The sequence below is a fragment of the Streptomyces sp. JHA26 genome, assembly GCF_002005565.1.
GTDB lineage: Bacteria > Actinomycetota > Actinomycetes > Streptomycetales > Streptomycetaceae > Streptomyces.
Genome location: NZ_BDJC01000040.1, coordinates 1 through 57,671 on the forward strand (window position 1 = coordinate 1; position 57,671 = coordinate 57,671).

Annotated in this window: 47 protein-coding genes, 2 tRNA genes, 1 pseudogene and 1 CRISPR repeat array (1 of these 51 running past the window's edge); of the genes and pseudogenes, 28 read left to right on the plus strand and 22 right to left on the minus strand. The window is 71.5% G+C overall.

All coding sequences use genetic code 11. The features are described from left to right. The 7 genes from JHAT_RS22920 to cas2e form a co-directional block, all read left to right on the plus strand. The coding region (locus JHAT_RS22920; protein ID WP_143660482.1) for a type I-E CRISPR-associated protein Cse1/CasA at positions 1 to 723 on the plus strand (723 nt) is incomplete at its 5' end. Beyond that, positions 720 to 1,415 (plus strand): type I-E CRISPR-associated protein Cse2/CasB, encoded by a 696-nt coding sequence (casB, locus tag JHAT_RS22925; protein ID WP_077800146.1) that lies wholly within the window; start codon positions 720 to 722, stop codon positions 1,413 to 1,415. The genes JHAT_RS22920 and casB, both read left to right, overlap by 4 nt. After that, on the plus strand, positions 1,412 to 2,608 hold the full coding sequence (gene cas7e, locus JHAT_RS22930) for a type I-E CRISPR-associated protein Cas7/Cse4/CasC (protein WP_077800147.1): 1,197 nt from the start codon (positions 1,412 to 1,414) through the stop codon (positions 2,606 to 2,608). Before casB ends, cas7e begins: the two co-directional genes overlap by 4 nt. Next, positions 2,605 to 3,348 (plus strand): type I-E CRISPR-associated protein Cas5/CasD, encoded by a 744-nt coding sequence (cas5e, locus tag JHAT_RS22935; protein ID WP_077800148.1) that lies wholly within the window; start codon positions 2,605 to 2,607, stop codon positions 3,346 to 3,348. Before cas7e ends, cas5e begins: the two co-directional genes overlap by 4 nt. After that, on the plus strand, positions 3,348 to 4,136 hold the full coding sequence (gene cas6e / locus JHAT_RS22940) for a type I-E CRISPR-associated protein Cas6/Cse3/CasE (RefSeq protein ID WP_077800149.1): 789 nt from the start codon (positions 3,348 to 3,350) through the stop codon (positions 4,134 to 4,136). The genes cas5e and cas6e overlap by 1 nt, the downstream gene beginning before the upstream one ends. Continuing rightward, the gene (cas1e, locus tag JHAT_RS22945) at positions 4,133 to 5,101 is read left to right on the plus strand and encodes a type I-E CRISPR-associated endonuclease Cas1e (protein ID WP_077800150.1); all 969 of its coding nucleotides are present in this window, start codon (positions 4,133 to 4,135) and stop codon (positions 5,099 to 5,101) included. The genes cas6e and cas1e overlap by 4 nt, the downstream gene beginning before the upstream one ends. Continuing rightward, positions 5,098 to 5,460: a type I-E CRISPR-associated endoribonuclease Cas2e gene (gene cas2e, locus JHAT_RS22950; protein WP_077800151.1), complete on the plus strand. Its 363-nt coding sequence runs from the start codon at positions 5,098 to 5,100 to the stop codon at positions 5,458 to 5,460. The genes cas1e and cas2e overlap by 4 nt, the downstream gene beginning before the upstream one ends. A gap of 92 nt (positions 5,461 to 5,552) precedes the next feature. Then, positions 5,553 to 7,900: direct repeats of the CRISPR family, unit length 29 nt; unit sequence CTGCTCCCCGCACCCGCGGGGATGGTCCC. A gap of 94 nt (positions 7,901 to 7,994) precedes the next feature. On the opposite strand, the gene JHAT_RS22955 is transcribed toward cas2e, so the two are convergent. Beyond that, the gene (locus JHAT_RS22955) at positions 7,995 to 8,405 is read right to left on the minus strand and encodes an ATP-binding protein (protein WP_077800152.1); all 411 of its coding nucleotides are present in this window, start codon (positions 8,403 to 8,405) and stop codon (positions 7,995 to 7,997) included. A gap of 235 nt (positions 8,406 to 8,640) precedes the next feature. Between JHAT_RS22955 and JHAT_RS22960 the strand changes: the two genes are divergently transcribed. Then, positions 8,641 to 9,492 (plus strand): helix-turn-helix transcriptional regulator, encoded by an 852-nt coding sequence (locus JHAT_RS22960; RefSeq protein ID WP_077800195.1) that lies wholly within the window; start codon positions 8,641 to 8,643, stop codon positions 9,490 to 9,492. Positions 9,493 to 9,500: 8 nt separating this feature from the next. Next, on the plus strand, positions 9,501 to 9,707 hold the full coding sequence (locus JHAT_RS22965; RefSeq protein ID WP_077800153.1) for a DUF397 domain-containing protein: 207 nt from the start codon (positions 9,501 to 9,503) through the stop codon (positions 9,705 to 9,707). Positions 9,708 to 9,750: 43 nt separating this feature from the next. On the opposite strand, the gene pepN (JHAT_RS22970) is transcribed toward JHAT_RS22965, so the two are convergent. After that, positions 9,751 to 12,324, minus strand: coding sequence for an aminopeptidase N (pepN, locus tag JHAT_RS22970; RefSeq protein ID WP_077800154.1), 2,574 nt, complete (start codon positions 12,322 to 12,324; stop codon positions 9,751 to 9,753). 112 nt (positions 12,325 to 12,436) lie between these two features. Here pepN (JHAT_RS22970) and JHAT_RS22975 point away from each other — a divergent pair, with 112 nt between their 5' ends. Beyond that, positions 12,437 to 12,913 carry a DUF1203 domain-containing protein gene (locus tag JHAT_RS22975; protein WP_077800155.1) on the plus strand — a complete coding sequence of 159 codons (477 nt, stop codon included), beginning with the start codon at positions 12,437 to 12,439 and terminating at the stop codon, positions 12,911 to 12,913. Here JHAT_RS22975 and JHAT_RS22980 read toward each other — a convergent pair. The 6 genes and pseudogenes from JHAT_RS22980 to pepN (JHAT_RS23005) form a co-directional block, all read right to left on the minus strand. Beyond that, entirely contained in the window at positions 12,910 to 13,926 is a 1,017-nt protein-coding gene (locus JHAT_RS22980) for an aspartate-semialdehyde dehydrogenase (protein ID WP_077800156.1), read from the minus strand. The two genes, JHAT_RS22975 and JHAT_RS22980, sit on opposite strands and share 4 nt — an antisense overlap. A gap of 118 nt (positions 13,927 to 14,044) precedes the next feature. Next, a complete protein-coding gene (locus tag JHAT_RS35435; protein ID WP_253195577.1) occupies positions 14,045 to 15,586 on the minus strand; it encodes a hypothetical protein in 1,542 nt (513 codons plus the stop codon). 401 nt (positions 15,587 to 15,987) lie between these two features. Then, positions 15,988 to 16,443, minus strand: a pseudogene (locus tag JHAT_RS35440) (TerD family protein); the annotation flags it as partial. Positions 16,444 to 16,590: 147 nt separating this feature from the next. Continuing rightward, on the minus strand, positions 16,591 to 19,890 hold the full coding sequence (locus tag JHAT_RS22995) for a S8 family serine peptidase (protein WP_077800159.1): 3,300 nt from the start codon (positions 19,888 to 19,890) through the stop codon (positions 16,591 to 16,593). 285 nt (positions 19,891 to 20,175) lie between these two features. Next, positions 20,176 to 21,225, minus strand: coding sequence for a hypothetical protein (locus JHAT_RS23000; protein WP_077800160.1), 1,050 nt, complete (start codon positions 21,223 to 21,225; stop codon positions 20,176 to 20,178). 249 nt (positions 21,226 to 21,474) lie between these two features. Next, on the minus strand, positions 21,475 to 24,111 hold the full coding sequence (gene pepN / locus JHAT_RS23005; RefSeq protein ID WP_171991013.1) for an aminopeptidase N: 2,637 nt from the start codon (positions 24,109 to 24,111) through the stop codon (positions 21,475 to 21,477). 145 nt (positions 24,112 to 24,256) lie between these two features. Here pepN (JHAT_RS23005) and JHAT_RS23010 point away from each other — a divergent pair, with 145 nt between their 5' ends. Continuing rightward, on the plus strand, positions 24,257 to 24,895 hold the full coding sequence (locus JHAT_RS23010) for a DsbA family protein (protein WP_077800161.1): 639 nt from the start codon (positions 24,257 to 24,259) through the stop codon (positions 24,893 to 24,895). A gap of 56 nt (positions 24,896 to 24,951) precedes the next feature. Here the strand turns inward: JHAT_RS23010 and JHAT_RS23015 are convergent, their stop codons facing one another. From JHAT_RS23015 to JHAT_RS23055, 9 genes are all read right to left on the minus strand, one after another. Then, a complete protein-coding gene (locus JHAT_RS23015; RefSeq protein WP_077800162.1) occupies positions 24,952 to 25,173 on the minus strand; it encodes a hypothetical protein in 222 nt (73 codons plus the stop codon). A gap of 134 nt (positions 25,174 to 25,307) precedes the next feature. Then, a complete protein-coding gene (locus JHAT_RS23020) occupies positions 25,308 to 26,201 on the minus strand; it encodes a TauD/TfdA family dioxygenase (protein WP_077800163.1) in 894 nt (297 codons plus the stop codon). Positions 26,202 to 26,215: 14 nt separating this feature from the next. Then, on the minus strand, positions 26,216 to 27,598 hold the full coding sequence (locus JHAT_RS23025; protein WP_077800164.1) for an LLM class flavin-dependent oxidoreductase: 1,383 nt from the start codon (positions 27,596 to 27,598) through the stop codon (positions 26,216 to 26,218). Continuing rightward, positions 27,598 to 28,329, minus strand: coding sequence for an ABC transporter ATP-binding protein (locus tag JHAT_RS23030; protein ID WP_077800165.1), 732 nt, complete (start codon positions 28,327 to 28,329; stop codon positions 27,598 to 27,600). Before JHAT_RS23030 ends, JHAT_RS23025 begins: the two co-directional genes overlap by 1 nt. Beyond that, positions 28,305 to 29,156 carry an ABC transporter permease gene (locus JHAT_RS23035; protein ID WP_077800166.1) on the minus strand — a complete coding sequence of 284 codons (852 nt, stop codon included), beginning with the start codon at positions 29,154 to 29,156 and terminating at the stop codon, positions 28,305 to 28,307. Before JHAT_RS23035 ends, JHAT_RS23030 begins: the two co-directional genes overlap by 25 nt. Beyond that, positions 29,153 to 30,217 (minus strand): ABC transporter substrate-binding protein, encoded by a 1,065-nt coding sequence (locus tag JHAT_RS23040; protein WP_077800167.1) that lies wholly within the window; start codon positions 30,215 to 30,217, stop codon positions 29,153 to 29,155. Before JHAT_RS23040 ends, JHAT_RS23035 begins: the two co-directional genes overlap by 4 nt. A gap of 250 nt (positions 30,218 to 30,467) precedes the next feature. After that, positions 30,468 to 31,667, minus strand: a complete 1,200-nt coding sequence (locus JHAT_RS23045; RefSeq protein ID WP_077800168.1) for an ROK family protein — start codon at positions 31,665 to 31,667, stop codon at positions 30,468 to 30,470. Between the two features lie 425 nt (positions 31,668 to 32,092). Further along, entirely contained in the window at positions 32,093 to 32,734 is a 642-nt protein-coding gene (locus JHAT_RS23050) for a superoxide dismutase (RefSeq protein WP_077800169.1), read from the minus strand. Positions 32,735 to 32,879: 145 nt separating this feature from the next. Continuing rightward, positions 32,880 to 34,262, minus strand: a complete 1,383-nt coding sequence (locus JHAT_RS23055; protein WP_077800170.1) for an amino acid permease — start codon at positions 34,260 to 34,262, stop codon at positions 32,880 to 32,882. Positions 34,263 to 34,707: 445 nt separating this feature from the next. On the opposite strand from JHAT_RS23055, the gene JHAT_RS23060 reads away from it, so the two are divergent. Then, positions 34,708 to 35,292 carry a biotin transporter BioY gene (locus JHAT_RS23060; protein ID WP_077800171.1) on the plus strand — a complete coding sequence of 195 codons (585 nt, stop codon included), beginning with the start codon at positions 34,708 to 34,710 and terminating at the stop codon, positions 35,290 to 35,292. Positions 35,293 to 35,369: 77 nt separating this feature from the next. Here the strand turns inward: JHAT_RS23060 and JHAT_RS23065 are convergent, their stop codons facing one another. Further along, positions 35,370 to 36,797 (minus strand): amino acid permease, encoded by a 1,428-nt coding sequence (locus JHAT_RS23065; protein WP_077800172.1) that lies wholly within the window; start codon positions 36,795 to 36,797, stop codon positions 35,370 to 35,372. Positions 36,798 to 37,005: 208 nt separating this feature from the next. On the opposite strand from JHAT_RS23065, the gene JHAT_RS23070 reads away from it, so the two are divergent. Beyond that, complete coding sequence (locus tag JHAT_RS23070; protein ID WP_077800173.1) at positions 37,006 to 37,491, plus strand: ribose-5-phosphate isomerase; 486 nt, start codon at positions 37,006 to 37,008, stop codon at positions 37,489 to 37,491. 243 nt (positions 37,492 to 37,734) lie between these two features. After that, complete coding sequence (locus JHAT_RS23075; protein WP_077800174.1) at positions 37,735 to 38,559, plus strand: Fpg/Nei family DNA glycosylase; 825 nt, start codon at positions 37,735 to 37,737, stop codon at positions 38,557 to 38,559. A 25-nt stretch (positions 38,560 to 38,584) separates the two neighbouring features. Here the strand turns inward: JHAT_RS23075 and JHAT_RS23080 are convergent, their stop codons facing one another. Then, entirely contained in the window at positions 38,585 to 39,844 is a 1,260-nt protein-coding gene (locus JHAT_RS23080; protein WP_077800175.1) for a GNAT family N-acetyltransferase, read from the minus strand. Positions 39,845 to 40,007: 163 nt separating this feature from the next. Here JHAT_RS23080 and JHAT_RS23090 point away from each other — a divergent pair, with 163 nt between their 5' ends. Both JHAT_RS23090 and JHAT_RS23095 read left to right on the plus strand, forming a co-directional pair. Next, positions 40,008 to 41,195 (plus strand): PP2C family protein-serine/threonine phosphatase, encoded by a 1,188-nt coding sequence (locus JHAT_RS23090; protein ID WP_077800176.1) that lies wholly within the window; start codon positions 40,008 to 40,010, stop codon positions 41,193 to 41,195. Between the two features lie 13 nt (positions 41,196 to 41,208). Then, positions 41,209 to 41,688 (plus strand): HD domain-containing protein, encoded by a 480-nt coding sequence (locus tag JHAT_RS23095; RefSeq protein ID WP_171991014.1) that lies wholly within the window; start codon positions 41,209 to 41,211, stop codon positions 41,686 to 41,688. Between the two features lie 12 nt (positions 41,689 to 41,700). On the opposite strand, the gene JHAT_RS23100 is transcribed toward JHAT_RS23095, so the two are convergent. Continuing rightward, positions 41,701 to 42,909, minus strand: a complete 1,209-nt coding sequence (locus tag JHAT_RS23100) for an acyltransferase family protein (protein WP_077800178.1) — start codon at positions 42,907 to 42,909, stop codon at positions 41,701 to 41,703. Positions 42,910 to 43,548: 639 nt separating this feature from the next. On the opposite strand from JHAT_RS23100, the gene JHAT_RS23105 reads away from it, so the two are divergent. Next, complete coding sequence (locus JHAT_RS23105) at positions 43,549 to 43,743, plus strand: hypothetical protein (RefSeq protein WP_077800179.1); 195 nt, start codon at positions 43,549 to 43,551, stop codon at positions 43,741 to 43,743. Between the two features lie 86 nt (positions 43,744 to 43,829). Here JHAT_RS23105 and JHAT_RS23110 read toward each other — a convergent pair. Next, positions 43,830 to 43,900: transfer RNA gene (locus JHAT_RS23110), tRNA-Gly, on the minus strand. 186 nt (positions 43,901 to 44,086) lie between these two features. Between JHAT_RS23110 and JHAT_RS23115 the strand changes: the two genes are divergently transcribed. From JHAT_RS23115 to clpX, 5 genes are all read left to right on the plus strand, one after another. Beyond that, positions 44,087 to 44,163 (plus strand) — tRNA-Pro (locus JHAT_RS23115). Positions 44,164 to 44,354: 191 nt separating this feature from the next. Beyond that, on the plus strand, positions 44,355 to 45,761 hold the full coding sequence (gene tig, locus JHAT_RS23120) for a trigger factor (RefSeq protein WP_077800180.1): 1,407 nt from the start codon (positions 44,355 to 44,357) through the stop codon (positions 45,759 to 45,761). Between the two features lie 331 nt (positions 45,762 to 46,092). Then, positions 46,093 to 46,698 carry an ATP-dependent Clp protease proteolytic subunit gene (locus tag JHAT_RS23125; protein ID WP_029393242.1) on the plus strand — a complete coding sequence of 202 codons (606 nt, stop codon included), beginning with the start codon at positions 46,093 to 46,095 and terminating at the stop codon, positions 46,696 to 46,698. Between the two features lie 50 nt (positions 46,699 to 46,748). Beyond that, complete coding sequence (locus JHAT_RS23130; protein ID WP_077800182.1) at positions 46,749 to 47,429, plus strand: ATP-dependent Clp protease proteolytic subunit; 681 nt, start codon at positions 46,749 to 46,751, stop codon at positions 47,427 to 47,429. Between the two features lie 191 nt (positions 47,430 to 47,620). Further along, positions 47,621 to 48,907, plus strand: a complete 1,287-nt coding sequence (clpX, locus tag JHAT_RS23135; RefSeq protein ID WP_077800183.1) for an ATP-dependent Clp protease ATP-binding subunit ClpX — start codon at positions 47,621 to 47,623, stop codon at positions 48,905 to 48,907. An 87-nt stretch (positions 48,908 to 48,994) separates the two neighbouring features. Here clpX and JHAT_RS23140 read toward each other — a convergent pair whose 3' ends face one another. Beyond that, complete coding sequence (locus JHAT_RS23140) at positions 48,995 to 49,963, minus strand: hypothetical protein (protein ID WP_077800184.1); 969 nt, start codon at positions 49,961 to 49,963, stop codon at positions 48,995 to 48,997. Positions 49,964 to 50,099: 136 nt separating this feature from the next. On the opposite strand from JHAT_RS23140, the gene JHAT_RS23145 reads away from it, so the two are divergent. The 6 genes from JHAT_RS23145 to mreC all read left to right on the plus strand — a co-directional run. Continuing rightward, complete coding sequence (locus JHAT_RS23145; RefSeq protein ID WP_077800185.1) at positions 50,100 to 52,724, plus strand: valine--tRNA ligase; 2,625 nt, start codon at positions 50,100 to 50,102, stop codon at positions 52,722 to 52,724. 315 nt (positions 52,725 to 53,039) lie between these two features. After that, positions 53,040 to 54,554 carry a folylpolyglutamate synthase/dihydrofolate synthase family protein gene (locus JHAT_RS23155; RefSeq protein WP_107481997.1) on the plus strand — a complete coding sequence of 505 codons (1,515 nt, stop codon included), beginning with the start codon at positions 53,040 to 53,042 and terminating at the stop codon, positions 54,552 to 54,554. Positions 54,555 to 54,560: 6 nt separating this feature from the next. Then, entirely contained in the window at positions 54,561 to 54,917 is a 357-nt protein-coding gene (locus JHAT_RS23160; RefSeq protein WP_077800186.1) for a DUF4233 domain-containing protein, read from the plus strand. 76 nt (positions 54,918 to 54,993) lie between these two features. Continuing rightward, positions 54,994 to 55,407, plus strand: coding sequence for a nucleoside-diphosphate kinase (ndk, locus tag JHAT_RS23165; protein WP_077800187.1), 414 nt, complete (start codon positions 54,994 to 54,996; stop codon positions 55,405 to 55,407). Positions 55,408 to 55,721: 314 nt separating this feature from the next. Further along, positions 55,722 to 56,741: a rod shape-determining protein gene (locus JHAT_RS23170; RefSeq protein WP_028422119.1), complete on the plus strand. Its 1,020-nt coding sequence runs from the start codon at positions 55,722 to 55,724 to the stop codon at positions 56,739 to 56,741. A 193-nt stretch (positions 56,742 to 56,934) separates the two neighbouring features. After that, positions 56,935 to 57,671 carry the 5' portion of a rod shape-determining protein MreC gene (gene mreC, locus JHAT_RS23175; RefSeq protein WP_077800188.1) on the plus strand. 226 nt of this gene lie beyond the right edge of the window, so 737 of the gene's 963 nt are visible here — the first part of the coding sequence; its start codon is at positions 56,935 to 56,937; its stop codon lies beyond the right edge, outside the window.

Genomic DNA, 57,671 nt, shown 5'->3' on the forward strand with positions numbered 1-57,671 from the left:
GAGGGGCCCTCCCGACTGCGGCCGCGGATCCTCGAGTGGGTCGCGCGGCTGGTGACTGAGGGCCACCTCCCCCGCCGCTTCCTCGTCCGAACCCGCGTGGTGGGTGTCCGGTACGGCACCCAACAGTCCGTGATCGACGAAGTGATCGACGATCGCCTGGAGATGCCGGTCGTCCTGCTGCACAGACAGGACCCCGCCTACGCCGGGCAGGCCATCGCCGCGGCCGAGGACGCCGACCGGGCGGTGCGCCTCCTGGGGGACCTCGCCGCTGATCTGGCCCGGGCTAGTGGCTCCGAGCAGGAGGGGCCGAAGGCCGCTGCCCATGCCGAGGGATTCGACGCGCTGGACCATGCGTACCGCGGTTGGCTGTCCGGCATGGCGAAGGTGCCCGACCCCTTCGAGTACCGGCACATATGGCAGCGCCAGGTACGCCACACGGTGGGCCGCCTCGGTGACCGTCTCATCGCCGCCGCGGGCGATGCGGCCTGGGAGGGGCGGCTCCACACCGACCACAAAAACAACACCCACTGGCTGAACGCGGGCCTGGCCGACGTGTGGTTCCGGGGGCGACTGGCCAGGGCGTTGGGGGATCCCGGCTCTCCCGGCTCCGGAAGCGGCGGCGGGGATGCCGCCGCCTCGGCCGACGACGGTCCACCCGGGCCGGGACCCGCCGACCCGCGGGAAACCGATCACGCAGCGACCGACCTGGAGGTGCGTGCATGACCACCGCATCCGCATCCGCATCAGCCCCGCCCGTCACCGCTCCGGTCCACCAGCGGGTCGCGGAGCTGGCCGCCGCGCTCATCGGCCCCTGGCAGGAGGGTTACCTCCAGGACAGGCCCCACGCGGTCGCCGCTCTCGCCCGCCTGCGCCGCGGCGCGGGCCGTGAGGCGGGCGAGACGCCCGACCTGTGGAACCTGATCGACACCGGTCAGCTCCACACCTCGGCCGAGGGGACGAGGCCGTTGAGCGAGGAGGAGCTGATCCGTGCCGAGAACGCGTTGCACGCGGCCCTCACCCTCTGGGCGTTCCACCAGCAGTCCCGCGGCACCCCCATGCACCGCCGCCACACCCGCGAGCGGCCGGGCGGCCTGGGTGCGGCGGTCCGGCGTCTGATGCCGGCCGACGGCGTCGACGACCCCGTCCGCAAGCGCCTGGTCCGCGCGGGCACCGCACCCGACCTCGTCACCCTCACCCAGAGGCTGCGCGACATCGTCGCCCTGTTGCGCCGTGACGACATCCCGCTCGACTACGGCCTCCTCGCCGGCCAGCTCTGCCGCTGGCAACAGCCCGACGGGCCCGCCACCGTCCGCCGCCACTGGGGCCGCTCCTTCCACGAGCAGCGACGCACCCCGCCGGCCCTCGACGAGAACACCACCCCGGACACCGACAAGGACGACAAGGACGCCTCGTGAACCGCATCTTCCTGGACGTGCACGCCCTGCAGACCGTCCCGCCCAGCAACCTCAACCGGGACGACACGGGCGCGCCCAAGACGGCCGTCTACGGCGGCGTCCCCCGCGCCCGTGTCTCCAGCCAGGCGTGGAAGCGGGCCATCCGCACCTACTTCAAGGACGAGCACCTGCTCGACCCCGCCGAGCTGGGTGTGCGCACCAAGAAGGTGGTGGAGCTCCTGGCCGACCGGATCACCGGGCTCGACGACTCCGTCGAACGGGAGACGGCGCTGAAGCTCGCCGACGAGACGGTCAAGGCCGCCGGCTTCAAGACCGAGGTCCCCAGGCGGAAGGCCGACCAGGCGAAGAAGGACGGCGGCCCCGCCCCCGCCCCCGAGAGCAAGTACCTGGTCTTCCTCAGTTCCCGGCAGCTCGACGGCCTGGCCCGCCTCGCCCTCGAGGGAGCCGCCGACATCACGGCGTTCCTGAAGACCAAGGAGAACAAGGCCCGGGCCAAGGAGCTCGCGGACACCCGCCACTCCGTGGACATCGCCCTCTTCGGACGCATGGTCGCCGACATCGCCGACATCAACGTCGACGCCGCCGTACAGGTCGCGCACGCCCTCAGCGTCCACCGGGTCGACAACGAGTCCGACTACTACACCGCCGTCGACGACGAGAACACGGACGAGGAGACCGGTGCCGGAATGATCGGCACCGTCGACTTCAACTCGGCGACCCTCTACCGCTACGCCGCCCTCGGCGTGCACCAGCTCGCCGCCAACCTCGGCCAGGGCCTGCGCGAGGACGAACCGCGCACCGAGCCGGTCCGCCGCGCCGTCGAGGCGTTCGTGCAGGCTTTCGTCTCCTCCCTCCCCACCGGGAAGATCAATACCTTCGGGCACCACACCGAGCCCGACGCCGTCGTCGTCAGGCTCCGCACCACCCGGCCGATCAGCTACGTCGCCGCCTTCGAGGACCCGGTCCGCAGCGGCGACGGCGGACACCTGAGCGAGGCCGCCGACCGGCTCGCCGCCTACGCGTCCGACGTCGAACGCGCCTACGGCGACCCCGAGACCACCCTCACCTGGGTCCTGCGCGTCGGCCTCGCCACGCAGAAGCTCGCCGATCTGGGCACCGAGACCGGCACGCTGCGCGAACTCGCCGCCGCCGTCGGCCAGGCCGTCACGGAGCGCCTGGAGAAGCCCGCATGAGTCGCACGAGTGCGCTTGTCCTCCGCCTGGCAGGGCCCCTGCAGTCCTGGGGGGCCTCCTCCCGCTTCACCCGCCGTACCACCGAATCGGCCCCGACCAAGAGCGGCGTCGTCGGCCTGCTCGCCGCGGCGGCCGGCCTCGAGCGCGGTGACGACACCGGCCTCGCCCCCCTGGCGGCCCTCAGGTTCGGAGTCCGCATCGACCAGCCGGGCACCCGCCTCCGGGACTTCCACACCGCCCACCACGGCGTCACCGGCGACTCCATGCCGCTGTCCGAGCGGTTCTACCTCGCCGATGCCGTGTTCGTCGCCGCCGTCGAGGGCGACCACACCCTGCTCACCGGCCTGCACGACGCCCTGCACACCCCGGCGTACCCGCCTTACCTCGGTCGGCGCTCGTGCCCGCCCTCCGAGCCCGTCGTCCTCGGGCTGCACGAGGACACGCGCCTGGAGGACGTGCTGGCGAGCGTGCCGTGGCAGGCGTCCGCCTGGTACCGCCGGCGCCACCGCACTCCGCAGACCCTGACCGTGCTGCGGGAGACGGCCGCCGACGATGACGCGCGGACGGCGGACGTCCTGCGCGACCAGCCGGTCAGCTTCGACGCCGCACACCGGCGGCACGCACTGCGCACCGTCGTCACCGCCCCCGTACCCACCCCGGTCCCGGCGGGTGGTGGTAGCCCGCGGAACACGCACGATCCGTTCGCCGCCCTCGATGTCCTGGAGGATGAGAGCGCCTGATGTTCATCTCCCGCTTCCGGGTCAACACCGCACGCCCCGGCGCCCGCCGCCTGTTGTCCTCGCCCCAGGCCATGCACGCGGCCGTCATGTCGTCGTTCCCGCACATTCTGCCCTCCGACAGCCCGGCGCCCGACGCACCGCGAGTGCTGTGGCGTCTGGACCAGCAGGCCCGCGCCGAGGTGCTGCTGTACATCGTCAGCCCCGACCGTCCCGACCTGACACACCTGGTCGAGCAGGCCGGATGGCCCGCCGTCGCCGATCCCGAGAACCCCGGCTGGCAGACCCGGCCCTACGCCCCTCTCCTCGACCGGCTGACCGCGGGCGACCGCTGGGCGTTCCGCCTGACCGCGAACCCCGTGCACACCGTCCGCCGCAAGGAGGGCGAGCCCCGCAAACTCACCGCCCACCTGACACCCGTCCACCAGATGGGCTGGCTGCTCGACGAGGAACGCCAGAAGCGCCTCGGCCTCCGTGTCTGCGAGAAACCGGCCGACCGCCGGCTCCTGCCCGAGGGCACCACCCACCACAAGCGGCCCCACCCCGGCGACCGGTATGAGCTGACCGTACGGGACACGCGGTCCCTCTCCTTCAGCAAGTCCCGGGGCACCGACGGACGCCGGGACAAACCCGTCTCCGTCGTCGCCGTCACCTTCGAAGGACGGCTGGAGGTCACCGACCCCGACGCCCTGCGCCGTGCCCTCACCCAGGGCATCGGCCGGGCCCGCGCCTACGGCTGCGGCCTCCTCACCCTGGCACCCCTCGCCCAGCCCGCCCGGAAGGCGCCGTGAGCACGGTCGCCCGACGCCCGACGCTCACTCCCCGGCAGCTCACCCGCACCGATGACCGCCTCTCCTTCGTCTACCTGGAACGGTGCACGGTCCACCGCGACGCCAACGCCATCACGGCGCAGGACGCGGAGGGCACCACCCACATCCCGTCGGCGACCATCGGCACCCTCCTCCTCGGCCCCGGCACCCGCGTCACCCACCAGGCCATGAGCGTGCTGGGCGAGACCGGCGCGGCGGTCTGCTGGGTCGGTGAACACGGTGTGCGCTACTACGCGTCCGGCCGCGCGCTCAGCCGCTCCTCCGCCCTCATGGAGGCCCAGGCCCGGCAGTGGGCCAACCCGCGCAGCCGTCTCGCCGTGGCACGCGCGATGTACCGGCTGCGCTTCCCGGAGGAGGACCCGGCCGGACTCACCCGGCACGAACTCCTCGGCCGGGAGGGAAGACGGGTCAAGGACTGCTACCGGGCCGAGGCCGCCCGCACCGGCGTCCCCTGGCGGGGCCGCCGCTACACTCCCGGCGACTTCACCAGCGGCGACGCCGTCAACCAGGCCGTCACCGCCGCCGCCCAGTGCATGTACGGCATCGCCCACGCCGTCGTCACCTCCCTGGGCTGTAGCCCGGCCCTCGGCTTCATCCACTCCGGCCACGAACTGTCCTTCGTCCTGGACGTCGCCGACCTCTACAAGACGGAAATCGGCATCCCACTCGCCTTCGACGTGGCCGCACAGGACGAGGAGGACGTCGGTCCCCGCACCCGCCGCGCGCTGCGGGACCGCATCAACGAGACGTCCCTGCTGAACCGGTGCGTCGACGACATCAAACGCCTCCTGCTGCCGGAGGCGCCCGGCTCCACCGACCCGGGCGGCGATCGGGACGTCGTCACGCTCCAGAGCGACCGTGACCACCAGGTCGCCTCCGGCGTCAACCACGACGGGCCCGACGGCTACGGGGACGTGCTCTGGTGACCGTCATCGTCCTCACCAACTGCCCGGCCGGACTGCGCGGCTTCCTCACGCGCTGGCTGCTGGAGATCTCCGCCGGCGTGTTCGTGGGCAACCCCTCGGCCCGGATCCGCGACGCGCTCTGGGAAGAGGTCCAGCAGTACGCCGACCAGGGCCGCGCCCTGCTGGCCCACACCACCAACAACGAACAGGGCTTCACCTTCCGCACTCACGACCATGCCTGGCACCCGATCGACCACGAGGGCATCACCCTCATCCGCCGCCCCGCCCCGAACGCACCCGCCTCCGGCCCAGCACCCCGCAGCGGCCCGCCGTCCGGCTGGAGCAGAGCCTCCAAACGCCGCCGCTTCGGAAGAGGCTGATGCACACCAAGTCCGTTACATCCCATTCGCCGGAATCGAAGAAAGTACTCAAAAACCGCCTCCGGCACTAGTAAACCCACAGCTCACCCAGTCTGCTCCCCGCACCCGCGGGGATGGTCCCAGCAGCAGCGCCCCGGCCGGCGCCACCACCGGCTGCTCCCCGCACCCGCGGGGATGGTCCCTGGGCCGCGGTCATCAGGGCGATGCCCAGCAGCTGCTCCCCGCACCCGCGGGGATGGTCCCTACTACGTAGCGTGGTAGTTCGCTGACGGTCACTGCTCCCCGCACCCGCGGGGATGGTCCCCCTCCTTGCCTGCTCCAACTCGCTTGGCGTAGCTGCTCCCCGCACCCGCGGGGATGGTCCCCCGGTGATCCGCAGATCCCGGAACGAGGAGTCCTGCTCCCCGCACCCGCGGGGATGGTCCCTCCCCGTCGGCCCCTCCGCCTTGAGCCGGATCCTGCTCCCCGCACCCGCGGGGATGGTCCCACGTCGCGGTCGCCGGCGCCGGCGTGGTTGGCGCTGCTCCCCGCACCCGCGGGGATGGTCCCCCGCTAACCCATAAGACCCGCTAACCCGCCAACTGCTCCCCGCACCCGCGGGGATGGTCCCGACACCCTGATGGTGACCAGCCGCACCGTCGCCTGCTCCCCGCACCCGCGGGGATGGTCCCCCGTCGTGGGACAAGGTTCTCGACGCCGAGGGCTGCTCCCCGCACCCGCGGGGATGGTCCCGAAGAGATCGACTCGATCATGTCCGGCCTGGTCTGCTCCCCGCACCCGCGGGGATGGTCCCCGTCGCACCTCGAGTTCGGCAGCTATCCGGCGCTGCTCCCCGCACCCGCGGGGATGGTCCCAAGCCCCTCACCGGCCCCGCCCGTCTCGGGCTCTGCTCCCCGCACCCGCGGGGATGGTCCCGGCGTGATCATCTGGCAGCCGGGCGCCGGTCTCTGCTCCCCGCACCCGCGGGGATGGTCCCTAGTGGGCCGTATGCCGATGGAGGCGACATGGCTGCTCCCCGCACCTGCGGGGATGGTCCCGCGTCGCCCGGCCGCCAGACGATCACACCGCCCTGCTCCCCGCACCCGCGGGGATGGTCCCTCCACTTCTCCCGGTTCGTGGACATGGCGCAGCTGCTCCCCGCACCCGCGGGGATGGTCCTCCGGCGGTGCCGCCGTAGGCGATGGCTCCGAGCTGCTCCCCGCACCCGCGGGGATGGTCCCCACCGCGCCAGCTGCATCGATCCGGCCCGGGACTGCTCCCCGCACCCGCGGGGATGGTCCCTCTCCGGCCTTCACGCCCTGGATGAACGCGACCTGCTCCCCGCACCCGCGGGGATGGTCCCGGCACGTAGCCCTCCCCGCCGGTCTCCGGCTCCTGCTCCCCGCACCCGCGGGGATGGTCCCCGGGAAGTTCGCCGATCGGGTTGGCGCCCGATCTGCTCCCCGCACCCGCGGGGATGGTCCCCCGCAGGTGGATCCGGCCCTCGCGGTCGCCGCCTGCTCCCCGCACCCGCGGGGATGGTCCCGCCCACCAGCTGAAGCTGCTCCTCGACAAGACCTGCTCCCCGCACCCGCGGGGATGGTCCCAGCAACCGGCGGCTGAAGGAAGCCGGGTGGCTCTGCTCCCCGCACCCGCGGGGATGGTCCCTGACGAGCGTCGTGGATGCCTTCAGCAGCACGCTGCTCCCCGCATCCGCGGGGATGGTCCCAACGTCGTGGGCGAGGGCCTGGCCCGCGATATCTGCTCCCCGCACCCGCGGGGATGGTCCCGGCGGCTGGAAGAAATGCCGGCCGACGCTGTCCTGCTCCCCGCACCCGCGGGGATGGTCCCAACGTCGTGGGCGAGGGCCTGGCCCGCGATATCTGCTCCCCGCACCCGCGGGGATGGTCCCCACTTCGCGGAGATCTTCCGCCAAGCCTTCGACTGCTCCCCGCACCCGCGGGGATGGTCCCCCGGCCGCGTGGGGCAACAAGCGCAAGGGGTACTGCTCCCCGCACCCGCGGGGATGGTCCCCACACCTGAACGTCGTCACCCTTGGACGTCATCTGCTCCCCGCACCCGCGGGGATGGTCCCGCAGCGTGAACAGCGACGACGAGTCGCTCTGACTGCTCCCCGCACCCGCGGGGATGGTCCCGAGCAGAAGGTGCGCTCCAAGCTCGGGCTCTACTGCTCCCCGCACCCGCGGGGATGGTCCCGTACGGGACGTCAAGCGGAAGCTGCTTGCGGACTGCTCCCCGCACCCCCGGGGATGGTCCCCAGCGCTTTCTCTGGTTCGTGGACCACTGGGGCTGCTCCCCGCACTCGCGGGGATGGCCCCCGGCAGGTGTACAGGCCGAATGGCTACCTTGCCTGCTCCCTGCACCTGCAGGGATGGTCCGACGATCCGGACGTCGTCCAGGCCCGCGCTGTTCTGCTCCCCGTACCCGCGAGGATGCACCCACGCCGGGGGTGCCATCCTGCCCGGCCTGTTGTCCGTGACTTCGGGTGGATGGTCGCCCGCCGGCTGGGACGACCGCAGGGATGTTGCCGCGTCCTAAGCCGCACCCAGCTCGCACCACACGTACTTCCCCCGGTTGCCGTCCCTCGTCAGCGGCTGCCAGCCCCAGACGTCGGCGCAGGCGCGCACGAGGGCCAGGCCCCTGCCGTCCTCCCGCTCCAGCGCGGGGGTGAAGGGCTGCGGAGGCTCCGGCGGTGACGGGTCCGCGTCCCAGGCGCCGATCCGCAGGGTTCCCGTCCCCGTCCAGCACACGCGCAGAGCGGCTGGCCCCTTGGTGTGACGCACGGCGTTGGAGACCAACTCCGTCGCGAGCAGTTCCGCGACGTCGACCAGGCGGATCAGGCCGTGCACGGTGAGGATCAGACGCAGGGTGCGGCGGCAGACGGTGACGGCTCTCGGGTCGTGCGGGATGTACAGGGAGTACTCCCACGGTTCGGTTTCGGGCATGCGAACTTCTTTCTCGGTCAGGGGACTTGGGGCTCTGTGCTGTTCCGGTTCGCGCGGTGTCATTGCCGCTTCGCCAGGGCAGGGCGGAGCGGTGCGCTTCCAGCGCCCGGGAGCTGCACAGGGTGACTCTCTCGTGACTGAACGTAGGTCTAAAGATTCATGTTGCGCAAGCCGTTCGCGTAACCTGACCCCGAATGAGGTGCGGACGCAGGCGCGTGGGATGGGAGAGCAGCCGATGGCCCTGAGGCGTGAGCCAACCGCCCGTCAGACGAGGTTGGCGACCGAACTGCGCCGACTTCGGGAAGCGGCGGGCCTCTCCGCCCGGGAAGCGGCGGCGCTGCTCGGGGTGAGCCCTGTCCAGATCAGCCACATCGAGTCCGCCCTCGCGGGTGTGAGTGAGGATCGATTGCGTCGGCTCGCCGCCAACTACGCATGCACGGACTCCGAGTTGATCGACATGCTGGTGGCCATGGCGACCGAGCGCACCAGGGGCTGGTGGGAGGAGTACCGAGGTCTCCTGCCTGCCACCTACCTGGACCTCGCCGAGCTGGAGCACCACGCCGTGTTCCGGCGTGACGTGGCGGTCATCCACGTCCCGGGGCTCTTCCAGACAGAGGACTACGCCCGCGCACTCTTCACTTACATGAATCCGGAGTTCCCGGGCACGGAAGTGAGCCGCCGGGTCGATCACAGGATGCAGCGGAAGGTCATTGTCGAGGGCCCCGATCCGATCCCGTACGAGACCGTGATCCACGAAGCGGCGCTGCGCATCAGGGTCGCCGGGCGTGCGGCGACGCGTGCTCAACTTGTACGCGTTCTGGAGATGTCCGACGCTGACCACGTCACCGTCAGAGTCATCCCCTTCGCGCTGGACGACTTCGCGGGCGCGGGGAGCACCATGGTGCACCTCGGTGGGCCGCTCCCTCGTCTGGACACCGTGGTGCGCGACGCCCCTCACGGCACGGCCTTCCTGGACGGCGAGGCTCAGTTGGAGCACTTCCGGAGGCTGTTCCGTAGGGTGAGGGACGGGTCACTCGCACCGGAGCCGTCACGTGACCTCATCCACCAGCTGACCAAGGAGCTGTGAGGCATCCGATGACCACCCCCACGCCCACCCTCTGGCGCAAGTCCTCCTACTCGGGTGGCGGAGAGGGCAACGACTGCGTGGAGATCGCGGAACTGGGCCTCCGCATAGCCATCCGCGACTCCAAGAACCCCTCCCGCGGCACCCTCTCCGTCCCCGCTCCCGCCTTCACCGCTTTCGTCGGCGCCCTCAAGGAACACCGAGGGCGCCCGGCATAGCACCGGGCGCCCTCGGTCGCGTACCGCCTGCTCGGCGTACCGCCTACTCGCCGGCCGCCGCGTCCGCCGCCTGGGCCCGCAGGGCGCGCTCGATGCCCGAGCGGGACTCCGAGACCAGGCGGCGCAGGGCCGCGTTCGGCTCGGCGGAGGCCAGCCAGGCGTCCGTGCGGTCCAGGGTCTCCTGCGACACCTGCACCGCCGGGTACAGGCCGACCGCGATCTGCTGGGCGATCTCGTGCGAACGGGACTCCCAGACGCCCTTCAGCGCCTCGAAGTACCGCTCCGTGTACGGCGCCAGCAGCTCGCGCTGGTCGGTCTGGACGAAGCCGGCGATGACCGCCTCCTGCACCGCGTTCGGCAGCTTGTCGGACTCCACGACCGACTCCCAGGCCTCCGCCTTGGCCGCCTCGGTCGGGCGGGCGGCGCGCGCGGTGGCGGCGTGGCGCTCACCGGCGGCGGTCCTGTCCCGCTCGTACTCGGCCGCGATCTCCGACCCGCCGAACCGACCCACGGCCGCCAGGCGCTGCACGAACGCCCAGCGCAGCTCCGTGTCGACGGCCAGGCCCTCGATGGTCTGCGTGCCGTCCAGCAGCGCGTCGAGGAGGTCCAGCTGCTCCGGCGTCCTCGCCGTCGCCGCGAACGCCCGCGCCCAGGCCAGCTGGTGGTCGCTGCCCGGCTCGGCGGCGCGCAGGTGCGCCAGCGTCGCCTCGGTCCAGCGGGTCAGCAGCGTCTCGCGGGCGGTGGGGGCGGCGTACTGGTCGATGGCCAGCTTCACCTGGCGGTGCAGCGACTGCACGACACCGATGTCGGACTCCTTGCCGATGCCCGACAGGACGAGGGACAGGTAGTCCCGGGTGGCCAGCTCCGCGTCCCGGGTCATGTCCCACGCCGACGCCCAGCACAGGGCGCGCGGCAGCGACTCGGCGAAGTCGCCCAGGTGCTCGGTGACCACCGCGAGGGACTGCTCGTCCAGGCGGACCTTGGCGTACGACAGGTCGTCGTCGTTGAGGAGCAGCACCGCCGGGCGGGGCTTGCCGACCAGCTGCGGCACGGCCGTCAGCTCGCCGTCCACGTCCAGCTCGACCCGGTCGCCGCGCACCAGCCTGCCGCTCGCGTCCAGGTCGTAGGCGCCGATCGCGATGCGGTGGGGGCGCAGCGTGGGCTCGCCCTTCGCGCCGGCGGGCAGGGCCGGGGCCTCCTGGCGGATCGCGAAGGAGGTGACGACCCCGTCGGCGTCCGTCTCGATCTCCGGGCGCAGGACGTTGATGCCGGCCGTCTCCAGCCACGCCTTCGACCAGGTCTTCAGGTCGCGGCCGGAGGTCTCCTCCAGCGCGCCCAGCAGGTCGGACAGGCGGGTGTTGCCGAACGCGTGCCGCTTGAAGTACGCCTGCACGCCCGCGAAGAACGCGTCCTCACCCACGTACGCGACGAGCTGCTTGAGCACGCTCGCGCCCTTGGCGTAGGTGATGCCGTCGAAGTTGACGAGCACGTCGTCCAGGTCGCGGATGTCCGCCATGATCGGGTGCGTCGACGGCAGCTGGTCCTGCCGGTACGCCCAGGTCTTCATCTGGTTGGCGAACGTCGTCCACGAGTGCGGCCACTTCGAGCCCGGCGCGTCGGCCTGGCAGGCGGCCTCGGCGTAGGTGGCGAACGACTCGTTCAGCCACAGGTCGTTCCACCACTCCATGGTGACCAGGTCGCCGAACCACATGTGCGCCAGCTCGTGCAGGATCGTCGCCGCCCGCACCTCGTACGCGGCGTCCGTCACCTTGGAGCGGAACACGTACTGGTCGCGGATGGTCACCGCGCCCGCGTTCTCCATCGCGCCCGCGTTGAACTCCGGCACGAACAACTGGTCGTACTTCTCGAACGGGTACGCGTAGTCGAACTTCTCCTGGAACCAGTCGAAGCCCTGCCGGGTCACCTCGAAGATGGCGTCCGCGTCGAGGTGCTCGGCCAGCGAGGGACGGCAGTAGATGCCGAGCGGGACGGACTGGCCGTCCTTCTCGTACACGCTGTGCACCGAGTGGTACGGGCCGACGATCAGCGCCGTGACGTACGACGAGATCCGCGGGGTCGGCGCGAACTCCCAGACGTTGTCCTTCGGCTCGGGGGTCGGCGAGTTGGAGATGACCGTCCAGCCCTCGGGCGCCTTCACGGTGAACTGGAACGTCGCCTTCAGGTCCGGCTGCTCGAAGCTGGCGAAGACCCGGCGCGCGTCCGGCACCTCGAACTGGGTGTAGAGGTACGCCTGGTCGTCGACCGGGTCGACGAACCGGTGCAGGCCCTCACCGGTGTTGGTGTAGGCGCAGTCGGCGACCACGCGCAGGACGTTGCGGCCCTCCAGCAGCCCCGGCAGGGCGATGCGGGAGTCCTGGAACACCTCGGCGGGGTCGAGGGCGTCGCCGTTCAGCGTCACCTCGTGGACCGTCGGCGCGACTAGGTCGATGAAGGACTCGCCGCCGCCCGGGGCGACGTCGAAGCGCACCGTGGTCACGGACCGGTAGGTGCCGCCCTCCTGCGCGCCGGTGAGATCGAGATCGATCTCGTACGAGTCAACGGTCAGCAGCTTCGCGCGCTGCTGCGCCTCTTCGCGAGTCAGGTTTGTGCCAGGCACGCGGTCATCTCCTCGTGATGTGTGGGTTGCGTCATCCTTCCACGTGACCCGTGCGCAACGCGATGTCCGTTTCCCGCCGGTGTGCGAGTCGCCCGCGCGTGAGCCTGGTGCCATGAACAGCCACACCGTACGACCCGTCGCACCGGCGGTCCTGAAGGAACTGCGCGCCGTCGACGACGCGGGCCGCGTCCCCGCCCCGGTGACCGACGACGAGGGCGGCGCGCCCCTGCGCTGCTGCCTGCGCCACAGCCGGGCCGGCGAGCGCGTCACCCTGGTGTCCTACGCCCCGCTGCGCCGCTGGGCGGCGGCGACGGGCGTCGACCCGGGCCCGTACGACGAGCAGGGGCCGGTCTTCGTCCACGCCGAGGAGTGCGCGGGACCGGACGGGGACGGCCTCGCCTTCACGCACTCGCACCGCGTCCTGCGCCGCTACTCCGCGGACGGGCGCATCCTGGGCGGGCGGCTGGTCGAGGAGCCGGACGCCTTCGGGCCCGCCCTCCGGGAGGCGTTCGACGACCCGGCCGTGGCGTTCGTCCACGTCCGGGCCGTCGAGTACGGCTGCTTCCTCTACGAGGTCGGGCGGGGTTAGCCCTTCAGCTCCGCGGCCACCAGCTCCGCGATCTGCACCGCGTTCAGGGCCGCGCCCTTGCGCAGGTTGTCGTTGGAGACGAACAGGGCGAGGCCGTTCTCGACGGTCTCGTCCCGGCGGATGCGGCCCACGTAGGAGGGGTCCTGGCCGGCGGCCTGGAGCGGGGTCGGCACCTCGGTGAGCGCGACGCCGGGGGCGCCGGCCAGCAGCTCCTTGGCGCGCTCGACGCTGATCGGGCGGGCGAAGCGGGCGTTGATCTGGAGGGAGTGGCCGGTGAAGACGGGCACGCGCACGCAGGTGCCGGACACCTTCAGCTCCGGGATCTCCAGGATCTTGCGGGACTCGTTGCGGAGCTTCTGCTCCTCGTCCGTCTCGTGCAGACCGTCGTCGACGATCGAGCCGGCCAGCGGCAGCACGTTGTACGCGATCGGCGCCACGTACTTCTCCGGCTTCGGGAACTCGGCCGCCGACCCGTCGTGGGTGAGCTTCGGGGCGTCGTCGCCGACCTTCTTGACCTGCTCGAACAGCTCGTCCACGCCGGCCAGGCCGGACCCGGACACCGCCTGGTAGGTGGCGACGACGAGGGCTTCGAGGCCCGCCTCCGCGTGCAGCGGACGCAGCACGGGCATCGCGGCCATCGTGGTGCAGTTCGGGTTGGCGATGATGCCCTTGGGGCGGTCGGCGATCGCGTGCGGGTTCACCTCGGAGACCACGAGGGGGACCTCGGGGTCGCGGCGCCACGCGGAGGAGTTGTCGATCACGACCGGGCCCTGGGAGGCGACCTTCTCGGCCAGCGCCTTGGAGGTGGCGCCGCCCGCGGAGAACAGCACGATGTCCAGCCCGGAGTAGTCGGCGGTGGCCGCGTCCTCCACCGTGATGCCGTCCAGGTCCTTGCCGGCCGAGCGGGCCGAGGCGAACAGGCGCAGCTCCGTGACCGGGAAGTCGCGCTCCGTGAGGATCCTGCGCATGACCGTGCCGACCTGACCGGTGGCTCCGACGATTCCGACCCTCACGGTGACTCCTTCTGGTGACGTGCGTGCACCCGGCCGGGCGGGCGGGGCCCTTCCATCATGTGCGGAATCCCGGTCGGTGTGTCCAATCGTTTGCCCGAGTGATGGACGGGCAACCCTCTCAGCTCCGCTTCTCGATCACCCAGTCGCCGAGCGCCCGCACGTGGAGAATCCCTTCCGAGATGTGCTGCGTACCGGAAGTTGCGGTGACTTTGCGCCGCGGGAACAGATTTTCGTCCAGCTGGTAGACGTGCTGCAGGCCGCTCGTGGAGACGATGGACACCTCGGTGTCCGGTCCGGTGTGACGTACGACTCCGTACCCGGTGCCCTGGGTCCGCGCGCCCAGCAGGGGCGCCTCGGCGAAGGCGGCGGGCTCCAGCCGCCACTTCGTGTCCTCCGGGCAGACGACCAGGAGGTAGCAGGTGCCGCCCGGATCGACCCAGACCGGGCCGAGGGCGGGCCGGTGGCGGTTGCTGACGTCGGCGATGATCGTCGATTTGCCGAACGGGTGGTTCCAGGCGCGCGCCGTCAGCCACCCCTCCTTCCTGCGGGAGGTCCGCCGGAGCGTCATCAGCGTCGGCGGCCCCTGGTAGCGCAGCACGGTGCTGCCCCTGCCCTCGACCGGGCCGGTGACCAGCGGCGCGTGCCCCTCGGGCACCAGCTGGAAGCTCCACGGCCCGGAGTGCCTGACCTGCACGGTCCGCTCGGACGCGCCCGAGCCGAAGGCCAGCGCGGTGCCGCGTACCCCGTGGGTGTGGGTGTTCAGCCATTCCGTCTCGTCGCCGTACTCGTCCACCGAGCGGGCCTCGACGTCGTGGCTGCGCTTGGCCTCCTTGAACTCGTACCGCACCAGCGACGGCCGGCCCGGACGGGGACTGACCAGCGTGATCTTCTTGTCGCCCTTGCCCTCGTACACGCCGGTCGCCTGCTGCCGGGACCGGCCGCGGCCGTGCTCCGGCTCGACGGTGAGCTCCCACTGGTGCCGGCTCTTGTCGATCACGAGCAGGAGGGGGCCCTCGGGGATCTGCACGGTCTCCCTGACCCGGCGGCCGTTCCAGGCGTGGACCAGCTCCTCGGCGGGACGCCGCAGCTCGCTCTGGCTGTCGCCCGCGTGGTAGTTGAGCTGGAACCAGCCGTTGTGGCGGTCGGTCGCCCGCACCTTCACCTCGGCCGCGGGGCCCGTGTGGAGGAAGACCTCGCGGCCGCTGCCCTCGATGGTCCCGGCGTCGAGCCGGCGGGCCGCCGACAGGGGCAGGACGGTCAGCTCCCACTTCCCGTCGTGGCGCACCTTCAGCTTCAGCGGGCCGCCCTTGCGCGGCGGCACGAGCAGGGCGCGGCCGTGGCGGTCGGGCAGGTCGTCGCAGAAGACGTCGTCCTCGCGGCCGGGGATCTGGACGTGCAGGAAGGCGTGGTCCCGGACCTTCGCCTCGAGGATCACCGGCCCGGAGTCGGGCGGGAACGGCAGGTCCACGATGATCGTCTTCGCCTTGTCGCCGGTGAAGGTGAGCGGCTCGAACGCGAAGGGCTCGTCGCCCCAGGAGGGGTCGTCGTCGGGCAGGACGGTGACGCCGGGCGGGACGGAGGCGGGCGCCGGGGCGGTGGCGAAGGGTGGGACGCCGGGCGCCCAGGGCGTCGCGGTGGGTACGGAGGCGGGCGCCGGCACGGATGCCGCGGGTACGGCCGTGGCGGAGGCCGCGCCGGGTGCGGCCGGCGGGGTGGCGGCGGGCGGGGCGAACGGCGGGGACACGGACCCCGCGGGCTGCACCGCCGCGGGCGCGGCACCCCCCGCGGGCGCACCCCCGTCTTGCCCACACCCGTCAGCGGCACGGGCCCGGACGTCGGCACGGGCCCGGACGTCGGCACGGGGGCAGGCCCAGACACGGGCACGGGCCCGGACACGGGCGCGGCAGCGGCCGGCACCACCGGCGGAGCCGCCTGCGCGGCCGGGACCGCCGTGGACCCCGCAGCTACCGGGGCCGCCGCGGCCCCCGCGACCACCACCCCGAAGTCCGTCGCCAGCCCCGCCAGCCCGGTGTCGTAGCCCTGGCCCACCGCGCGGAACCGCCACGCCCCGTCGCGCCGGTAGAGCTCCCCGAGCACGAAGGCCGTCTCGCTGGACGCGTCCCTCACGTCGTAGTGCGCCACCACCGTGCCGTCGGGCGCCACCACCTGCGCGTACAGGCCGGGGACCTGCCCGAACACCCCGTCGTCGCAGGACCCGGCGATCAGCACCCGCTGGACGGCCGCCTCGATCCGCGGCAGGTCCAGCTCCAGCCACTCGGCGAGCTGCCCGCCGCCCTCCCCGGTGCCCACGTGGCGCACGGTGCCGGACGGGTGCGCGGGCTGGCCGTGGAAGACGATGTCGGCGTCGCCGCGCACCGTGCCGGCCGCGTCGAGCAGCAGCGCGGCGGCCTCCACGGCGGGCACCCCCGGTACCCGGTTCCGGCCCACGGCGATCCGCAACGGGACGGTCGGAACAGGGGCGTTGGCGCCTTTGGTCATGTGCGTCATGCGGCACATGGTGACAGTGAAGGCAGTGTGAAGAAAAGATCTACGGTGCGGAGCTGAACGTTCCGCTGCGAACCGGCCCAGAAGGGCGAACGCGGCACAGGCGAGGGGGCGGGCACCCCGGCGGGCGCCCGCCCCCTCACGGCCTGCCGTACCGGACTACGGCACGACCTTGCCGATCCGTACGCTGCCCAGGCCCGCGACCGTGCCGCGCGCGTTGACCAGCTGGACCCGGCCGAAGAACTCACGGCCCTCCGGCGCGGCGGCCAGCGCGGTCGCGCTGCCGGAGACCGTCGCCGTCTCGCCCGTGCCGAGCTTCACCGGCGCCGAGCCGTCCACGGTGACCGAGCCGAGGGACGTGGCGAAGTACACGTCCCGGTAGTCGTACCCGGTGGTGCCGGACGGCACCGAGTAGCCCGCGACCTCCACGGTGTAGGTGCCGGCGGCCGGGGCCGGGATCGACACCGACTCCTCCGAGTCGCCGTCGGCGGACTGGCCGGCGACGGCGCCGTCCTGGTCGTAGACCGTCAGGTCCAGGTCGGAGGCCGCGTCGGAGACGCCCCCGATGGCGACGTCGAGCGACGTGGCGCCCGCGGGCACCTCGACCGTGGTCGTCACCGTCTCGCCCTGCCCGATCGTCGGGCGGGACGTCTTCGCCGAGCCGAGCGGGCCGCCGACCAGCTTGCCCTCGAGGGCGGCGTACCGGTTCGTCACCGTCCAGGACGCGGTCGCCGGGGTGCCCGCCTTCGCCTCGGGCACGGTCACGACCTCCGGGTCGAAGTCGGCGCCGAGGACGCCGACGTCCAGCGTGTACGGGTTGTCCAGCAGCGGCGAGGTGCGCCGCGCCTCGACCTCGATCTCCCAGACACCGGGCTGCGGGTCGGCGTACGCGCGCACGTCGGGCCGGCAGCCGTTGCCGTCGAGGTAGTTGTTGTAGCAGTACGGCGTGGACGTGTTGTCGACCGCGACGCCGTACGGGTGGATGGCGATGAACCGGGTCTGGCTCTCGTCCTTCAGCCCGCCGATCGCCACCTCGAGCGTCTTCGCGCCCTCGGGAACGGTCACGAAGTACGACTGGGTGCTGTTGCGCTGCACGGAGTTCTTCGCGGAGAAGGAGTACGTCAGCGGCGCGGAGACCACGACCGTGGTCAGGACCTGCTTGTCGATGCCCCCGGTGCGCGGGTCGTCGACCTCGAGGATCGCGCTCTTGAGGCCCGCGGAGCCCGGCCGCGCCTCGACCTCGACGGTCACCGGCTCGTTCAGCGGCAGCCTCACCTCGTCGGAGCCGACGATCCGGAAGGTGCGCCCGGCGTTGTTCTCGAAGTGCAGCTCGTGCCGGATCGCCTTGTCGGCGCCGGAGGTACGGGTCAGCGTGATCTCGTACGTCTTCTTCTGGCCCGCCCTCAGGCCGCCCTCGCGGTCGTACAGGCCGGTGCCGTGGCCGGGGGTCTTCAGGAACTGGTCGATCGCGGTGTCGACCGGCGCCTCGACGGTGTACTCGTGCGCGGTGACGCCGCGCTCGATCGCCCGCCAGGCGTCGGGCACGTTGACCAGGCCCGCGCCCTCCTCGTACGCCTGCACGCCCTTGATGTGGTCGGCGGTGGAGGTCAGCGCGGTGCGCAGCTTCGCCGGGGTGAGGTCGACGCCCTCGCGCTCGGCGGCGGACAGCAGCAGCGCGGCGGCGCCGGCGGCCTGCGGGGAGGCCATGGAGGTGCCCTGGAGCATGCCGTAGCCGGCCGGCAGGTCGTAGCCGGCCTCCGGGACGGGGGCGCCGGGCATCCAGGTCTGGATGGTGTTGACCGCGGCGCCGGGCGCGGTGAGCGTCGGCGTGAACCCGCCGTCCTCACGCGGGCCGCGCGAGGAGAACGGCATCATCGCGTACTTCGTCCGCACCGCGGAGCCGTAGTTGGCGGCCCAGGTCTCGCGGGAGATGGACGCGCCCACCGAGATGACCTTGTCGGCCAGGCCCGGGTCGCCGATGGTGTTGGCGCCGGGGCCCTCGTTGCCCGCGGAGATCACCAGCTGGACGCCGTAGGTGTCGATGAGCCGCGTGTAGAGCTCGGCGCGCGCGTTGTTGCCGTCGTTCAGCGCCGGGAGGCCGCCGATGGACATGTTGACGATGTCGACGCCGCGGTTCATGACCAGGTCCATCATGCCCTCGGTGAGCGCGATGTTGGTGCAGCCGCCGGACCAGGAGCAGGCGCGCGAGGAGACGATCTTCGCGCCCGGGGCCGCGCCGTTCATCTTCCCGCCGAACAGGCCGTGGGCGGCGGCGAGTCCGGCCACGTGGGTGCCGTGCTCGGACTCGATGACGCCGATGTTGACGAAGTCGGCCCTGGTGCCCGACCCGTCGACGAGGACGTCCTTGCGGATCTCGACCACGAACGGCTGGCGCTCGGCCACGTCCGTCCTCGGGTCGTCGGTGCCGAAGTACCCGATCTGGAAGCCGTCCTTGTACGGCTTCATCGGGGTGTCGTCGGTGAAGTCGTGGTTGCCGTTCAGGTCGACGCGGACCGTGCCGGCCTGCGCGTCGTACAGGACGCCCCAGGAGTCGGTGGTGTCGCCGTCCCGGTTGGCGTCGCCCTTGGCGTCGCCGCCGGCGGTGACGGACTCGCGGAAGACGTTGACCCGGTACGACCCGGCGGGCGCCGTCCAGCTCCGGCCGCCGTAGGTGAAGGCGGGGCCGGACACCGCGGTGTCCATGCGCCGCCAGGTGGCGTCCCCGTCGACGACCGGGTCGGTCGCGGTGACCCAGTCGACGATCTTGCGCTCGCCGGTGGTGGTCCTCTGCAGCGCCGGGTGGGCGAGGTCCACGCCCGAGTCGAGGATGCCGATGGTGACGCCGCGGCCGTCCGCCTTCGGGTTCTTCTTCACGAAGTCGACGGCGCCCGTCTCGAAGGACGGGTTGTACGGGTTCTCGGCGGGCGTGTTCCGGTTGGGCGCCGGGTGGGAACGGCCCTGGTGCGAGGCGCCCTTCGCCGTGTCCGCGCTCGGTGTCGGGTCGTCCAGCGGGATCTCGTCGCGCAGGTCGATGCCGTGCACGGAGGAGAGCTTCGCGGCGGCGGCGATGGCCGAGTCCGCCTTGCCGGTGGGGACGGTGGCGCGGACGTAGCCGAGCCTGTCGTCGGTCCGGCCCACGGTGCCGCCGTCGACGGCGTTCAGCTCCTCGGCGACCCGCTCGGTCCCGCCGGGCGCGGTGGCGATCATCATCGTGACGTTCTTCGTGCCGTCGGCCTTCGCCTCGGCGAGCCGGTCCGCGTCGTCCGGACCGAGCTTGTCGTGCGCGGTCTTGACGGAGGCCTCGGCGGGCGGCACGGTCCCGGTGCCCGGACCGTCGGCGGCGAACGCCAGGGGTATCGGCCCGGCCGCGGAGAGCGCGGCGACGAGACCCGCGGCCACGGCTGTGCGGGCCACGCGTCTCGCGCCCGGTATCGGTTCGCGCTGGGGGGTGTGGGTCATCGGCATCCCTTGAGGTGAAGGAACGAGCGTGAACGACCGGGGCCGATCGGCGCCGGTCGAGATGGTCCGGAATGTGATCCCGGACGATCGCTCAGCCTTACGCAAGAGATCGCTGTTTGGGGAGAGTTGTCCGTGACGTCGGAGAGTCGTGGCGTACTTCCGCCATACGCCATCGGGGACGTAAGGGACGGCCCGTGACAATCCCGTGGAACACGAGGAGGGACCGGCGGGCGCGCACGCCCGCCGGTCCCTCCTCTCCCCTCCTGGTACTGCCCCGGTCCGTCACTACCGGGGCAGTACCACGACGTACGCGGCGGGTTCCCGGTCCCGGGCCGCCATCAACGCCGTACGGACCACGGCCGCCTGCTGCTCCGGCGCCTCCCGCAGCTTGCGCGGCGTGACGTGCACGACCGTGATGCCCAGTCGTTCCAGGTGCTCGCGCTTGCGGGCGTACTCCGACCACAGCGCGTCGTCCTCCTGGCGGTGGGCGCGGGTGTCCAGCTCCAGGGCCACCGCCTGCTCCGGCCAGTAGGCGTCCAGGCCGCCGAGGTGGGGTCCGCCGGGCAGCCGCAGGTCGACGTTCCACACCGGGTCCGGCAGGCCGTGCTCGCGCACCATCCGGTACAGGCGCTGCTCGGCGATCGCCCGCCCCTCGGCCACCAGCGAGTCCACGGCGTCCACCACGTGCGGCCGGCCCAGCAGCCGCGCCCGGTTCAGCTCCCGTACCACCGCGGCCGGTTCGCAGTGCCCCCCGCGCACCGCCTCCGTGAGCAGCCGGCGCACGTCACCCGCGTCCGCCAGTCCGGCCACCGCGTCGGCCAGCGCCCGCGCCACCGGGGCCACCGGCACCCCGGTCACCTGCACGGCGGCGGGCAGCGCGGCCGTGCGCACGATCCGCGCGCAGCCCGTCGAACGCAGCCGGCGCGTCCGCGGCACCAGGACGTCGACGGCGTCCAGGGACGGCAGCGGGGGAGCGGAGTGGAAACCGTGCAGGGTCAGCGCGGCCAGGCCCGTGATCACCGCCTCCGCGTAGACGGGGTCCGGCGTGCCCTGCGCACCGGGCTGGACCGGCACGCCGGCGGCCCGGCCGGCGGTGCGCTCCCGGGCCGCGTACAGCAGCACCGCGTGCAGCCGCTCGTCGCTGGTCGGCGGGCCCGGGTGGAGCAGGACGACGTTCGGCAGCAGCTGTTGCCAGGGTCCGCCGGGGCGGCACCGTTCGGCGGTCTCGGCGGCCGAGACGCCGTGCGCCCGCAGCTGCGCGGCCGTCGTCAGGCGGCGCCGGCCGGCGGCCGGGTGGTGGAGGGGGCGGGGGGAGAGCGGGGTGTTGTGCGTCATGACCGGGGACTTTCCCGTGTCCCGTCCGTCCCTTAACCGCTGTTACACGTCCATCGACGAATCGGGACGAGCCCGCCCTAAAGGACGGATGTTCGGATGCCGAAAACCCCTGGTCCGCGAAGGTGCGGACCAGGGGTTACGGCTGTTCCTGACCGAATTCCGTAACGATGACGGAACGCCCAACCATTGGCCAAGGCTAGGTGCTTCCGGCGCGCGGGTCCGGCGGCACCGCCCCGCAGGGGCCTGACCTCACCGACCGCCGGAGGCGGCCGCGTCGCACGCCTGTCCGCGCAACGCCCGCGCCAGGTCGTCCCGGGCCTCCAGGACCAGTCGGCGCAGGGCGGGCGCGGCCTTCTCGTGGGCGGACAGCCAGGCGTCCGTCGCGTCGAGCGTGTCCTGGGAGTCCCGCAGGGACGGGAACAGGCCCCGGACCACGTCCATCCCGATCTGGATCGACCGCTCGCTCCACACCCGCTCGATCGCCGCGAAGTACTTCTCCGCGTACGGCGCGACCAGGTCCCGCTGCGAGGGCTGCGCGAAGCCCGCGATGGTCGCCTCCACCAGGGCGTTCGACAGCGCGTCGGACTCCACGACCTGCGCCCAGGCCTGTGCCTTCACCGCCGCCGACGGACGGGCGGCCAGACAGCGCACCTGGTGCCGCTTGCCGGAGGCCGTGTCGTCCCGGGCCAGTTCGGCCGCCAGCACGTCCTCGTCGGCCTCGCCGTGCGCGGCGAGCGGCTCCAGGAACGCCCAGCGCAGCTCCTGGTCCACGTCCAGCCCGTCGATCTTCTCCGTGCCCTCCAGCAGACCGCGCAGCAGCCGCAGCTCGTCCGCGTCGGAGGCGACCGCCGCGAAGAACCGCGCCCACGCCAGCTGCTGCTCGCCGCCCGGCGCCGCGTCGCGCAGCTCCCGCAGCGCGCCCTCGCCCAGCAGCCGGCCGACGGACTCGCGTCCCTCGGGCGCCACGTAGTGCACCAGCGCCGAGGTGGCCCAGGCGTGCAGCATCTGCAGGACGCCGATGTCGGACTCGCGCCCCGCGAACCGCAGCACCAGCGCCGTGAAGTCCCGCGCCGGCAGCAGCGCGTCCCGCGTCATGTTCCACAGCGCCGACCAGCACAGGGCGCGGGCCAGCGGATCGGTCAGCGACCCCAGGTGCTCGCGCAGCGTGGCCAGCGAGGTCTCGTCGAAGCGGGTCTTGCAGTACGTCAGGTCGTCGTCGTTGACGAGGACCAGCTCGGGCGCCTCGGCGCCGGCCAGCTCCGCCACCACCGTGCGCGGCCCGTCGACGTCCGCCTCGGCGCGCGCGTACCGCTCCAGCGTGCCCTCGGCCGTACGCCGGTACAGGCCCACCGCCACCCGGTGCGGCCGCAGTTCGGGGTGCGACTCGGCGGCCTCCTGCACGACGGCCAGCTCGTCGATCCGGCCCTCGGCGCTCAGCAGCACCTGCGGGGTCAGCGCGTTGACGCCGGCCGTCTGCAGCCAGGACCGCGCCCAGGCGGCCATGTCCCGCCCGCTGGTCTCCTCCAGCACCGACAGCAGGTCGCCGAGGCGCGTGTTGCCGTACGCGTGCCGCTTGAAGTAGCGCCGCGCGCCCTCCATGAAGGCGTCCTGCCCGACGTAGGCCACCAGCTGCTTGAGCACGCTCGCGCCCTTGGCGTACGTGATGCCGTCGAAGTTGAGCTTGGCGTCCTCCAGGTCACGGATGTCGGCCGTGATCGGGTGCGTCGAGGGCAGCTGGTCGGCGCGGTACGCCCACGCCTTGCGGCGGTTGGCGAACGTGATCCAGGCGTCCTTGAAGCGGGTCGCGCCGACGTTGGCGAACGCGCCCATGAAGTCCGCGAAGGACTCCTTCAGCCACAGGTCGTCCCACCACTCCATGGTGACCAGGTCGCCGAACCACATGTGCGCCATCTCGTGCAGGATCGTGTTGGCGCGGCCCTCGTACGACGCCCGCGTCACCTTCCCGCGGAAGATGTACTCCTCCCGGAAGGTCACCATCCCCGGGTTCTCCATCGCGCCGAGGTTGTACTCGGGCACGAACGCCTGGTCGTACTTCCCGAAGGGGTACGGGTAGTCGAAGTGGTCGTGGAAGAAGTCCAGGCCCTGCTTGGTGATCAGGAAGACGTCGTCGGCGTCGAAGTGCGGCGCGAGTCCCTTGCGGCACATCGCACCGAGCGGGATCTCCAGCCGCGTACCGTCCTCGAACACGCGCTCGTAGGAGTCCGTGACGTAGTGGTACGGCCCCGCGACCACGCACGTGATGTACGTCGAGATCGGCTTCGTCTCCGCGAACCGCCACACCCCGCCCGCCCGTCGCCCGCCACCACCCTTCTGCGGAAGCGCTGCGCGCCCTTCTTCCCTGCGCTCACCCGCGCCGTTGGACCACACCGTCCACCCCTCCGGCGCCCGCACCTCGAAGCGGAACGGCGCCTTGAGGTCCGGCTGCTCGAAGTTGGCGAACACCCGGCGCGAGTCGGCCGGCTCGTACTGGGTGTACAGGTACACCTCGCCGTCCTCGGGGTCGACGAAGCGGTGCAGGCCCTCACCGGTGCGGGAGTAGGCGCACTGGGCGTCGACGACCAGCTCGTTGTCGGCGGCCAGGTCCTCCAGGACGATCCGGGAGCCGTCGAAGACCTCGCTCGGGTCGAGGTCGCGGCCGTTCAGGGACACGGCGGTCACGCTCGGCGCGACCAGGTCGGCGAAGCTGCTCGCGCCGGGCTCGTTGCAGCGGAAGCGGATCGTGGTCACGGACCGGAAGGTGCGCGGCCCCGCGCCCTGCGCCTCACCGATCGCCGAGCGCACGTCGAGGGACACCTCGTACCCGTCGACGGACAGCAGGGCGGCCCGCTCCCGGGCCTCGTCGCGGGACAGATTCTCACCGGGCACGGGCGGCACTCCCTCGGGTGGTGTTCAGCATGCGGACAGCACTGATCCTGCCACGTGCCCCTGACGCGCGGCAGCCGGGAATGGCCGGGCCGGGCGCCGCGTTGCCCGGGAGGAACGCTCGGTCGCACGCCTCACGAGGAGAGACATGCCGGACAAGACTCCCGTCGACTTCTGGTTCGACCCGCTGTGCCCCTGGGCCTGGATGACCTCCCGCTGGGTCCTCGAGGTCGAGAAGGTGCGGGACATCGAGGTCCGCTGGCACGTGATGAGTCTCGCCGTCCTCAACGAGGACAAGCTCGACGAGCTGCCCGAGGACTACCGCGACATGCTGGAGAACAAGGCCTGGGGCCCGGTCCGGGTCGTCATCGCGGCCCAGGAGGAGCACGGCGCCGAGGTGCTCGGCGACCTCTACACCGCGCTCGGCACCCGCATCCACAACCAGGGCGAGGGCCCGGGCCGGGAGACGGTCGCCGCCGCCCTGAAGGACGCCGGCCTGCCTGAGTCCCTCATGGACCACTGGGACGGCACCCCCTACGAGCCCCAGCTGCGCGCCTCCCACAAGGAGGGCATCGACAAGGTCGGCCAGGAGGTCGGCACCCCGGTCATCGCCGTCCCCGGCGCCGACGGCGAGCAGCTCGCCTTCTTCGGCCCGGTCGTCACCCCGGCCCCCAAGGGCGAGGACGCCGCCAAGCTCTGGGACGGCACCCTCGCCGTGGCCTCCGTGCCGGGCTTCTACGAGATCAAGCGGACCCGCACCAAGGGCCCGGACTTCAGCAACCTCTGACCCGCACGCGTCTCCCCGCGCCCTCCTTCACGGGCGCGGGGAGACGGCACGGGCGGTCAGTCCTCCTCGGGCAGCGTCGCGCCGATCCACCACCGGTCCTTGCGCTGGATCCGGCGGCAGCCGTCGTGCGTGCAGCGGTGGTAGGCCTTGGCGACGAAGACCTCCCCGGCCGGCAGCTCCCCGAGCGCCAGCCGCGCCGCCGCCTTCTCCTCGTCCCCCTCCAGCTCCCGGAACTCGTGCATCGTGTCGCCGCAGTTCGGACACCGTACGTACGCCATCGGCGCCTCCTCGGGTGAACGGCCGTGTGTCGCCCGGCCCCGTGTGCACAGGGAAGAACCGGAAGGACACGGTGAGTGGTTTCCCCCGAGGAGGGCGCCTCACCCCTGCGTCGGCAGGGGCTGTGTCCGCCCCGCTACGCGGCGACCGGGGTGTAGTGCGAGGCGTCGCCCTCGATGGAGTAGCTCTCCTTGCCGTCGATGCCCACCGGTACGGGGCCGGCCAGGGTCACCCGGTGCAGCCGGCGCGGCCGGCCGTCGTAGTTGTCGACGGCGTAGTGCTGGGTGATGCGGTTGTCGAACAGCACCAGCTGGTGCTCCGACCAGCGGTGCCGCAGCACGTTCTCCGGGCGGGTCACGTAGGACTGGAGCAGCTCGAGCAGCTTGCGCGACTCGCCCACCGACAGGCCCACGATCCGCTGCGCGAACCCGCCGATGAACAGTCCGCGCTCGCCGGTCAGCGGGTGGACGCGCACCACCGGGTGGGCCGTGCGGTACTTGATCGAGGTGAACCGGGACCGCTGGGCGGCCTTCTCCGCGTCGATGTCCTCGTCGGGGACCGCGTAGTCGTAGTCGTTGGTGTGTTCCGCCCACAGTCCGTCGGCCAGCCGCCGCAGCGGCTCGGGCAGGTCGCGGTAGGCGCCCGCCGAGGACGCGATCAGCGTCTCGCCGCCGTACGGCGGGACCGTCAGGCTGCGCAGCGAGGTGGCCTGCGGCGGGTTGAGGACGAAGGTGACGTCGGTGTGCCAGTGGTTGGCCCGGCCCCGCTCGCTGTCGACCGGCAGCACGTTCGGGGCGCCGTTGACGGCGTCGACGGTCGGGTGGGCGGTGGTGAGCTCCCCGAAGGAGCGCACGAAGGCCTGCTGGCCCTCGTCGTCGAGGTGCACGTCGTCGAAGACCAGCGCCTTGTGCTCGGCCAGGGCGGCGCCCAGCGCGGTGACGGTCGCCCCGTCCAGCGGCCGGGAGACGTCCACACCGGAGACCTCGGCGCCGATACGGGAGGTGATCTTGGTGATCCGCAGATCGCTCATGTCGGGTTCCTCTCTCAGATACGGGTGAGTGCGGCGGCCGGTTCGGGGTGTCCGGCCGTGGCCGGGTCCGGGGACCCGGTGACGTACTGGTTGCGGGGCCGGGGCAGGCCGTAGCGCTCGCGCAGGGTCTGCCGGGGTCCGTACGCGGTGCGCAGCAGTCCGCGCTCGCGCAGGATCGGGACGACGTGGTCGACGAAGGCCTCCAGGCCCGACGGCAGCACCGGCGGCATGATGTTGAAGCCGTCGGCCGCCCCCCGCGTGAACCACGACTCGATCTGGTCGGCCACCTGCTCCGGAGTCCCGGTGAACGTCAGATGGCCGCGCCCGCCGCCGAGCCGCCCGATCAGCTGCCGCACGGTCAGGCTCTCGCGCCGGGCCAGCTCCACGATCAGCGTGTAGCGGCTCTTGGCGCCCTCGATGGCGCTCTCCGGCGGCAGGTCGTCCGGCAGCGGACCGTCCAGGTCCAGGGTGCCGGGCTCCAGCCGCAGCAGGTCCTCCAGGCGCCGTACGCCGTGCTCGGGAACGATGTGGTCCTCCAGGACCTGCTCCGCGGCGCGCGCCTCCGCCTCGGTGGAGCCGAGCACCGGGACGATGCCCGGCAGCACCTTGAGGTGCTCCGGGTCGCGCCCCGCGAGCCGGGTGCGGGACTTGAGGTCGGCGTAGAAGTCCTGGGCGTCCGCGAGCGTCTGCTGCGCGGTGAACACCGCCTCCGCGTACCGGGCGGCGAAGGCCTTGCCGTCCGCCGAGGAGCCCGCCTGCACCAGCAGCGGGTAGCCCTGCGGGGTGCGGGGCACGTTGAGCGCCCCGGCGACACGGAAGTACGTCCCCTCGTGGCGCGGCGGATGGATGCGGGAGTCGTCGCCCCACACGCCGGCGGCCTTGTCGGCGACGATCGCGTCGTCCTCCCAGCTGTCCCACAGCTTCAGCGCCACGTCCAGGAACTCGGCGGCGCGGGCGTAGCGCTCGGCGTGCGCGGGTTCGGCGTCCAGGCCGAAGTTGCGGGCCGCCTCGGCGCCGGCGGTGGTGACGATGTTCCAGCCGGCGCGGCCGCCGCTGATGACGTCCAGCGAGGCGAACCTGCGGGCCAGGTTGTAGGGCGAGTTGTAGGACGTGGACGCCGTCGCGATCAGACCGATGTGCTCGGTCGCCGTGGCCAGCGCCGTCAGCAGGGTGACCGGTTCCAGCGCGCCGGCCGGACGCTGCGCGAGGTTGTTCCACAGCTGGGGGCCGTCGGCGAGGAACAGCGAGTCGAACGTGCCCCGCTCGGCGGTCCGGGCCAGCTTCACGTAGTGCGCGAGGCTCACGTGGGCGTACGGGTCGCTCTCCGGCAGCCGCCACGACGCCTCGTGGTGTCCGGTGTTCATCAGGAACGCGTTCAGGTGCAGCCGGCGGGTCATCAGTGGTCCTCCGTCACGCCGAGGGCGGCCAGCAGCCGCTCCCGGTACTCGCCCAGCTCCGGCTCCCGGTAGGAGCGCGGATGGGGGCGGTCGATGGTCAGGTCGAGGCCGATACGGCCGTTCTCGAGCACCAGCACCCGGTCGGCGAGCACGATCGCCTCGTCGACGTCGTGGGTGACCAGCAGCACCGAGGGGCGGTGGCGCTTCCACAGCTCCCGCAGCAGGGTGTGCATCCTGATCCGGGTCAGGGCGTCCAGCGCGCCGAACGGCTCGTCGGCGAGGAGGAGTTGCGGCTCCCGCACCAGCGCACGGGCCAGTGCCGCCCGCTGGGCCTCCCCGCCGGACAGCTCCCCGGGCCAGGCGCGTTCGCGTCCCTCGAGCCCCACCTCGGCCAGGGCGGCACGGCCGCGCTCGGCGGCCTCCCTGCCCTCCGCGCCGAGCAGCACGTTGTCCAGCACCCGGGACCAGGGCAGCAGCCGGGAGTCCTGGAAGACCACCGACACCCGCTCGGGCGCGGACAGCCGCCCTGAGCCCTCGACGCCGTGGTCCAGGCCGGCCACGGCCCGCAGCAGGGTGCTCTTGCCGGAGCCGCTGTGCCCGAGCAGCGCCGTGAACTGTCCCGCGGGCAGTTCGAGGTCGATGCCGTCGAGCACGGTGCGGCCCTGGTACGACCTGGTCAGGCCATGCAGCCGGACGGCCGGACGGGTCAGCTGCTCAGTGTGCGTCGCCATGACAGCACCCTCCGCTCGATCAGACGGACCACGCTGTCGGAGACCAGACCGAAGACGCCGTAGATCAGCAGGCCGACGAGGATCACGTCCGTCTGGCCGTAGTTCTGGGCCTGGAACATCATGTAGCCGAGGCCGCTAGTGGCGTTGATCTGCTCCAGCACCACCAGGCCCAGCCAGGAGCCGGTCACGCTGAGCCGGAGCCCCACGAAGAAGCCGGGCAGCGAGCCGGGGATCACCACCTGGCGCACGAACCGCAGCCGGGACAGTCCCTGCACCTCGGCCAGTTCGACGTAGCGGCTGTCGATGCCGGACAGTGCGGCATGGGTGTTCAGGTACATCGGGATGTAGACGACGATCGCGATGATGGCGATCTTGAAGGTCTCGCCGATGCCGAGCCACAGGATGAACAGCGGGATCAGACCCAGCGTCGGTATGGCCCGGTTGAGCTGCACCGTCCCGTCGATCAGGGCCTCGCCCACCCGGCTGAGCCCGGAGACGAGCGCCAGCAGCACCCCGGCGCCGAGCCCGATCGCGAACCCGGTCGCCGCCCGCCGCAGGGAGGTGACGACGTCGGTGGCGAGCGTCCCCTCCGACCACAGCCGGCCGGCCGTCCGCAGCACCGTCCAGGGTGCCGGGATCGCGCCGGGGTCCAGCGCCCCGGCGGCGGAGGCGGACGTCCACAGGACGACCACCAGCAGCGGTCCGGCGAGACGGGCGGCCGGCCACCGCTTGCCGGGCGAGAGCCGGCGGCGCCTGCGCACCTGAGGGGCGTCCTGGTCGACGGTGACCGCGCTCTCGGCGGCGGTGACGGTCGTCACGGCGCTCACCTCCGGTACTCCGCCGTCACGGCGCGCGCCGCGATGGCCTCGAAACGCCGGTCGAAGAGCTGCTTCACGTCGAACTCCTTCACGAAGCCGCCCTCCGCCAGCAGGTCCGCGGTCTCCTGCTCCCACCTGATCGCCTCGTCCCAGCTCGGGGGGAACAGCGGCTTGTTGGCCAGTGCGGTGACGGCCTCGGCCTGCGCGAGGGTCAGGTTCTGCGTCTTGACGTAGAACTCCCGGTTCCATTCGTCCGGGTGCTCCCACGCCCACACCAGGCCCTTGGCCCACTGCGGGATGTAGGCGGCGACGGCGGCGGCCTTCGCACGGTCGTCGAGGACGGACTGCGGCGCCCACAGCAGGCTGAGCAGGTCCACCACGTCGGTCGCGATGGTGTGCGCTCCCTTGGACCCGTACTGCTTCAGATAGGCGGGGGCCTGGCTGTTGGCGAGCGGTGCGACGTCCACCTGGCCGGACTGGAGCGCGGTCAGGAACTGGTTGCTGGTCAGCGGCACCAGCTCCGCGTCGTCGTAGGCGAGCCCCGCCTCCTTCAGCGCCCGCAGCAGCACGACGCCCTGCGCCTGCCCCTGCGAGAAGGCCAGCTTCCTGCCCTTGAAGTCCGCGGTGCTGCGAATGTCGCTGCCTGGTTTCGTCGCGAACAGGTAGTTGGGCCTGCGGGTGATGTTGATCGCGACGATCTTCGCGTCAAAACCCTGGTAGTACGCCTGGATCGGCGGAATACCCGCATTGTTGGCGAGGTCCAGGGACTTCGCCCGGAAGGCGTTGATGACATCGGGGCCGGCGCCGATGTTCAGCCAGTCCGACACCTCGAAGGGAACCTTCAGACGGGCCAGCTCGAACTGGATCTGCTGACTGTCCTGATAAGAGGCGATCTTCAGGCTGGTGCCCTCGGGCACCTGGGTGGCGAGCGGAGCGGTGGCGGCCCCCTTCGTCTCGGCGGCGGCACTGCCGTTCGCGCAGCCGCTGATCCCGGCGACGGCGGCCGAGGCGCCGACGACCGAGGTGAGGAACAAGCGGCGGTCAATGCCTGTGACAGGCGGAGCGGACATGGGAGAACTCCCTGAATTCATACGGACGGCAAGCACGGACGGCAAGCACGAGGGCAGCCGGGAAGGCGGAACGGCACCACAGGGGTGGAATGCGGTGGGGCGTGCGGAATTCCGGCGAAGAGAAGGGGAATTCACGCAGCGGGATGCGCGCTCCGGGCGCGCCGGGGCGTCAGCAACAGAGGGTGCGACAGCTCATGAGGTGAATGCTTCCGGTTCTCGGTGACCCGTGTCAACATTCCGTGTTTCTGAATTAATTGGCCTCAGGTGAGGCGCCCAGCGGATCCCGGTACAGCACGTCCAGAACGACCGAACCACCCGCGACGGCCAGCACGGAATCCGGAAAACTCGTCGGGAAGACGTCCGCCGCGCGTTCCGCGCCGACCGCCTCCCGCAACGCGGCCAGGCAGTCCTCCCGGTGCAGGGCGCCGATCTCGGTCACCACCACCGTCTCCGGGTTGAGGACGTCCGCCAGCAGCCCCGCCGCCCGCCCGGTGGCCCGCGACCGCTCCAGGAGCAGAGCGGCGGCCACCGGGTCGCCGGCGCCCGCCGCGGCGAGCACGTGGCGCGGATCGTCCCCGTCGGTGATCCCGGCCGCGCGGGCCCTGCGGCACAGGGTCCGCTCGCTCAACTCCGCCTGGAGGCAGCCGGTACCGCCGCACGCGCACGGCTCGCTGCCGCCCGGCACCGGCAGGTGCGCGATCGTGCCCGCCTGGGAGCGCGGCCCGTGGTGCACCTCGTCGTGGGTGGCGAACGCCGCGTCCACCACGTTGCCGACGAACAGGTGCAGCACGCTCCCGCTGCCGCGCGCCCGCCCGAACAGCCGCTCCCCGTTGACCAACGCCCGTGCGCGGCCGTCGACATGGACCGGCAGCCCGGTGAGCGCGCCGAGTGCCTCCCGCGCCGGCACGTCCCGCCAGCCCAGCAGCCCGTGCTCGACGATCACGCCGGAGTCCCGGTCGACCCAGCCGCCGGCCGCCAGACCCACCCCGAGCGGGCGGACGCCTCGGGCCTCGGCCAGCATCGCCGTCAGTGCCCTCGCCGCACGGGCCAGCACCCCCTGCGGATCGGTGCGTTCGTGCTTCAGCTCCCGCTGCCGCACCACCCGGCCGCGCAGGTCCAGCAGCGCGACCGTGGTGTACGGGACGGCCACGTGCACCCCGCCGACGACGAACCGCGAGTCGTCGAGGTCCAGGGGCACGTGCGGACGGCCGACCCCCCTGGACCGCCGGGGCTGCTCGGCCTCGCGGACCAGCCCGAGGCGGGTGAAGCGGGCGCAGTAGTCCGTCACGGACGCCGGGGACAGCCCGGTCAGCCGGGCGATGGTGCTGCGCGCCACGGGCCCGTGCTCCAGCACGGAGCGCAGGACGACACCGGCGGTGGCCCGCCGCCGGTCGCGGTCGACGCCGCGCGGCGCGGGGGAGGCGGGCAGGGTTGCAGCGGTGCGGGGCATGGGTGGTTCTCCTCCGGAACGGGTCCGACACTGCGCCGTTGGAACGGAAGGAGGCGCGCCGGGTCCGTCCCGCCCGCCTCACGAATCTGTCGACTCGCTCGCCGGGGGCATCCGGTGTGGTGCCCCGTCAGCTCACGCGAGGGCGGCGACAGGTGGCAGTGCCCTGACGTCGCAGGTCGACATAGCGACGCGACGTGAAGTTCCGGGCCTGGGCAACCATGCGTTCGAAGCTAGCAAAACGGCACCGCCCTGCCCAGACGGCGACCGACGGGCGAGACGGAGGGCACCGAGGTGTGAGACGGAAGGTACCGCTGGGTGAGACGGAAAGCCCCCGCGAGTCACGTCCTCGCGGGGGCTTCCCTCATTCCGCCTGCCAGGTGAAGGGTGAGAAGACGATCACGAGGCAGGACGACCGGGGCCGGCTCTCAGGGCGCCAGCAGCAGCGTGTTGGTGCGGGACTTGGCGGCCTCGTACCGCTTCGCCACGTCCTGCCAGTCGACCACGGCCCACATGGCCTCGATGAAGTCCACCTTCTGGTTCCTGTACTGCAGGTAGAAGGCGTGCTCCCAGGCGTCGAAGACCAGGATCGGGGTGGAGCCCTGGCCCACGTTGCCCTGGTGGTCGTAGACCTGCTCGACGATCAGCCGGCCGCTCAGCGGCTCGTACGCCAGCACGCCCCAGCCGGAGCCCTGCGTGGTCGCGGCGGCCTTGGAGAGCTGCGCCTTGAAGCCCGCGAAGGAGCCGAACGACTCGGCGATCGCGTCCGCGAGCTCGCCCGTGCCGTCCTTCTCCAGGGGCTCGCCGCCGCCGTCGCCGCTCATGTTGTGCCAGTAGATGGAGTGCAGGATGTGGCCGGAGAGGTGGAAGGCCAGGTTTTTCTCCAGGCCGTTGACCGCGCCCCACGACTCCTTGTCCCGCGCCTCGGCGAGCTGCTCCAGCGTGTCGTTGGCGCCCTTCACGTAGGCCGCGTGGTGCTTGTCGTGGTGCAGCTCGATGATCTCGGGGCTGATCACGGGGGCCAGCGCGGAGTAGTCGTACGGCAGTTCAGGAAGCGTGTAGACGGACATGGCGGATCCCCTCCGACCTCTTATTGCAAAAGACTTGCAGGTGCACGCTAGCAGCAGAAGGGCGTGCGGGTCTCCCGGGGCACGCGAAAGGGCCCTCGCGCGGATCCGTCTCCGCGCGAGGGCCCTTTCCGAAGAGCCGGCGTTCCTAGCCGCGTGCCCGCCGCCACTGCCGGGCGTAGCCGACGGCCGCCAGGGCCAGCGTCATCCCGCCCGTCGAGTACAGCTGCACCCGCGTGTCCGGCTCGCGGGCCATCAGCACGAACACCGCGGCCATGCCCGCCAGTGCCACCCAGGTCAGCCACGGGAACGCCCACATGCGCACCGCCAGCTTCTCGGGCGCCTCCCGCTCCAGGCGGCGCCGCAGCCGCAGCTGGGAGACGGCGATGAAGATCCACACGACCAGGATGACCGCGCCGATCATGTTCAGCAGCCAGGAGAAGACGTCGTCGGGGCGCCAGTAGCTGAGCAGCACGCAGCCGAAGCCGAAGAGGGAGGAGACCAGCACCGCGATCCGCGGCACCCCGCCCGAGACCCGGCCCAGCACCTTCGGGCCCTGGCCGCGCTCGACCAGCGAGTAGCCGATGCGCGAGGCGCCGTAGATGTTGGCGTTCATCGCGCTCAGCAGCGCGACCAGCACGACGACGTTCATCAGCTGGCCGGCGCCGGGGATGCCGAGCTCGTCGAGGGCGGCGACGTACGGGCCCTTCTCGACGACCTCGGGGGAGTCCCACGGGACCAGGGTGACGATGACCGCCATCGAGCCGACGTAGAACAGGGCGATCCGCCACATCGCCGTGCGCACGGCGCTCGCCACGCCCTTGACCGGGTTCTCCGACTCGGCCGCGGCGATGGTGACCGTCTCCAGGCCGCCGTAGGCGAACACCGAGGCGAGCAGGCCGATGATCAGACCGTTGCCGCCGTTCGGCAGGAAGTCGGAGAGGTGCGAGGCGCCCGGGGATTCGGTGCCCGGCAGGACGCCGACGACGGCCAGCACGCCCAGCACCAGGAACAGCGAGATCGCGCCGACCTTGAGGGCGGCGAACCAGAACTCGAACTCGCCGAAGTTCTTCACGGCGGCCAGGTTCGTCCCGCAGAACACCACCATGAACAGCGCCACCCACGCCCACTCGGGTGTGCCCGGCAGCCAGCCGTGCACGATCTGCGCGGCGCCGATGCCCTCCAGGCCGACGGCCGTGCACAGCAGCACCCAGAACGCCCAGCCCGCCGTGAAGCCGGCCCACGGGCCGATCGCCCGCTCGGCGTGCGCGGAGAAGGAGCCCGAGGAGGGGTACGCGGCGGACATCTCGCCCAGCATCCGCATCACCAGCATCACGAGGAGGCCGGAGAGGGTGTAGGCGACGACGATCGAGGGGCCGGCGGCGGCGATGCCGGCCCCGGAGCCGACGAACAGCCCGGCGCCGATCACCCCGCCGAGGGCGATCATCGACAGGTGGCGCTGCTTGAGGCCGTGCGAGAGGGAGGCGTCGTCCGACTGTGGAGGCGCCTCGGTGGTGGTGCTGTCGGACATCTTGCGGCTCGTCCAATGCGTGGGGGGACGGGGGCAAAAACTCCCCCAGTCTCGGTGGTGCCGCCGCCCCGCGACAGCGACTGCCCACCATGCGGACGACGGCAATACGGAACGTGACGGTCCGGTAGCCCGCCGGTTTCCCGGCCTTCCGCGGCGCCTTGGTCCCCTCGGTCCTCTCGGTCCTCTCGGTCCGGCGGTCCTCTCGGTCCGGCGGCCCGGCGGCCCTTGGCGGGACTCCACAGCCGACGCTCGAGGCCCGGGAGGTGACACCCGCCTCCCCACCTCAGTGACCGGCGTCACCCCGCAGCGTATGGACCCGGCGTCCTTTGTCGGGAGCCCACCAAGCCTCCGAACCAGCCTTTGTCGAGCGCTGCTCGTGATCGGCTCCGGTCCGCTGGGATAGCGTCGCAGTGTCCCGACATGTCCACACCACCGCGGAGTCCCCATGAGCACCGCTGCCGTATCCGCCCGCCGCTCCGGGCAGGTCCTCGCCGACCTCCTCCCCTCCTCCCGAGTTCGGGACGTCGCGCTGGTCGCCGGCGGCGCCGTGCTCACCGGCGTCGCGGCCCAGATCGCGGTACCCGTGCCCGGCTCCCCGGTGCCGGTGACCGGCCAGACCTTCGCGGCCCTCCTCGTCGGCACCTCCCTCGGCGCCGGCCGCGGCCTGCTGTCCCTCGCGCTGTACGCGCTGGTGGGCATGGCGGGCGTGCCGTGGTTCGCGGAGGGCGGCTCCGGTACCGGCGCCCCGTCCCTCGGCTACGTCTTCGGCATGCTGCTCGCCGCCACGGTCGTGGGCGCCCTCGCCCGCCGCGGCGCCGACCGCTCGGTGCTGCGCACGGCCGGCACGATGCTGCTGGGCGAGGCGATCATCTACGCCGTCGGCGTCCCCTACCTGGCCCTCGCCGCCGACATGTCCCTCACCGCCGCGATCGCGGCCGGCCTCACGCCGTTCCTGATCGGCGACGCCCTCAAGGCCGCCCTGGCCATGGGCGTGCTGCCCGCCGCCTGGAAGCTGGCCGGCGAGCGGTGACCCCGTAGCAGTCGACGCACGAAGAGGCTCGCCGGTCGCGATGCGACCGGCGAGCCTCTTCGCGTTCCGGGGCGCCGTCAGCTCTTCCGCGCGACGACCCGCTGCTTCACGACGGCGATGACGAGCACGACCGCCGCGACGAGCAGCGTCAGCAGCACCGTCGAACGCCCGTCGTGCTCGGTGTCGGTCAGCATGTAGCCCAGCACGAAGACGATGACCGCGGCGGTGAGCCAGGTCAGGTACGGGTACAGCCACATCCGCACGACCAGCTTCTCCGGCGCCTCGGCCTGGATGATCTTCCGCAGCCGCAGCTGCGAGAAGCAGATGACCAGCCAGACGAGGAGGGCCACCGCGCCCGAGGAGTTGAGCAGGAAGAGGAAGACCGTGTCGGGGAACTTGTAGTTGAAGAAGACCGCGACGAAGCCGAAGACGACGGACGACAGGATCGCCGTCTGCGGCACCCCGCGCCGGGTGGTGCGGGCGAACGCCTTCGGCGCGTCCCCGCGCTGACCGAGCGAGAAGGCCATGCGGGACGCCGTGTACAGCCCCGAGTTGAGGCAGGACAGCACGGACGTCAGCACGATGAAGTTCATGACCTCGCCGGCGTTCGGGATCCCGAGGGAGTCCAGGGCGGCGACGTAGGAGCCCAGGTCGACGATGGACCGGGAGTCCCACGGCAGCAGGGTCACGACGACAAAGATCGACCCGAGGTAGAAGACGGCGATGCGCCAGATGATGCTGTTCGTCGCCTTGGTCACGGCCCGCTGCGGGTCCTCCGACTCACCGGCGGCCAGGGTGGGGATCTCGCTGCCCATGAAGGAGAAGACGACCAGCAGCACACCGGTGAGGACGGCGCCGGGCCCGTTCGGCAGGAACCCGCCGTGGTCGGTCAGATTGGACAGCCCCGCCTGCTCGCTGTCGACACCCGGCAGCAGGCCGAAGACGGCCAGCCCGCCGACGACGATGAACGCGGCGATCGCGACGACCTTGATCCCGGCGAACCAGAACTCGAACTCGCCGTAGGAGCCGACCGAGGCGAGGTTGGTGGCGGTCAGCACCACCATCACGATGAGCGCCCAGCCCCACTGGGGCACGGCCGGTATCCACCCCTCGAGGATCTTGGCCCCCGCGGTGGCCTCCACGGCCAGCACGACGACCCAGAAGAACCAGTAGAGCCAGCCGATGGAGAACCCGGCCCAGGGCCCGAGCGCCCGGTCGGCGTGCGCGGAGAAGGAGCCGGACGTCGGATTGGCGGCGGACATCTCGCCGAGCATCCGCATCACGAACACCACGAGGGCGCCGACGAGGGCGTACGACAGGAGGATTCCGGGTCCCGCGGTGGCGATACCGGAACTGGACCCCACGAACAGCCCGGCCCCGATGACGCCGCCGATGGCGATCATCGAAAGGTGGCGGTTCTTGAGTCCGGCCTGGAGCCCGGGCCCGGGTTCTCCGGGCTCTCCGGGGCCGTTCCCGGCCTTGGTCAGAGTCGGCTGCGAAGTCATGGGGGTGTTTTTCCTTTGCGCCGGTCGAGCGTTCACCCGTACGAGCGGTGTACGAGTCGGACCAGTGAAACGGAGGTGAACGAATTCGGAAACCTTTGATTCCGGATCGTTATTTGAGCTTCTCCTGAGGTTCTAGGGTTTCCTTTCCCTCTCTTCACAGGCGACACCCGACGCTGCTTCCCCGCGGCCCGCGTGTCACACTCGACGCATGCGCGTGTATCTCGGCTCCGACCATGCGGGCTACGAACTCAAGAACCACCTCGTCGAGTGGCTCAAGGAGGCGGGCCACGAGCCCGTCGACTGCGGCCCGCACCTCTACGACGCCCAGGACGACTACCCGCCCTTCTGCCTCCGCGCGGCCGAGCGGACGGCCGCGGACCCCGACGCCCTCGGCATCGTGATCGGCGGCTCGGGCAACGGCGAGCAGATCGCGGCGAACAAGGTCAAGGGCGTGCGCGCGGCGCTGGCCTGGAGCGAGGAGACGGCGTCCCTCGGCCGCCAGCACAACAACGCCAACGTCGTGGCCGTCGGTGCCCGCATGCACTCGCAGGAGGAGGCGACGAAGTTCGTCGAGACCTTCCTCGCGACCCCCTTCTCCGGCGACGAGCGCCACATCCGCCGCATCGACATGCTGTCGTCCTACGAGACCACGGGCGACCTCCCGCCCATCCCCCCGCACCACCCGCAGCAGTAGGGACAGCGCCCGAGCGGCCGTCCCCCGACGCCGAGCGCCGGGGGAGGGCCGCGGAGACCTCCGTGAGGTGCTGGACCCGGACCTTCGTGAGGGCGCCGGACCGGGCCTCCCGCGAGGAGGCCGGACTCCACCCCCTCGGGGGTGCAGGGGGCGCAGCCCCCGCCGGAGCCCCGGTCAGGCCCGCCTCTCGGCCGACCGAGTCGGGTGGGCGGGCGGGCAGGAACCACGAAAGGACGACCCCCCGTGCCAGAGGGGCACACGATCCACAGGCTGGCCCAGGACTACGCCGCCGCCTTCGCCGGCACGACCGTGCACGTCACCAGCCCCCAGGGCAAGTTCTCCGACGCCGCCGCCCTCCTCACCGGCACCGGACTCACCCGCACCGAGGCCCACGGCAAGCACCTCTTCCTCGGCTTCGGCACCGCCGGCACCGACTGGGTCCACATCCACCTCGGCCTCTTCGGCAAGGTCGCCTTCGGCGGGACGCCCGCGCCCCCGCCCACGGACACCGTCCGCCTCCGCCTCGTCAACGACACCGCGTACGTCGACCTCCGCGGCCCCACCACCTGCGCCCTGATCACGGGCCCCGAGAAGCAGGCGATACACGACCGCCTCGGCCCCGACCCGCTCCGCCCGCCCGGCGACGGCAACGACCCCCGCACCGCCTACGCCCGGATCTCCCGCAGCCGCACCACCATCGCCGCCCTGCTCATGGACCAGAAGGTCATCGCCGGCGTCGGCAACGTCTACCGCGCCGAGGTCCTCTTCCGGCACGGCATCGACCCGTACCGCCCCGGCAGGGACATCACCCCCGCCGAGTGGGACGCGATCTGGGCCGACCTCGTCGCGCTCATGCGCGAGGGCGTCCGCAACAACCGCATCGACACCGTCCGCCCGGAGCACACCCCCGAGGCCATGGGCCGCCCGCCCCGCGTCGACGACCACGGCGGCGAGGTCTACGTCTACCGCCGCACCGGCGCGCCCTGCCACCTGTGCGGCGACGCCGTCCGCACCGCCGACCTCGCCGCCCGCAACCTCTTCTGGTGCCCGACCTGCCAGAGGAACTGACCGCCGCCCGCGCGGCCCCGGGCCGTCAGAACCCGTGCGGCAACCAGGGCGCCACGTCCGACGCGAACCCCACCGACGCCTCCGCCAGCGCACCGGGACGCAGCTCCCGCACCCGCCCGGCCGCGCCCAGCGACCCCAGCGTCACGCCCCCGAGGTAGGCCGCCCCCAACTCCCTCACGGTCAGGGTGAGATCGGGCGCGTCGGGCGTACGCTCGCAGGACGCCCCCTTCGTGTCCCCCGTGAGCCGCCAACGCCCCTCGTTCCAGGGGCAGAAGGCGTCCTCGACCTCGAACACGACGTCCACCGGCGCCTGGTACGTGCGCGCCGCCAGCGCGGCCCCCACGTCCACCAGCCGCACGTACAGCGCGTCCCGCAGCTGCGGCCGGCACCGCCGGATGTCGGACACCTGGTACTGCCACGCCTCGTCGACCGGCCGCCCGCGCACGGTCAGCCTCGTCGTCAGGTCGATGCCGAACAGGAAGCGCCACAGCGCCGCCTCCGTGGCCGGATCCAGCCCGGCCAGGTCCTGGAGGACCACCGTGCCGGCGGGCCCCGTCGGCCCCCAGTCCGGCCGCACCCGGAACCGGGCGTACCCCGTGACCTCCCCGCCCCGCCGGGCGACCACGCACTGCAGCGGCGACGCGCCCTCCCGGGCGCTCTCCGGGTCCAGCAGCCCCAGCCGCTCCCAGCCGGGCCGCCGCTCCAGCATCCCCGGCCGCCCGGGCACCAGCCGCGCGTACACCGCCTCGCACGCGTCGAGGACGTCCGCGGGCTCGGCGTACCGCAGCCGTACGTCGTCCGTCCCGTCCGGCACCGACAGCCGGACCCGGTCCGTCTCGATCTCGGCGTTCACCTGGAAGGTCGCCGCGCCGTAGCCGAACCGGCCGTAGATGGCCGGTTCCGAGGCCGTCAGCACGGCCAGCGGCTCGCCCCAGGACCGTACGTCGTCCAGCTGCCGCCGCATCATCGACGTCAGCACGCCCCTGCGCCGGTGCGTGGCGGCGACGCCCACCATGGTGACGCCCGCCGCGGACACCCGCGCACCGCCGGGCACGGTCATCCCGAAGGCGAACGCGCCCGCCGTCCCGACGCACTCGTCGCCGTCCCAGACGCCGAGGGAGCGGTCGCACCGCGTCAGCTCCCGGTACAGGGCCACTTCCTCGGCCGCTTCCGGGACGCCGCCGAAGGCCCGGAGCAGCATCCCGTACCACGTGTCCCATTCGTCCTGCCGCAGAACGCGCAGCCCGCTCGTGGGGTCGAACCCGCCGATGTCGTCATTGCCCATGGAGCCATGCCTACCAGCGCCCCACCGGGCGGGCGAGGGAATTTCCGCCAGGTTGCGGCGCGACGGCCGTTCGTGAAGTTCACTGTGAAGTCCGGCCTCGGACGGGGGACAACCAGGACCTCCCGTGCCGAGCGACCGGTCCGATGGATAGGGTCCCGAACTGATGGCAGCAGGACGACAGCGGCGCGCGGAAGCCGAGACGTTCACGGCCCGGTTGAAGAAGCAGTGGCACCGGGCCCGCGTCGGCGTGCGCAGATCCGCCGTCGACCACTTCCGCGGCGACGGCGCGGACTGGATCGCGCTGGCCGGGCTGCTGCTGACGATCCCGGTGATCGCGGCGACCACGATGGCCAACTCGGTCTGGTGCTCACCGGCCGTCCTGGTCCTGCCCATCGTCGCGGGCGGCCTGCTGCTGCGCCCCGCGAGCCTGCTCGGCCTGTACGCGGCCGCGGCGACGGCGCTCATCGTGGAGTCCGTGCAACTGGGCCCCTACACGGAGGGCCCGTCCAGGGTCACCCCGGGCGTCGTCCTCGTCGTCGCCGCCTGCGGCCTCTTCGGACTGCTGCTCGCCCAGTTCCGCAGCCGGGTCGGCGTGCCCTGGAGGCGCGGCAGCACCATGCTCTTCGACCTGCGCGAACGCATCCGCGTCCAGAGCAAGCTGCCCCAGCTGCCGCCGGGCTGGCACCGGGAGATGGCCCTGCGCCCGGCCGGCGGCCAGTCCTTCTCGGGCGACTTCGTGGTCGCGGCCCGCACGAACGGCGGCCGGACCCTGGAGGTCGTCCTCACCGACGTGTCCGGCAAGGGCATGGACGCCGGCTCCCGCGCCCTGTTGCTGTCGGGCGCCTTCGGCGGACTGCTGGGCAGTCTGCCCCCGCACGCCTTCCTGCCGGCCGCCAACGGCTACCTGCTCCGCCAGGACTGGGACGAGGGCTTCGCCACCTCCATCCACCTCGTCCTGGACCTTGACTCCGGCGACTACGAGCTGTACTCCGCCGGGCATCCGCCGGGCCTCCAGCTCAGCGCCGGCACCGGCCGCTGGGAGGAGAAGACCGCCGAGGGCCCGCTGCTGGGCGTGTACGACGGTGCCCAGTTCGACCCGGTGAAGGGCTCGCTGCGTCCCGGAGACGTGCTGATGCTGTTCACGGACGGCCTGGTGGAGACCTCCGACCGGGACATCGCCGAGGGCATCGACCGCCTCACCGGCGAGGCCGACCGCTACGTCGCCGGCGGCTTCCACGGTGCCGCCTGGCACCTGATCGAGGCGGTGGCCAAGGACGTCAACGACGACCGGGCGCTCCTGCTGATCTGCCGGGAGGGCCCGACGGCCCACTTCCCGACGGCGGCGGACTGACACACTGGGCCACGTGACCCCCGCCCAGCCACCCGCCCCCGAGCCCACCGGGCCGCTCTCCCTGGCCGACGTCGAGGCCACCGCCCGCGCCGCCCACGCCGGACAGACCGACAAGGCCGGACGGCCCTACGCCGAGCACCTGCTGGCCGTCGCCGAGGGCGTCCGGCGGCGCGGTGGGGACGACGAGCAGATCGCCGCGGCCTGGCTGCACGACTCGGTCGAGGACGACGCGCTGTCGGAGCGGTGGCTGCGCGAGGCCGCGCTGAGCCCCCGCACCAAGGACATCGTGCTCGCGCTCACCAAGCGCGCGGGGGAGCCGCCCGAGGCGTACGCCGCGCGCATCCTCGCCACGCCCGGTGCGCTGCTGGTCAAGGAGGCGGACCTGGCGCACAACGCCGACCCGGCGCGGCTGGCGGTCCTGGACGCCGCGACCCGCGCCCGCCTGACCGGGAAGTACGCGCGGATGCGCGCGCTCCTCGGCCTGGGCGGCTGAGACGGGGACGGGTCAGGCCGGGACTCCCGGACGCGACCGCTGCGCCTCGGGGGCGTCCCGCTCCCCGGGGCTCCCGTTCTTTCCGGGGCTCCCGTTCTTCCCGTCCGTGTCCTGCCGGAAGGCCCACGCCATCCGGGGCTCCACCACGCACCGCAGCACGCGCCGGACGGGCCTGGTGCACAGCGCGGTGATGACGGCGGCGGTGACGACGGTCAGCCCGACGGCGCCGAGCGGCGTGTGCAGCCACGCGTGGTCGAACCAGCCCTCGTAGGAGCCCTCCTTCACCAGGAAGGCGTGCAGCAGGTAGCCGTAGATCGTGCCCGCGCCGAGCCCCGTGAACCAGGTGCGGCGGCCCGGGACCCAGGCGAAGAAGCAGGCCGTGAGGATCAGGGAGCAGCCGAAGAGCGCGAGCGTCATCACGGGCCCGGACCACCAGGGCGCGCCCATGCCCTGGGCGGAGGTGTTGTGGTAGAGCCAGCCCAGTTCCATGCGGGGCGCCGACCACCAGGCGACCAGGGCCGCGACGGCGACCACCGGCACCGACAGGACGCGCACCGAGCGGCGCCGCACCCACCGGAAGTGCTCGGGCCCGAGCAGCAGCCCCAGCACGAAGCACGGCAGGAACTGCAGCACCCGCTGCATGTCGAGGTCACTGCCGATCTGCGGCGACACCGAGGCCAGGGCGGCGACGGCCAGGGCGAGCGGCAGCGGGTGGCGCACCGTCCTCCACAGCGGGGTGGTCAGCCGCCACACGAACAGCGCGCACAGGAACCACAGGTGGTAGGTGGGGTCCAGCAGGCTGATCGGGTTCCCGGGATCGTCGCCGCTGTAGCGCTGGTGCAGCGCGTACGCGGTCTCGAAGACGAGGTACGGGACGACGACACCGGTGATCAGCCGTCCGACGCGCCTGGGGCTCAGGTCGAAACCGCGCGAGAAGTAGCCGGAGACGATGATGAACGCCGGCATGTGGAACGTGTACACGACCCGGTAGGCCGTCTCCACGGTCCGGTCGCCGCCGATGATCTGGCCCCAGGCGTGGCCCACACCGACGAGCACGATCGCCAGGTACTTGGCGTTGTCGAAGAAGGCGTCCCGCCGCTCCGGCCGACCGCCGTCCCGTTCCCGCGGCGCGGGACCGGGCTGCGGCGCTCTCGGTTCGGGCGACTTCGCCGGGGGGAGCGGTGTCCCGCCGGGGCCGTTCGGTCGCGACGAGTTCGTCATGGACCCTCCCACCGCGGAGCCGGCGAGCAGGTCGGGTCACTCGCTGCGCTGTCGGAGGACGTGGCGGCGTAGAACATTGGAGGCACCTTAACGGCGCCCGCGCTGTTCCGTAAAAAAATCGGCGCCACCTCGACGGCATTTACGCATCGCGTCCGAGTGCCCGGAAATCGGCGCAGACCGACGGCGATCGCAGTGTGACTGCAGTCACATTCTCAAGGGGTCGGGTGGCGCTTGGTGTGAAGGAGGCACGTCCCGGTTGTCGTGATTCTTCATGACTCGCCGCTCCATAACGTCTGGGGACCGTCGCGGGGAATGCCCCACCGCCCGTGACGGCGACGAGGTTTGCCGGCCCGTCCACCACATGGGGCCGCCGTAATGCGAAATGCCTGCGAACGTCTTGTGCGGACAGGGAAACGGACTGATGGAATTGCACGTTCGTGTGACCCGTCGAATTCCTGTGCGGAGGCCGCGGGCGGTCCGTGCCGCGCGGGTCCGGGAGCCCCGCGCCGTGTGGAGTCGGCCGACGATCTGTCACCTGCCGCATGACGGGGCCTGGTTGGTGGCACGATGGTTCTGGCGGGGTGCGCGAGGTTGCGTCCCCGGGCCGGGAGAGCGGACCGACCGAGGGTGTGATCAGTTGTGGCCATTTCACTGTCAGTGGTGCTGCTGTTGGCGATCATCCTGGTGGTGCTGCTGCGAGGAGGCTCCATCAAGGCGGGTCCGGCGATCGTCGCGGTCCTCTTCGGCTTCTTCCTGGCCTCGACCGGCATGGCCGACGACATCCAGCGGTTCCTGGACTCGATAGCGGAGACGATCAACTCCATCCAGTTCTAGGGCGCACCCGGCACCCTCCGGCGTCTCCCGGCGCACAGAGGCCTCCGGCCCGGTCCCCTCGGGGGACCGGGCCGGAGGCCTCTCGGAGCGGGCGACGGGAATCGAACCCGCGTAGCCAGTTTGGAAGACTGGGGCTCTACCATTGAGCTACGCCCGCACAACGCGCACCGCAGGTCGGCGACCGCGGCACTGCAGGCATCGTAGCGGGTCGTCCCCCCTCCCCGCACACCCCTCCCCGTCCACGCCGGGTCTCCGCGCCGGCACGGGGCCGCGCGGGAGAACGGCGCGGGAAACGCGGCGGTCCCGGGCGCGCCGGGGCATGTACCCTACGTGTCGCACCAGACGGGGTGTGGCGCAGCTTGGTAGCGCGTCCGCTTTGGGAGCGGAAGGCCGTGGGTTCAAATCCCGCCACCCCGACCACCCACCGGCCGGTCTCCCGTGATCATCGGCGGCGACCGGGGTGATCGCCTTTTGGGACGTGTAGTCGCTGCCGTTACTATGCAAGCTGCACGCCCGTGTGTCTCAGAGTCTGCAGTCTCCGGGCGGCGAAATCCGCCGGACGCCCTCCGCGCCGGCAGAACCCAAGCAGTCAGCCACAAGGAGACCGAACCGTGAAGAGCGCCGTGGAGACCCTGAACCCGACCCGGGTTCGGCTCACTGTCGAGGTGCCCTTCGAGGAGCTCAAGGACAGCCTCGACGCGGCGTACAAGAAGATCAACCAGCAGGTCACGGTGAAGGGCTTCCGCAAGGGCAAGATCCCGGCCCGGGTCATCGACCAGCGGTTCGGCCGCGGTGCGGTCCTGGAGGAGGCGGTCAACGACGCGCTTCCGAAGTTCTACACCGAGGCGGTCAACGAGGCCGAGCTGAACCCGCTCGGTCAGCCCGAGGTCGACATCACCGAGCTGAAGGACGGCGAGACGCTGAACTTCACCGCCGAGGTCGACGTCCGCCCGACCGTCGAGATCCCGGACTACTCCGGCATCGAGGTCGAGGTCGACGCCGTCGAGGTCACCGACGAGGACGTGGAGAAGTCGGTCGAGCAGCTGCGCGAGCGCTTCGCCTCCACCTCCCCGGTCGAGCGCGCCGCCGAGGACGGCGACGTGGTCACCATCGACCTGGAGGCCAAGGTCGACGGCGAGGTCCTCGAGGACGGCATCGCGAACGGCGTCTCGTACACCATCGGCTCCGGTGAGCTGCTGGACGGCATCGACGACGCCGTGAAGGGCCTGGAGGCCGGTGGCGAGGCCACCTTCACCTCCGAGCTCAAGGGCGGCTCGGCGGCCGGCAAGGAGGCCGAGGTCACCGTCAAGGTCACCCAGGTCGCCAAGCGCGAGCTGCCCGAGCTGGACGACGACTTCGCGCAGCTCGCGTCGGAGTTCGACACCCTGGACGAGCTCAAGGCCGACAGCCGCAAGCGCCTGGCCAACATGAAGCAGTACGACCAGGCCACCCAGGCCCAGGAGCGCGTGCTGGACAAGCTGCTCGAGCTGGTCGAGGTCCCGGTCCCCGAGAAGCTCCTCGAGGACGAGATCAACACCCGCAAGCACAACCTCGAGCACCACCAGCTCGGCCAGATGGGCCTCACCCTCGACAAGTACCTGGAGATCCAGGGCAAGACCGCCGAGGAGTTCGACACCGAGACCCGCGAGGCGGCGATCAAGGGCATCAAGACCCAGTTCGTCCTCGACGAGCTGGTCAAGCAGGAGAAGCTCAACGTCAGCCAGGAGGAGCTCACCGAGCACCTCATGCGGCGCGCGGCCTCCTCCGGCATGTCCCCCGACCAGTTCGCCCAGGCCGTCGTCGAGCAGGGTCAGGTCCCGCTCCTCGTCGGCGAGGTCGCCCGCGGCAAGGCCCTGGCCGCCGTGGTCGAGAAGGCCACGGTCAAGGACACCAACGGCGAGATCGTCGACCTGGAGGACGAGGAGGACGAGGAGACGGAGGCCACCGAGGCCGCCGCCACCGAGTCCGCCGACGCCGAGAAGGCCGACGACGAAGCCGAGGAGAAGACCGAGGGCTGATCCCCCTCGCGTCTCGCCAGACGGACGCAGAACGGGCCCCGGACGACCATCGCCGGGGCCCGTTCTGCATACGGCTGGACAGCCCCCGAAGGGGCGCGGGGAACTGCGCGAGCAACCACGACGTACCCGCACCCGGCGACGAACCGGCACCGTCACGGCGCTACGCCCCCGGCGAACACCCCCAGAACCGGGATGGCGCCGCAGGCCCCCCGCGTTAGGGTCCATGAATACGAGGGCAGGGGAGTCTCCGAATCGGCTTCCAGCCCCGCAGGGAAACGTGAGACGGCCCGGCGCCGTCGTAAGACGAGCAGGTGGATACGTGACGAATCTGATGCCCTCAGCCGCCGGCGAGCCCTCCATCGGTGGTGGCCTCGGCGACCAGGTCTACAACCGACTGCTCGGCGAGCGGATCATCTTCCTCGGCCAGCCCGTGGACGACGACATCGCCAACAAGATCACCGCACAGCTGCTGCTCCTTGCCTCCGACCCGGACAAGGACATCTTCCTGTACATCAACAGCCCCGGCGGTTCGATCACGGCCGGCATGGCGATCTACGACACCATGCAGTACATCAAGAACGACGTGGTGACGATCGCCATGGGCCTCGCGGCCTCGATGGGGCAGTTCCTGCTCAGCGCGGGCACCCCCGGCAAGCGCTTCGCCCTGCCGAACGCCGAGATCCTGATCCACCAGCCCTCCGCAGGCCTCGCCGGCTCGGCCTCGGACATCAAGATCCACGCCGAGCGGCTGCTGCACACCAAGAAGCGCATGGCCGAGCTCACGGCCCAGCACACCGGCCAGACGGTCGAGCAGATCACCCGCGACTCGGACCGCGACCGCTGGTTCGACGCCTTCGAGGCCAAGGAGTACGGCCTCATCGACGACGTCATCGCGACGGCCGCCGGCATGCCGGGCGGCGGCGGCACGGGCGCCTGAGCCCCGTCCCGTCCCGAGCCGACCGCCTCAGCCTCTTCCCAGGAGACACTGTGAACGACTTCCCCGGCAGCGGCCTGTACGACCGCGCGCGCGCCGAGTACACCGGCCCGTCCGCCGAGTCCCGCTACGTCATCCCGCGCTTCGTCGAGCGCACCTCGCAGGGCGTGCGCGAGTACGACCCGTACGCGAAGCTCTTCGAGGAGCGCGTGATCTTCCTCGGCGTGCAGATCGACGACGCCTCCGCCAACGACGTCATGGCGCAGCTGCTGTGCCTGGAGTCGATGGACCCGGACCGCGACATCTCGGTCTACATCAACAGCCCCGGCGGCTCCTTCACGGCGCTCACCGCGATCTACGACACGATGCAGTACGTGAAGCCGGACATCCAGACGGTCTGCATGGGCCAGGCCGCCTCCGCCGCGGCCGTCCTGCTGGCCGCCGGCACGCCGGGCAAGCGCATGGCGCTGCCGAACGCCCGCGTCCTGATCCACCAGCCCTACAGCGAGACGGGCCGCGGTCAGGTCTCCGACCTGGAGATCGCCGCCAACGAGATCCTGCGCATGCGCGCCCAGCTGGAGGAGATGCTGGCCAAGCACTCCACCACGCCGGTCGAGAAGATCCGCGAGGACATCGAGCGCGACAAGATCCTCACGGCCGAGGACGCGCTGAGCTACGGCCTGATCGACCAGATCATCACCACCCGGAAGATGGACAACTCCTCCCTGCGCTAGGCGGGAGGCTGTAACGTCTGCCGCCCCTTGGCACGGTTTGGCGTGGTTCACGTCAAAGCGAACCGTGCCAAGGGGGGCCCGGACGAGGGGCCCGGCAAGGTACCGTCGGACATAAGGCAGCACCAGGAGTCAGCCGCTCGTCGACGTCGCGTCGACGAGCAGGGGTCTCCCAGGCGAAGGGGAAGCACACCGTGGCACGCATCGGTGACGGCGGCGATCTGCTCAAGTGCTCGTTCTGCGGCAAGAGCCAGAAGCAGGTCAAGAAGCTCATCGCAGGGCCCGGTGTGTACATCTGCGACGAGTGCATCGATCTCTGCAACGAGATCATCGAGGAAGAGCTCGCCGAGACCAGCGAGGTGCGCTGGGAGGAGCTCCCCAAGCCCCGTGAGATCTACGAGTTCCTCGAGAGCTACGTGGTGGGCCAGGAGGCGGCCAAGAAGGCCCTCTCCGTCGCGGTGTACAACCACTACAAGCGCGTCCAGGCCGGCGAGAACGGCGGCGCCCAGGGCCGCGAGGACGCCATCGAGCTGGCGAAGTCCAACATCCTCCTGCTGGGTCCCACGGGCTCCGGCAAGACCCTGCTCGCCCAGACCCTCGCCCGCATGCTGAACGTCCCGTTCGCGATCGCCGACGCCACGGCGCTCACCGAGGCGGGGTACGTCGGCGAGGACGTCGAGAACATCCTGCTGAAGCTGATCCAGGCCGCCGACTACGACGTCAAGAAGGCCGAGACCGGGATCATCTACATCGACGAGATCGACAAGGTCGCCCGCAAGAGCGAGAACCCGTCGATCACGCGCGACGTCAGCGGCGAGGGCGTCCAGCAGGCCCTGCTGAAGATCCTGGAGGGCACCACGGCCTCGGTGCCGCCGCAGGGCGGCCGCAAGCACCCGCACCAGGAGTTCATCCAGATCGACACGACGAACGTGCTGTTCATCGTGGGCGGTGCCTTCGCGGGCCTGGAGAAGATCATCGAGGGCCGGGCCGGCGCCAAGGGCATCGGCTTCGGCGCGCAGATCCGCTCCAAGCGGGAGATCGAGTCCAAGGACCAGTTCGAGCAGGTCATGCCGGAGGACCTGGTGAAGTTCGGGATGATCCCCGAGTTCATCGGCCGCCTGCCCGTCATCACCTCGGTCCACAACCTCGACCGCGAGGCCCTGCTGCAGATCCTGGTCGAGCCGCGCAACGCGCTGGTCAAGCAGTACCAGCGCCTGTTCGAACTCGACGGCGTGGAGCTGGACTTCGAGCGCGAGGCGCTGGAGGCCATCGCCGACCAGGCGATCCTCCGCCAGACCGGCGCCCGCGGCCTGCGCGCCATCATGGAGGAGGTCCTCCAGGGCGTGATGTACGAGGTGCCGTCCCGCAAGGACGTGGCCCGCGTCGTCATCACGGCCGACGTGGTCCTCTCCAACGTCAACCCGACGCTCATCCCCCGCGATTCGCGCGGCCGCGGGCCGGGCGAGCAGAAGACGGCGTAGCCGTCGCCGTACACGTACGGAGCACGCATGCGGAAGGGGCCCGGTCGAGTGACCGGGCCCCTTCCGCGTTCGTCCTGCGCGCCGGCGTCAGGCCTTGACGCGGATCTCCTTGCGGAGCTTGGCGGCGGTCTCGGCCGCCGCCTCCGGGTCGGAACTCTTGCCGGAGGCGATGTCCATCAGGTTCATCGGCATGACGAAGCCGAGCGTGCTGTGGTCGCCCCAGGCGCAGTACGTCATGTTCATCGTCTTGGGCGCGTACTCACCGCCGTCGGAGTTGTCGACCTTGGCCTCCTGGCACTTGAGGACAGCGCCCTCCAGGGCGGAGGGCTTGTACGCCTTCGGTTCACCGAGCATGGTGACCTTCTGGCCGTCCTCGTCCTTCTGGCTCTCGGACTTCATGTAGGCGAGCATCGCGTCGACGGTCTTCTCGGGATCGTCGATCGTGCCGTAGACACCCGCGAACATGAGCTGCTTGCTCGCCAGCGGGCTGTCCTCGTTCGCCGACTCCCAGGACGCGCTGACGTCCTTCGCATCCTTCACCCCCCACTTCTCAGCGTCCTTCATGTCGCTGTCCGTCATGGTGTTGGAGTCGCTCTCGGACTTCTTGTACTCACCGAGCACCGTCGCCGGAGTCGTCAGCTTGTGCGGGCCGTCGTCGGCGATGTCGCCGGCGCCGCCACCACTGCCGCCGCCGAGCACGAAGTACGCGCCCACGCCGATCGCCGCCACGACCGCGACCGCGCCGATGATCAGACCCGTCTTCTTCTTGCCGCCGGCCGGCGCCGGGGGCTGGGGCATGCCGTAGGGCTGCTGGCCGTAGGGGGCCTGCGGCGGGACGCCGCCCTGCCCGGGCTGCTGCGGGTAGCCGTAACCCTGCTGGGCGGGCGGTGCCTGCTGCGGGTAGCCGTAGCCCGGCTGCGCGGGCGGCGTCTGCTGGGGGTAGCCGTAGCCGGGCTGGGGGGCCTGCGGCTGCTGCTGGCCGTACGGTCCCGGCTGGCCGTACGGTCCGGGCTGCTGTGGCTGCCCGCCGTACGGGCCCGGCTGGTTCTGACTCATTGCGGGGTTCCCCTCCGGATGCTTATGTGATGCTCACATCCTGACGCAGACCTGGCGTGCGCAGGTCACCGGGGGCGGCACCGTTACGAAGGAAAGACGTTTCGGGACATGGCCGTGACGCCCTTAAACTGAGCGCGTGACCGAGAACGCTCAGCAGCAGCCACCAGCGCCCGACACCGAACTGCCGACCACGTACGCGCCGGCCGATGTAGAGGGGCCGCTGTACGAGCGCTGGGTGGAGCGGGGTTACTTCGAGGCGGACGAGAAGAGCGACAAGCCGCCGTACACCGTCGTCATCCCGCCGCCGAACGTCACGGGCAGCCTGCACCTCGGGCACGCCTTCGAGCACACGCTCATCGACGCCCTGACCCGCCGCAAGCGCATGCAGGGGTTCGAGACGCTGTGGCAGCCCGGCATGGACCACGCCGGCATCGCCACGCAGAACGTCGTCGAGCGGGAGCTCGCCAAGGAGGGCAAGTCCCGTCACGACCTCGGCCGTGAGGCGTTCATCGAGCGGGTCTGGAAGTGGAAGGGCGAGTCCGGCGGGCAGATCTCCGGCCAGATGCGCCGCCTCGGCGACGGCGTCGCCTGGTCGCGTGAGCGCTTCACGATGGACGAGGGCCTCTCCCAGGCCGTCCAGACCATCTTCAAGCGGCTCTACGACGACGAGCTGATCTACCGCGCCGAGCGCATCATCAACTGGTGCCCGCGCTGCCTGACCGCGATCTCCGACATCGAGGTCGACTACCAGGACGACGACGGCGAGCTCGTCTCGATGAAGTACGGGGAGGGCGACGACACCATCGTCGTCGCCACCACCCGCGCCGAGACGATGCTCGGCGATACCGCCGTCGCCGTCCACCCCGAGGACGAGCGCTACAAGCACCTCGTCGGCAAGCTCGTCAAGCTGCCGCTGACCGACCGCTCCATCCCGGTCGTCGCGGACGAGCACGTCGACCCCGAGTTCGGCACCGGCGCCGTCAAGGTGACGCCCGCCCACGACCCGAACGACTTCGAGATCGGCCAGCGCCACGACCTGCCGTCCATCGCCGTGATGGACGAGCACGCCGTCATCACCGCCCACGGCCCCTTCCAGGGCCTGGACCGGCTCGAGGCCCGCTCCGCCATCGTCGCCGCGCTGCGCGCCGAGGGACGGATCGTCGCCGAGAAGCGGCCCTACGTCCACAGCGTCGGCCACTGCTCGCGCTGCAAGACCACCATCGAGCCGCGCCTGTCCATGCAGTGGTGGGTCAAGGTCGGCCCGCTGGCCAAGGCCGCCGGTGACGCCGTCCGCGAGGGCAAGGTCACCATCCATCCGCAGGAGATGGAGAAGCGCTACTTCGACTGGGTCGACAACCTCCACGACTGGTGCATCTCGCGGCAGTTGTGGTGGGGCCACCGCATCCCCGTCTGGTACGGGCCGAACGGCGAGGTCGTCTGCGTCGGCCCGGACGACGAGGCGCCGACCGGCGAGGGCTGGCACCAGGACACCGACGTCCTCGACACCTGGTTCTCCTCCGGCCTGTGGCCCTTCTCCACGCTGGGCTGGCCCGAACGGACCGAGTCGCTCGCGAAGTTCTACCCGAACTCCGTCCTGGTCACCGGCTACGACATCCTCTTCTTCTGGGTCGCCCGGATGATGATGTTCGGCCTCTACGCGATGGACGGCACCCCGCCGTTCCACACCATCGCCCTGCACGGCATGGTCCGCGACCAGTTCGGCAAGAAGATGTCGAAGTCCTTCGGCAACGCGGTCAACCCGCTGGACTGGATGGACAAGTACGGCTCCGACGCCCTGCGCTTCACCCTGGCGCGCGGTGCCAACCCGGGCGTGGACGTCCCGATCGGCGAGGACTGGGTCCAGGGCTCGCGCAACTTCGCCAACAAGCTCTGGAACGCTACGCGCTTCGCGCTGATGAACGGCGCGACGGTGGACGGCCCGCTGCCGGAGCCGTCGGCGATGTCCGCCACCGACCGGTGGATCCTGTCGCGGCTGAACTCGGTCGTCGCCGAGGTCGACGCGTACTACGACGACTTCCAGTTCGCCAAGCTCTCCGACGCGCTGTTCCACTTCGCGTGGGACGAGGTCTTCGACTGGTACGTCGAGCTGTCCAAGACCACCTTCCAGGCGGGCGGCGAGGCCGCCGAGGTCAGCAAGCGCGTCCTGGGCGAGGTCCTGGACGTCACGCTGCGCCTGCTGCACCCGGTCGTCCCGTTCGTCACCGAGACGCTGTGGACCACCCTGACCGGCGGCGAGTCCGTCGTCGTCGCGGACTGGCCGGCCGACAGCGGCTTCCGGGACGCGGACGCCGAGCGGGAGATCGGGACGGTCCAGTCCGTCGTCACCGAGGTGCGGCGCTTCCGGGCCGACCAGGGCCTGCAGCCCGGGCAGCGGGTCCCGGCCCGGCTGACGGTGGACGGCACGGCGCTCGCCCCGCACGAGGCGGCCATCCGGCAGCTCCTGCGGCTCCAGCCGGAGGGCGAGTCCTTCACGGCGACGGCGACGCTGCCGGTGGCGGGGGCGGAGGTCGCCCTCGACCTCTCCGGTGTGATCGACTTCGCCGCCGAGCGCAAGCGTCTCGCCAAGGACCTCGCCGCCGCCGAGAAGGAGAAGGCGCAGGCCGAGGGCAAGCTCGGCAACGAGGCGTTCCTCGCCAAGGCGCCGGACCACGTCGTGGACAAGATCCGGGGGCGCCTGGCGAAGGCGGACGAGGACATCGCCCGCATCCAGGCCCAACTGGAGAAGCTGCCGCAGGCGTAGGCGCCGGTACGTCCCTGCAGGCCCCCGGTGCCGTGTCGGCGCCGGGGGCCTACGGCTGCCGGGGGTGGGTGCGCAACCCGGCGCTGCCGGGGTGCCGCTGCGCCCACCCGTGCCGCCCCAGCGGCACGACTGCCCGCAGTTGCGTGAGCCGGGCGGCGCGGGCCTGCGGCTGTGTGTGCCGGGCGGCTCCCCGTTCGGCGCCGGGGGCTGCGTGTCCCAGGGGCGCGGGGAACTGCGCGAGCGGCCACGACGGACCCGCACGTGCCGCACGACCTCAGCCGCCCCGCCGTCGGAGACCTCCGTAGACTGGTTCCCGTGAGCGACATCCCCGGCGAGAACGACCAGTCCGACTCCCTCGACCCCTTCGACGAGATCGTCGACGCGGAGACGACCCGCGACCCCGATCTCGCCGTCATCGAGGCCGGCAGCCGCACCTTGCGCACCCAGGGCGGCCCCCCGCAGGCGGACGTCCCCGGGCGGCCCGAGGACCCCGAGGTGGACGCGGCCCTGCGCGGGGTGGAGGCCGAGCTCGCCACCCGCTGGGGCGAGACCAAGCTGGAGCCGTCCGTCGCCCGGATCGCCGCGCTGATGGACGTGCTGGGGGAGCCGCAGCGCTCGTACCCGTCCATCCACATCACCGGCACCAACGGCAAGACCTCCACCGCCCGCATGATCGAGGCCCTGCTCGGCGCCTTCGAGCTGCGCACCGGCCGGTACACCTCGCCGCACGTGCAGTCGATCACCGAGCGGATCAGCCTGGACGGGGCGCCGATCTCCGCCGAGCGGTTCATCGAGACGTACGAGGACATCAAGCCGTACGTCGAGATGGTGGACGCGCAGCAGGAGTACCGGCTGTCCTTCTTCGAGGTGCTGACCGGCATGGCGTACGCCGCCTTCGCCGACGCGCCCGTGGACGTGGCCGTCGTCGAGGTCGGGATGGGCGGTTCCTGGGACGCCACCAACGTCATCGACGGGGACGTCGCCGTGGTCACCCCCATCGACCTGGACCACACCGACCGGCTGGGCGGGACGCTCGGCGAGATCGCGACCGAGAAGGCCGGCATCGTCAAGCAGGACGCCACCGTGGTCCTGGCCCAGCAGCCGGTGGACGCGGCGCAGGTGCTGCTGAAGAAGGCCGTGGACGTGAACGCCACGGTGGCGCGCGAGGGGCTGGAGTTCGGGGTCGTGGCCCGGCAGGTCGCCGTCGGCGGGCAGCTGGTGACCCTGCGCGGGCTCGGCGGTGAGTACACCGACGTCTACCTGCCGCTGCACGGCGCCCACCAGGCGCACAACGCGGCGGTCGCGCTGGCCGCCGTCGAGGCGTTCTTCGGTGTCGGCGCGCAGCGTCCCGAGCCGCTGGACGTCGACACCGTGCGCAAGGCCTTCGCCGCCGTCGCCTCACCGGGGCGGCTGGAGGTCGTGCGGCGTTCGCCCACCGTGGTGCTGGACGCCGCGCACAATCCGGCGGGCGCCCGGGTCACCGCGGAGGCGGTGGGGGAGGCCTTCCAGTTCAGCCGGCTCATCGGCGTGGTCGGCGCCAGCGGCGACAAGAACGTGCGGGGGCTGCTGGAGGCGTTCGAGCCGGTCTTCGCCGAGGTCGTCGTCACGCAGAACTCCAGCCACCGTGCGATGGACGCCGACGAGCTGGCCGCGATCGCCGTCGAGGTGTTCGGCGAGGACCGCGTCCAGGTCGAGCCGCGACTGCCGGACGCCCTGGAGGCCGCGATCACGCTGGCCGAGGAGGAGGGCGAGTTCGCGGGCGGCGGCGTGCTCGTCACCGGTTCCGTCATCACCGTCGGCGAGGCCCGGCTGCTGCTGGGGAAAGGCTGAGAAACCGTGCGTACGCTCTGTGCTTCGACCCTGATCGGCGAGTTCTTCCTGATCGGCTTCGCCGGACTGGTCGCCATGAAGGACCCCGACCTGTCCATGGGCACCGTGTGGACGGTCAGCGGTGTCGCGATGTTCCTGTGCGTGGTGCTGTGCGGGCTGGTGACCCGGCCGGGCGGCGTCGTCTTCGGCTGGGCGCTGCAGATCGCGCTGATCGCCTCCGGCTTCGCCGTGCCGACGATGTTCTTCATGGGCGCGGTCTTCGCGGCCCTGTGGTGGGCGTCGGTGCACTACGGACGGAAGATCGACGAGGCGAAGGCGAGGTTCGCGGCCCAGGCCGAGGCCTCCGCTCCTGACGCTGCGTGACGGCCGCCGCGACACGCCCGGTAACCTCAGTCATCACCTCGTGCAACCGCACACCCGTACCTTCCTAGGAGCCCTCGTGAGCCAGCGCACCCTCGTCCTCCTCAAGCCCGACGCCGTCCGTCGTGGCCTGACCGGCGAGATCATCAGCCGTATCGAACGCAAGGCCGGCTGGCAGATCACCGCGCTGGAGCTGCGCACCCTGGACACCGAGACGCTGGAGCAGCACTACGGCGAGCACAAGGGCAAGCCCTTCTACGAGCCGCTGGTCGCGTTCATGTCCTCCGGCCCGGTCGTCGCCATGGTCGTCGAGGGCGAGCGGGTCATCGAGGGCGTGCGCGCCCTGGCCGGCCCGACCGACCCGATCGCCGCGGCCCCCGGTTCCATCCGCGGGGACTACGGCGTGATCGTGCGGGAGAACCTGATCCACGCCTCCGACTCCGAGGAGTCGGCCGAGCGCGAGCTGAAGATCTTTTTCCCGGGCCGGGTCTGAGGCTTCTCCGGTACCCTCCGGACTTTTTTCTGACGGGTTGTCATCCGAATGGCCGCGGGTCGGCCGGGGCGGTCGCGCGAAAGCGACCGCCCTGTGGCATATGCGCGCCTGATCGGGGGAACGGATGCCACCGTTGGCCCGTCTCCACAAGCGAGGCGATGCGCCATCTGCTGACAATGGCGAGGACCCTCGCGCAGTGTTCGCGAAAGCGCGTCTACGATGGAAGCCTCCACGCGTCACTGCACCCACCTCGCCGACCTGAAAAGCCCTCAAAGGCTCCCGGGAAGGCCAGTCGAATCCTGATGGGGAACTCAATGTCGTTCATCGGCCGTGACATGGCTGTCGACCTCGGGACCGCCAACACGCTGGTGTACGTCAGGGGTCGCGGGATCGTACTCAACGAGCCGTCCGTCGTCGCGATCAACACCAACACCGGTGGCATCCTCGCGGTCGGCGCCGAAGCGAAGAAGATGATCGGGCGCACGCCCGGCAACATCGTTGCCGTGCGTCCGCTGAAGGACGGCGTGATCGCCGACTTCGAGATCACCGAGCGGATGCTCCGCTACTTCATCCTGAAGATCCACAAGCGGCGGTATCTGGCTCGTCCGCGGGTCGTCGTCTGTGTGCCCTCGGGCATCACCGGCGTCGAGCGCCGTGCCGTCATCGAGGCGTCGTCCCAGGCCGGCGCCCGCCAGGTGCACATCATCGAGGAGCCCATGGCCGCGGCCATCGGCTCCGGCCTGCCGGTCCACGAGGCCACGGGCAACATGGTGGTCGACATCGGCGGCGGCACCACGGAGGTTGCGGTCATCTCGCTCGGCGGCATCGTCACCGCCCAGTCCATCCGCGTCGCGGGTGACGAGCTGGACAACGCGATCATCCAGCACGTCAAGAAGGAGTACAGCCTCCTGCTGGGTGAGCGCACGGCCGAACAGATCAAGATCACGATCGGCTCGGCGTACGACCTCGACACCGACGAGCACACCGAAATCCGCGGCCGGGACCTCGTGTCCGGACTGCCCAAGACCGTCGTCATCTCGGCCGCCGAAGTGCGCAAGGCGATCGAGGAGCCCGTCAACGCGATCGTCGACGCCGTCAAGACGACCCTCGACAAGTGTCCGCCGGAGCTGTCCGGCGACATCATGGACCGGGGCATCGTGCTGACCGGCGGCGGCGCGCTGCTGCGCGGCCTCGACGAGCGGCTGCGCCGGGAGACCGGCATGCCGATCCACATCGCCGAGGACCCGCTGGACAGCGTGGCGCTCGGCTCCGGAAAGTGCGTCGAGGAGTTCGAGGCGCTCCAGCAGGTGCTGGACGCCCAGCCGCGCAGATGACGTGACACTTCGGTTCCGCCGTACGAGACGATCTCCTCTCGTGCGGCGGATCGTTGATATAGAGACATGAGACAGAGGGACACGAGACGCCCGCAGCTCCCGCACCGGACGGGCGTCCGCCGTGAATCCCCCGCATTCCTGAACATCGCCACGTAATTCCCGAATTCCGACGAGGAAGGCACGGCCGCCGCACGTGAGGGACACGAAAGAGAGCCGGCTGCTCCTGGTGCTGCTGATCGCCGTCGCGTTCGCGCTGATCACGGTGGACATCCGCGGCGGGGAGGACTCACCGGTCGACGGTGCCCGGCAGGCCGCGGCCACGGTCTTCGGTCCGATCGAGAACGGGGTGTCGTCCGCGGTCGACCCGGTCGGCAACGCGGTCTCCGCGATCCGCGACTCGGGCGACCGGCACGACCGGCTCGCCGAACTGGAGACGCAGAACGCGGCCCTCAAGGCGAAGCTCGGCAGCGACGAACGCGGCCGCAGCCGCCTCAAGCAGCTCGACAAGATGCTCGGCCTGGCCGGCGCCGGCCAGTACGGCATCAAGGGCGCCCAGGTCATCGCCATAGGAGCGGCCCAGGGCTTCTCCTGGACCATCACCATCGACGCCGGCGCCGACGACGGCATCGAACGGGACATGACCGTCCTCAACGGCGACGGCCTGGTCGGGCGCGTGACCACCGTCGGGCCCAGCACGGCCACCGTCCTGCTCGCCAACGACCCCGACTTCACCGTCGGCACCCGCATGGAGGCCGGTGACGAACTCGGCTTCGCCTCCGGGCAGGGCGACCGCCCCCTGCGCGTCGAACTCCTCAACGGCAAGGCCGACGTGAAGAAGGGCGACCGGCTCGTCACCTTCGGCTCCCAGGCCGACAAGCCCTTCGTGCCCGGCGTCCCGGTCGGCACCGTCACCCGCGTCGACCCCTCCCG

What these genes read in the sequence shown, in the direction of transcription:
- casB (WP_077800146.1), top strand. Translation starts at nt 720, where the DNA reads ATGACCACCGCATCCGCATCCGCATCAGCCCCGCCCGTCACCGCTCCG.
- cas5e (WP_077800148.1), top strand. Translation starts at nt 2,605, where the DNA reads ATGAGTCGCACGAGTGCGCTTGTCCTCCGCCTGGCAGGGCCCCTGCAG.
- cas6e (WP_077800149.1), top strand. Translation starts at nt 3,348, where the DNA reads ATGTTCATCTCCCGCTTCCGGGTCAACACCGCACGCCCCGGCGCCCGC.
- JHAT_RS22955 (WP_077800152.1), bottom strand. Translation starts at nt 8,405, where the DNA reads ATGCCCGAAACCGAACCGTGGGAGTACTCCCTGTACATCCCGCACGAC.
- JHAT_RS22960 (WP_077800195.1), top strand. Translation starts at nt 8,641, where the DNA reads ATGGCCCTGAGGCGTGAGCCAACCGCCCGTCAGACGAGGTTGGCGACC.
- JHAT_RS22965 (WP_077800153.1), top strand. Translation starts at nt 9,501, where the DNA reads ATGACCACCCCCACGCCCACCCTCTGGCGCAAGTCCTCCTACTCGGGT.
- JHAT_RS22975 (WP_077800155.1), top strand. Translation starts at nt 12,437, where the DNA reads ATGAACAGCCACACCGTACGACCCGTCGCACCGGCGGTCCTGAAGGAA.
- JHAT_RS22995 (WP_077800159.1), bottom strand. Translation starts at nt 19,890, where the DNA reads ATGACCCACACCCCCCAGCGCGAACCGATACCGGGCGCGAGACGCGTG.
- JHAT_RS23000 (WP_077800160.1), bottom strand. Translation starts at nt 21,225, where the DNA reads ATGACGCACAACACCCCGCTCTCCCCCCGCCCCCTCCACCACCCGGCC.
- JHAT_RS23010 (WP_077800161.1), top strand. Translation starts at nt 24,257, where the DNA reads ATGCCGGACAAGACTCCCGTCGACTTCTGGTTCGACCCGCTGTGCCCC.
- JHAT_RS23015 (WP_077800162.1), bottom strand. Translation starts at nt 25,173, where the DNA reads ATGGCGTACGTACGGTGTCCGAACTGCGGCGACACGATGCACGAGTTC.
- JHAT_RS23020 (WP_077800163.1), bottom strand. Translation starts at nt 26,201, where the DNA reads ATGAGCGATCTGCGGATCACCAAGATCACCTCCCGTATCGGCGCCGAG.
- JHAT_RS23025 (WP_077800164.1), bottom strand. Translation starts at nt 27,598, where the DNA reads ATGACCCGCCGGCTGCACCTGAACGCGTTCCTGATGAACACCGGACAC.
- JHAT_RS23030 (WP_077800165.1), bottom strand. Translation starts at nt 28,329, where the DNA reads ATGGCGACGCACACTGAGCAGCTGACCCGTCCGGCCGTCCGGCTGCAT.
- JHAT_RS23040 (WP_077800167.1), bottom strand. Translation starts at nt 30,217, where the DNA reads ATGTCCGCTCCGCCTGTCACAGGCATTGACCGCCGCTTGTTCCTCACC.
- JHAT_RS23045 (WP_077800168.1), bottom strand. Translation starts at nt 31,667, where the DNA reads ATGCCCCGCACCGCTGCAACCCTGCCCGCCTCCCCCGCGCCGCGCGGC.
- JHAT_RS23050 (WP_077800169.1), bottom strand. Translation starts at nt 32,734, where the DNA reads ATGTCCGTCTACACGCTTCCTGAACTGCCGTACGACTACTCCGCGCTG.
- JHAT_RS23055 (WP_077800170.1), bottom strand. Translation starts at nt 34,262, where the DNA reads ATGTCCGACAGCACCACCACCGAGGCGCCTCCACAGTCGGACGACGCC.
- JHAT_RS23060 (WP_077800171.1), top strand. Translation starts at nt 34,708, where the DNA reads ATGAGCACCGCTGCCGTATCCGCCCGCCGCTCCGGGCAGGTCCTCGCC.
- JHAT_RS23065 (WP_077800172.1), bottom strand. Translation starts at nt 36,797, where the DNA reads ATGACTTCGCAGCCGACTCTGACCAAGGCCGGGAACGGCCCCGGAGAG.
- JHAT_RS23070 (WP_077800173.1), top strand. Translation starts at nt 37,006, where the DNA reads ATGCGCGTGTATCTCGGCTCCGACCATGCGGGCTACGAACTCAAGAAC.
- JHAT_RS23080 (WP_077800175.1), bottom strand. Translation starts at nt 39,844, where the DNA reads ATGGGCAATGACGACATCGGCGGGTTCGACCCCACGAGCGGGCTGCGC.
- JHAT_RS23090 (WP_077800176.1), top strand. Translation starts at nt 40,008, where the DNA reads ATGGCAGCAGGACGACAGCGGCGCGCGGAAGCCGAGACGTTCACGGCC.
- JHAT_RS23100 (WP_077800178.1), bottom strand. Translation starts at nt 42,909, where the DNA reads ATGACGAACTCGTCGCGACCGAACGGCCCCGGCGGGACACCGCTCCCC.
- JHAT_RS23125 (WP_029393242.1), top strand. Translation starts at nt 46,093, where the DNA reads ATGCCCTCAGCCGCCGGCGAGCCCTCCATCGGTGGTGGCCTCGGCGAC.
- JHAT_RS23140 (WP_077800184.1), bottom strand. Translation starts at nt 49,963, where the DNA reads ATGAGTCAGAACCAGCCGGGCCCGTACGGCGGGCAGCCACAGCAGCCC.
- JHAT_RS23170 (WP_028422119.1), top strand. Translation starts at nt 55,722, where the DNA reads ATGTCGTTCATCGGCCGTGACATGGCTGTCGACCTCGGGACCGCCAAC.